At 44.8% G+C, this 57,671-nt stretch carries 62 protein-coding genes and 1 riboswitch (2 of these 63 running past the window's edge); of the genes, 6 read left to right on the forward strand and 56 right to left on the reverse strand.

Features of this window, described 5'->3' with window-relative positions:
- The 31 genes from AC0YOD_RS14765 to spoIIR all read right to left on the reverse strand — a co-directional run.
- Positions 1–87, reverse strand: partial view of an NADH-quinone oxidoreductase subunit A gene (locus AC0YOD_RS14765; protein ID WP_475800540.1) — the 5' end (the start) only. 285 nt of this gene lie to the left of the window's left edge; 87 of the gene's 372 nt are visible here — the first part of the coding sequence; its start codon is at positions 85–87; its stop codon lies off the left edge, out of view.
- Positions 88–185: 98 nt separating this feature from the next.
- Positions 186–1,409, reverse strand: coding sequence for a GerAB/ArcD/ProY family transporter (locus AC0YOD_RS14770; RefSeq protein WP_475800083.1), 1,224 nt, complete (start codon positions 1,407–1,409; stop codon positions 186–188).
- 4 nt (positions 1,410–1,413) lie between these two features.
- Positions 1,414–1,656: a hypothetical protein gene (locus AC0YOD_RS14775; RefSeq protein ID WP_475800084.1), complete on the reverse strand. Its 243-nt coding sequence runs from the start codon at positions 1,654–1,656 to the stop codon at positions 1,414–1,416.
- Positions 1,657–1,665: 9 nt separating this feature from the next.
- Positions 1,666–2,877, reverse strand: a complete 1,212-nt coding sequence (locus AC0YOD_RS14780; RefSeq protein WP_475800085.1) for a Ger(x)C family spore germination protein — start codon at positions 2,875–2,877, stop codon at positions 1,666–1,668.
- 38 nt (positions 2,878–2,915) lie between these two features.
- Positions 2,916–4,529 (reverse strand): spore germination protein, encoded by a 1,614-nt coding sequence (locus AC0YOD_RS14785; protein WP_475800086.1) that lies wholly within the window; start codon positions 4,527–4,529, stop codon positions 2,916–2,918.
- Between the two features lie 124 nt (positions 4,530–4,653).
- Positions 4,654–6,876 (reverse strand): methyl-accepting chemotaxis protein, encoded by a 2,223-nt coding sequence (locus AC0YOD_RS14790; RefSeq protein WP_475800087.1) that lies wholly within the window; start codon positions 6,874–6,876, stop codon positions 4,654–4,656.
- A gap of 224 nt (positions 6,877–7,100) precedes the next feature.
- Entirely contained in the window at positions 7,101–7,502 is a 402-nt protein-coding gene (locus AC0YOD_RS14795) for a F0F1 ATP synthase subunit epsilon (RefSeq protein WP_475800088.1), read from the reverse strand.
- A 21-nt stretch (positions 7,503–7,523) separates the two neighbouring features.
- Positions 7,524–8,930, reverse strand: a complete 1,407-nt coding sequence (atpD, locus tag AC0YOD_RS14800) for a F0F1 ATP synthase subunit beta (RefSeq protein WP_475800089.1) — start codon at positions 8,928–8,930, stop codon at positions 7,524–7,526.
- Between the two features lie 78 nt (positions 8,931–9,008).
- Positions 9,009–9,869 (reverse strand): ATP synthase F1 subunit gamma, encoded by an 861-nt coding sequence (gene atpG, locus AC0YOD_RS14805; RefSeq protein ID WP_475800090.1) that lies wholly within the window; start codon positions 9,867–9,869, stop codon positions 9,009–9,011.
- Between the two features lie 118 nt (positions 9,870–9,987).
- Positions 9,988–11,502, reverse strand: a complete 1,515-nt coding sequence (atpA, locus tag AC0YOD_RS14810) for a F0F1 ATP synthase subunit alpha (RefSeq protein ID WP_475800091.1) — start codon at positions 11,500–11,502, stop codon at positions 9,988–9,990.
- A 25-nt stretch (positions 11,503–11,527) separates the two neighbouring features.
- Positions 11,528–12,067 carry a F0F1 ATP synthase subunit delta gene (locus AC0YOD_RS14815; RefSeq protein WP_475800092.1) on the reverse strand — a complete coding sequence of 180 codons (540 nt, stop codon included), beginning with the start codon at positions 12,065–12,067 and terminating at the stop codon, positions 11,528–11,530.
- Positions 12,064–12,546 carry a F0F1 ATP synthase subunit B gene (gene atpF / locus AC0YOD_RS14820; RefSeq protein ID WP_475800093.1) on the reverse strand — a complete coding sequence of 161 codons (483 nt, stop codon included), beginning with the start codon at positions 12,544–12,546 and terminating at the stop codon, positions 12,064–12,066. Before atpF ends, AC0YOD_RS14815 begins: the two co-directional genes overlap by 4 nt.
- Before the next feature lie 85 nt (positions 12,547–12,631).
- Positions 12,632–12,847 (reverse strand): F0F1 ATP synthase subunit C, encoded by a 216-nt coding sequence (gene atpE / locus AC0YOD_RS14825; protein ID WP_102715594.1) that lies wholly within the window; start codon positions 12,845–12,847, stop codon positions 12,632–12,634.
- An 86-nt stretch (positions 12,848–12,933) separates the two neighbouring features.
- A complete protein-coding gene (gene atpB / locus AC0YOD_RS14830; protein ID WP_475800094.1) occupies positions 12,934–13,692 on the reverse strand; it encodes a F0F1 ATP synthase subunit A in 759 nt (252 codons plus the stop codon).
- A gap of 22 nt (positions 13,693–13,714) precedes the next feature.
- A complete protein-coding gene (locus AC0YOD_RS14835) occupies positions 13,715–14,083 on the reverse strand; it encodes an ATP synthase subunit I (protein ID WP_475800095.1) in 369 nt (122 codons plus the stop codon).
- On the reverse strand, positions 14,076–14,309 hold the full coding sequence (locus AC0YOD_RS14840; RefSeq protein WP_475800096.1) for an AtpZ/AtpI family protein: 234 nt from the start codon (positions 14,307–14,309) through the stop codon (positions 14,076–14,078). Before AC0YOD_RS14840 ends, AC0YOD_RS14835 begins: the two co-directional genes overlap by 8 nt.
- Before the next feature lie 190 nt (positions 14,310–14,499).
- Positions 14,500–15,648, reverse strand: coding sequence for a non-hydrolyzing UDP-N-acetylglucosamine 2-epimerase (gene wecB, locus AC0YOD_RS14845; protein ID WP_475800097.1), 1,149 nt, complete (start codon positions 15,646–15,648; stop codon positions 14,500–14,502).
- A 37-nt stretch (positions 15,649–15,685) separates the two neighbouring features.
- A complete protein-coding gene (gene upp, locus AC0YOD_RS14850; RefSeq protein WP_475800098.1) occupies positions 15,686–16,315 on the reverse strand; it encodes a uracil phosphoribosyltransferase in 630 nt (209 codons plus the stop codon).
- 168 nt (positions 16,316–16,483) lie between these two features.
- On the reverse strand, positions 16,484–17,536 hold the full coding sequence (locus tag AC0YOD_RS14855) for a glycine-rich domain-containing protein (RefSeq protein WP_475800099.1): 1,053 nt from the start codon (positions 17,534–17,536) through the stop codon (positions 16,484–16,486).
- A gap of 152 nt (positions 17,537–17,688) precedes the next feature.
- Positions 17,689–18,651: an ABC transporter ATP-binding protein gene (locus tag AC0YOD_RS14860; protein ID WP_475800100.1), complete on the reverse strand. Its 963-nt coding sequence runs from the start codon at positions 18,649–18,651 to the stop codon at positions 17,689–17,691.
- Complete coding sequence (locus tag AC0YOD_RS14865; RefSeq protein ID WP_475800101.1) at positions 18,648–19,646, reverse strand: ABC transporter ATP-binding protein; 999 nt, start codon at positions 19,644–19,646, stop codon at positions 18,648–18,650. The genes AC0YOD_RS14860 and AC0YOD_RS14865 overlap by 4 nt, the downstream gene beginning before the upstream one ends.
- A 13-nt stretch (positions 19,647–19,659) precedes the next feature.
- Positions 19,660–20,583: an ABC transporter permease gene (locus AC0YOD_RS14870; RefSeq protein WP_475800102.1), complete on the reverse strand. Its 924-nt coding sequence runs from the start codon at positions 20,581–20,583 to the stop codon at positions 19,660–19,662.
- Positions 20,580–21,515: an ABC transporter permease gene (locus AC0YOD_RS14875; protein WP_475800103.1), complete on the reverse strand. Its 936-nt coding sequence runs from the start codon at positions 21,513–21,515 to the stop codon at positions 20,580–20,582. The genes AC0YOD_RS14870 and AC0YOD_RS14875 overlap by 4 nt, the downstream gene beginning before the upstream one ends.
- A gap of 138 nt (positions 21,516–21,653) precedes the next feature.
- Positions 21,654–23,309, reverse strand: coding sequence for a peptide ABC transporter substrate-binding protein (locus tag AC0YOD_RS14880; protein ID WP_475800104.1), 1,656 nt, complete (start codon positions 23,307–23,309; stop codon positions 21,654–21,656).
- 684 nt (positions 23,310–23,993) lie between these two features.
- Complete coding sequence (locus tag AC0YOD_RS14885; protein WP_475800105.1) at positions 23,994–25,241, reverse strand: serine hydroxymethyltransferase; 1,248 nt, start codon at positions 25,239–25,241, stop codon at positions 23,994–23,996.
- A gap of 118 nt (positions 25,242–25,359) precedes the next feature.
- Positions 25,360–25,959, reverse strand: a complete 600-nt coding sequence (locus AC0YOD_RS14890) for a TIGR01440 family protein (protein ID WP_475800106.1) — start codon at positions 25,957–25,959, stop codon at positions 25,360–25,362.
- 16 nt (positions 25,960–25,975) lie between these two features.
- Positions 25,976–26,434 (reverse strand): ribose 5-phosphate isomerase B, encoded by a 459-nt coding sequence (rpiB, locus tag AC0YOD_RS14895; RefSeq protein WP_475800107.1) that lies wholly within the window; start codon positions 26,432–26,434, stop codon positions 25,976–25,978.
- Between the two features lie 98 nt (positions 26,435–26,532).
- Positions 26,533–26,614: riboswitch (ZMP/ZTP riboswitch) on the reverse strand.
- 71 nt (positions 26,615–26,685) lie between these two features.
- The gene (locus AC0YOD_RS14900; protein WP_475800108.1) at positions 26,686–27,264 is read right to left on the reverse strand and encodes a low molecular weight protein arginine phosphatase; all 579 of its coding nucleotides are present in this window, start codon (positions 27,262–27,264) and stop codon (positions 26,686–26,688) included.
- A 30-nt stretch (positions 27,265–27,294) separates the two neighbouring features.
- Entirely contained in the window at positions 27,295–27,855 is a 561-nt protein-coding gene (locus AC0YOD_RS14905) for a manganese efflux pump MntP (protein WP_475800109.1), read from the reverse strand.
- Between the two features lie 91 nt (positions 27,856–27,946).
- On the reverse strand, positions 27,947–29,008 hold the full coding sequence (locus tag AC0YOD_RS14910) for an L-threonylcarbamoyladenylate synthase (protein ID WP_475800110.1): 1,062 nt from the start codon (positions 29,006–29,008) through the stop codon (positions 27,947–27,949).
- A gap of 144 nt (positions 29,009–29,152) precedes the next feature.
- Positions 29,153–29,968 (reverse strand): stage II sporulation protein R, encoded by an 816-nt coding sequence (gene spoIIR, locus AC0YOD_RS14915; RefSeq protein ID WP_475800111.1) that lies wholly within the window; start codon positions 29,966–29,968, stop codon positions 29,153–29,155.
- A gap of 152 nt (positions 29,969–30,120) precedes the next feature.
- Here spoIIR and AC0YOD_RS14920 point away from each other — a divergent pair, with 152 nt between their 5' ends.
- The 4 genes from AC0YOD_RS14920 (at position 30,121) to tatA (ending at position 32,739) form a co-directional block, all read left to right on the forward strand.
- Positions 30,121–31,008 (forward strand): RNA polymerase sigma-70 factor, encoded by an 888-nt coding sequence (locus tag AC0YOD_RS14920; protein ID WP_475800112.1) that lies wholly within the window; start codon positions 30,121–30,123, stop codon positions 31,006–31,008.
- Positions 31,009–31,127: 119 nt separating this feature from the next.
- Positions 31,128–31,565, forward strand: a complete 438-nt coding sequence (locus tag AC0YOD_RS14925; protein WP_475800113.1) for a carboxymuconolactone decarboxylase family protein — start codon at positions 31,128–31,130, stop codon at positions 31,563–31,565.
- A 203-nt stretch (positions 31,566–31,768) separates the two neighbouring features.
- Complete coding sequence (gene tatC / locus AC0YOD_RS14930) at positions 31,769–32,515, forward strand: twin-arginine translocase subunit TatC (protein WP_475800114.1); 747 nt, start codon at positions 31,769–31,771, stop codon at positions 32,513–32,515.
- Positions 32,516–32,535: 20 nt separating this feature from the next.
- Positions 32,536–32,739, forward strand: a complete 204-nt coding sequence (gene tatA, locus AC0YOD_RS14935) for a twin-arginine translocase TatA/TatE family subunit (RefSeq protein WP_475800115.1) — start codon at positions 32,536–32,538, stop codon at positions 32,737–32,739.
- A gap of 81 nt (positions 32,740–32,820) precedes the next feature.
- Here the strand turns inward: tatA and AC0YOD_RS14940 are convergent, their stop codons facing one another.
- The gene (locus tag AC0YOD_RS14940; protein WP_475800116.1) at positions 32,821–34,536 is read right to left on the reverse strand and encodes a GMC family oxidoreductase; all 1,716 of its coding nucleotides are present in this window, start codon (positions 34,534–34,536) and stop codon (positions 32,821–32,823) included.
- A gap of 17 nt (positions 34,537–34,553) precedes the next feature.
- Positions 34,554–35,339, reverse strand: coding sequence for a gluconate 2-dehydrogenase subunit 3 family protein (locus AC0YOD_RS14945; protein WP_475800117.1), 786 nt, complete (start codon positions 35,337–35,339; stop codon positions 34,554–34,556).
- 124 nt (positions 35,340–35,463) lie between these two features.
- On the opposite strand from AC0YOD_RS14945, the gene AC0YOD_RS14950 reads away from it, so the two are divergent.
- The gene (locus tag AC0YOD_RS14950) at positions 35,464–36,147 is read left to right on the forward strand and encodes a hypothetical protein (protein WP_475800118.1); all 684 of its coding nucleotides are present in this window, start codon (positions 35,464–35,466) and stop codon (positions 36,145–36,147) included.
- A 153-nt stretch (positions 36,148–36,300) separates the two neighbouring features.
- Here the strand turns inward: AC0YOD_RS14950 and AC0YOD_RS14955 are convergent, their stop codons facing one another.
- From AC0YOD_RS14955 to AC0YOD_RS14980, 6 genes are all read right to left on the reverse strand, one after another.
- Positions 36,301–37,926 (reverse strand): family 10 glycosylhydrolase, encoded by a 1,626-nt coding sequence (locus AC0YOD_RS14955; protein ID WP_475800119.1) that lies wholly within the window; start codon positions 37,924–37,926, stop codon positions 36,301–36,303.
- Positions 37,927–38,110: 184 nt separating this feature from the next.
- Positions 38,111–39,082, reverse strand: coding sequence for a peptide chain release factor N(5)-glutamine methyltransferase (gene prmC, locus AC0YOD_RS14960; RefSeq protein ID WP_475800120.1), 972 nt, complete (start codon positions 39,080–39,082; stop codon positions 38,111–38,113).
- Between the two features lie 89 nt (positions 39,083–39,171).
- Positions 39,172–40,242, reverse strand: coding sequence for a peptide chain release factor 1 (prfA, locus tag AC0YOD_RS14965; protein WP_475800121.1), 1,071 nt, complete (start codon positions 40,240–40,242; stop codon positions 39,172–39,174).
- A gap of 261 nt (positions 40,243–40,503) precedes the next feature.
- Positions 40,504–41,604: a redox-regulated ATPase YchF gene (gene ychF, locus AC0YOD_RS14970; RefSeq protein ID WP_475800122.1), complete on the reverse strand. Its 1,101-nt coding sequence runs from the start codon at positions 41,602–41,604 to the stop codon at positions 40,504–40,506.
- Positions 41,605–41,675: 71 nt separating this feature from the next.
- On the reverse strand, positions 41,676–42,041 hold the full coding sequence (locus AC0YOD_RS14975; protein WP_475800123.1) for a YolD-like family protein: 366 nt from the start codon (positions 42,039–42,041) through the stop codon (positions 41,676–41,678).
- 231 nt (positions 42,042–42,272) lie between these two features.
- Entirely contained in the window at positions 42,273–42,470 is a 198-nt protein-coding gene (locus AC0YOD_RS14980) for a hypothetical protein (protein ID WP_475800124.1), read from the reverse strand.
- Positions 42,471–42,622: 152 nt separating this feature from the next.
- Here AC0YOD_RS14980 and AC0YOD_RS14985 point away from each other — a divergent pair, with 152 nt between their 5' ends.
- A complete protein-coding gene (locus AC0YOD_RS14985; RefSeq protein WP_475800125.1) occupies positions 42,623–42,826 on the forward strand; it encodes a hypothetical protein in 204 nt (67 codons plus the stop codon).
- Between the two features lie 71 nt (positions 42,827–42,897).
- On the opposite strand, the gene AC0YOD_RS14990 is transcribed toward AC0YOD_RS14985, so the two are convergent.
- The 17 genes from AC0YOD_RS14990 to AC0YOD_RS15070 form a co-directional block, all read right to left on the reverse strand.
- Positions 42,898–43,587, reverse strand: coding sequence for a DNA-methyltransferase (locus AC0YOD_RS14990; protein ID WP_475800126.1), 690 nt, complete (start codon positions 43,585–43,587; stop codon positions 42,898–42,900).
- 113 nt (positions 43,588–43,700) lie between these two features.
- Positions 43,701–44,351, reverse strand: a complete 651-nt coding sequence (locus AC0YOD_RS14995) for a glycoside hydrolase family 73 protein (protein ID WP_475800127.1) — start codon at positions 44,349–44,351, stop codon at positions 43,701–43,703.
- A complete protein-coding gene (locus tag AC0YOD_RS15000) occupies positions 44,335–44,835 on the reverse strand; it encodes a phage holin family protein (RefSeq protein WP_475800128.1) in 501 nt (166 codons plus the stop codon). Before AC0YOD_RS15000 ends, AC0YOD_RS14995 begins: the two co-directional genes overlap by 17 nt.
- Positions 44,836–44,920: 85 nt before the next feature.
- The gene (locus AC0YOD_RS15005; RefSeq protein WP_475800129.1) at positions 44,921–47,377 is read right to left on the reverse strand and encodes a phage tail spike protein; all 2,457 of its coding nucleotides are present in this window, start codon (positions 47,375–47,377) and stop codon (positions 44,921–44,923) included.
- On the reverse strand, positions 47,374–47,502 hold the full coding sequence (locus tag AC0YOD_RS15010) for a hypothetical protein (RefSeq protein WP_475800130.1): 129 nt from the start codon (positions 47,500–47,502) through the stop codon (positions 47,374–47,376). Before AC0YOD_RS15010 ends, AC0YOD_RS15005 begins: the two co-directional genes overlap by 4 nt.
- A 1-nt stretch (position 47,503) precedes the next feature.
- Positions 47,504–47,722: a hypothetical protein gene (locus tag AC0YOD_RS15015; RefSeq protein WP_475800131.1), complete on the reverse strand. Its 219-nt coding sequence runs from the start codon at positions 47,720–47,722 to the stop codon at positions 47,504–47,506.
- 3 nt (positions 47,723–47,725) lie between these two features.
- Entirely contained in the window at positions 47,726–50,173 is a 2,448-nt protein-coding gene (locus AC0YOD_RS15020) for a hypothetical protein (protein WP_475800132.1), read from the reverse strand.
- A gap of 9 nt (positions 50,174–50,182) precedes the next feature.
- Positions 50,183–51,019: a phage tail domain-containing protein gene (locus AC0YOD_RS15025; RefSeq protein ID WP_475800133.1), complete on the reverse strand. Its 837-nt coding sequence runs from the start codon at positions 51,017–51,019 to the stop codon at positions 50,183–50,185.
- Complete coding sequence (locus AC0YOD_RS15030; protein WP_475800134.1) at positions 51,006–53,753, reverse strand: phage tail tape measure protein; 2,748 nt, start codon at positions 53,751–53,753, stop codon at positions 51,006–51,008. Before AC0YOD_RS15030 ends, AC0YOD_RS15025 begins: the two co-directional genes overlap by 14 nt.
- A 7-nt stretch (positions 53,754–53,760) precedes the next feature.
- Positions 53,761–54,036, reverse strand: coding sequence for a hypothetical protein (locus tag AC0YOD_RS15035; RefSeq protein ID WP_475800135.1), 276 nt, complete (start codon positions 54,034–54,036; stop codon positions 53,761–53,763).
- Between the two features lie 23 nt (positions 54,037–54,059).
- On the reverse strand, positions 54,060–54,419 hold the full coding sequence (locus tag AC0YOD_RS15040; RefSeq protein WP_475800136.1) for a hypothetical protein: 360 nt from the start codon (positions 54,417–54,419) through the stop codon (positions 54,060–54,062).
- Positions 54,420–54,476: 57 nt separating this feature from the next.
- Entirely contained in the window at positions 54,477–55,358 is an 882-nt protein-coding gene (locus tag AC0YOD_RS15045; protein ID WP_475800137.1) for an Ig-like domain-containing domain, read from the reverse strand.
- Entirely contained in the window at positions 55,359–55,739 is a 381-nt protein-coding gene (locus tag AC0YOD_RS15050) for a hypothetical protein (RefSeq protein WP_475800138.1), read from the reverse strand. It abuts the gene before it with no gap.
- The gene (locus tag AC0YOD_RS15055; protein ID WP_475800139.1) at positions 55,736–56,176 is read right to left on the reverse strand and encodes a hypothetical protein; all 441 of its coding nucleotides are present in this window, start codon (positions 56,174–56,176) and stop codon (positions 55,736–55,738) included. The genes AC0YOD_RS15050 and AC0YOD_RS15055 overlap by 4 nt, the downstream gene beginning before the upstream one ends.
- Positions 56,176–56,484, reverse strand: a complete 309-nt coding sequence (locus AC0YOD_RS15060) for a phage head closure protein (RefSeq protein WP_475800140.1) — start codon at positions 56,482–56,484, stop codon at positions 56,176–56,178. The genes AC0YOD_RS15055 and AC0YOD_RS15060 overlap by 1 nt, the downstream gene beginning before the upstream one ends.
- On the reverse strand, positions 56,481–56,768 hold the full coding sequence (locus AC0YOD_RS15065; protein ID WP_475800141.1) for a hypothetical protein: 288 nt from the start codon (positions 56,766–56,768) through the stop codon (positions 56,481–56,483). The genes AC0YOD_RS15060 and AC0YOD_RS15065 overlap by 4 nt, the downstream gene beginning before the upstream one ends.
- A protein-coding gene (locus AC0YOD_RS15070; RefSeq protein WP_475800142.1) for a phage major capsid protein crosses the window boundary here: on the reverse strand, positions 56,768–57,671 show its 3' portion. The gene runs 782 nt beyond the window's last position; the window shows 904 of its 1,686 coding nt (coding positions 783–1,686); its start codon lies beyond the right edge, outside the window — the gene reads right to left on this strand; it ends in the stop codon at positions 56,768–56,770. Before AC0YOD_RS15070 ends, AC0YOD_RS15065 begins: the two co-directional genes overlap by 1 nt.

Below are 57,671 nucleotides of genomic sequence, written 5' to 3' on the forward strand. Positions count from 1 at the left end.
ACCGACCGTGAGTGCAACAACTGGGAGTAAAATACCAAGCACGATAAAAATAGCCACGACGACATAATTATTGGCGTAGTTTTCCACACGATCTCCCCCGTCATTTGGTTGGATATGGACCGTTGCCGCTTGTTCAATTTTCCTCACAATTATAACAAATGCTTCCATCTTCGTCTATGATGGAGTTAGGTCGGCGCAGGCTCCTTATGCACCCCATCTTCCTTTTCCTTCTTTTCTATTGAATCCCTATGCTCATGCTTACTCAAAGGAATCACCTCAGGGAAGCTTCCGTCACTTTCATCTCGCTTCCGCATAATTATGGCGATTAACAACAATAAAAGCGGCAGCACCGCTCCTTGAAATACACTGTATACCGTCCATACGTTATAGGAGAAAAATCTAGCATGCGCAATGTTTCGATATACCACCATGGAGAGCGGCAAAATAATAAAGGAAAAAGGGACGACGAGCGGCCGATAGGTTGACAGGCCCAGCATCTGCGCTGTCAAAACTGCAAGGACATATACACATAAGGTAATCTTCATAAATATCGTACCAATCCATATCATTGCTACCAATATTTCGACTCGCACCAATATTTCCTCAATATTAATATACTTTGCCAGATCATATACGGCGAATATACTTCGGCTTGCCTCATCGACGCCCATCACACCTATTAAAAATACGCATAAACAAACACCGCATAAACAAATAAAAGCAACTGATAACTTTAATGACTTTCGAAGCTTTTTGCGCTCATCCTTTTTTACTAATGGAAAAATCATCGAAATAAAGACAAACTCCCCAATTGGAAATCCTAAAATGGGAAACATGCCTTTGATCGGTCGCATAATACCTTGATACAATAAAGGTTCAAAATTTTTAAAATCAAATTGATTAAACAGCGCTATCAAGATAATAAATAATACTAACATACCCCAAGCAAACAGTACTTCACCTGTTCGAGCAATCGTTTCTATGCCTAGAAAAACGCCATAGACTACTACAACCATAAACGTAACATGGATGAACCATACAGGCGTTTTTGGCAGTACGGAGATACTCAAAAAATCAGATATATTACGAAGCACGACAGCAGTGAGAACCAAGAAGAATAAAACATAGGTCAGCAATAATACTTTGCTTAACCAAGGCCCAAGAAGCTTTTTGGCATATTGAGCAAGTGACATATTGGGGAATCGTTCAGCTAATGCCAAGTAGATCATCAATATAAAATAGTTAATCGGGCCCGCGAAAAGCAGGGATAACCAAGCGTCCTGCTTGGCAATCCCAATTACGGCTGTCGGAAGGATTAGCGCTGAACTCCCTAGAGCGAACAAAAACAAAATTTTGGCACATTGCCTAGATGTTATCTCACCATTATTAATTCCAGGTTCTTTGCCCATTTCGTTACTTGCCCTCCTCAATCCAGCTTATAATGGGTTTATATAGGGGAGAGAAAGCGAGTGTAATCCAGTCTGCTGGGTTTGGTACTGGAAGACGCAGCGCATACCCTATGAAATATACAGTACCTATCAGCAATATGAATATCGCCCACTTTCTCTCACGCAGTTGTTTTCTTGCGCCGTTTCGAATCCATAGTATCGTCCCCGCACCTCCAGCAATCAGAGCAATTGCAACGGCAGCCAGCATGCTGATCACTCATTTCATGATAGATTTGTTTCGTATGCCTGTTCCAATTATTTCGGTTGAACAAGTAACTTTATACTTCATGTTCGGAAATAACGTTGACCAGTCTGGCTCTATTTTTTTCCAAGTGTCTGGCTTTGTCCGATAAATCTCTTTTCCCCATCCCAACACATCGGAACGTGTTTTTTTTTGAAGATGTTTTATAGCTGCCTCTGCCTCTGCCCTGACTACTTGAGAAGCATCGCTCCCAATACCATTCATAAATTGCTCATCATTAACATCAATACCCGAACAAGTGATTTCTTGTAAATTACCGGTTAATTTAATTGTTGTCTCAACCATCGGCACCCCTTCTTTATCACGTTTCACTTTAACTCGGCTATCTGCTGACTTAATTTCCACAATTAAAAAATCATCTGATTTTGGACATGCTACCTTGACTACCGTATCTTGTACTTTCCCCTGCAGCCAGGAGAGACCCCTTGATTCTTTCGTGTTCATAAAATCAATCAGCTTGCCGTCACGAAGTATGGCCATTGTTTTCAATTCAGGTGCAGCTCCTGCTGGAATTGTGCTCAAATTATCTTTGGTATTGCTCTTCTCCTTATTTCCTTCCAATTCAATAGATGGCAATGCGCCCTGCTTCATCCCTCTTCCCCCTAGTTTGAGCAAGTCCTTAACCTGGACATCATAAACCATTGCATAGCTTTCCTGATTAACCTCTAAGGAGTCCATGATTTGACTGGTGGGGATAGATTCCATTTGAGTAGACATTTCAAGCATTTTCTTTGTATCAACGCCTCGGCAAATTAAAACGGATATATTGGTGCGTATATCTGGATTGCGCTCAATTAAATCAAGCAGCGGAAAAATTCCTTCGCGGGCTTTTTCCTCAGATATAAGCAGCATTTGCGTATGAGAGAAAAAAAGCCGTCTTGACGTTCGGCTTGTCATCTTTCGGATAGCTTCAAATAGCGTATCACCTGTTTCTGTGTAAGTTGTAACCGGACTTTCACCGGTTCCGCCTCCTTTGCCTTGTGCAGCCAATTGTTGCGTAAGAACAACTTGGACTGTCACCTGCATCTTCTGCTTACCCGTAGGATCATCATCAATGCCTATTGCCAGAACCACACCCAGCTTGTCCATATAACGCAAATCCCAGCAACCACTTAGAAGCAAGAGAATGCTGATTATCCACAACAGAAACAATTTTCGAATAATCATTATCCACAGTTCGCTTTTCCCTCTGCTTTGAGCCCCCCTCATTGCGACGGCTCCTTTCGAGGCTCAGGCTCAGTTTGCTCCCTTACAATGTCTTTCGACTCCAGCTTCTGTGGTCGTTCATGCATTAACCATATCGGCACTCGCACAAGTGTATCCTTTAAATCCTTGATATATAGAGGAGCAAACGGCTTCAGATATGGAACACCAAAAGATCTTAAATTCGTTAAATGCAGAATTAGAAGCAAAACAACGATACCGATTCCGTAAAACCCTATTGTGGAAGATGCCAGCAGAAGTATAAAACGCAATAGACGCGCTGCTATACCAAGACTGTAGACAGGCGAAACAAAGCTTGCAATAGCTGTAAAGGAAACAACGATAACGACAGCAGGCGACACTATACCAGCCTCCACGACAGACTGTCCAATGACCAAACCACCCACTATGGATATCGTATTGCCAGCGGCACTCGGCATTCGAATAACAGCCTCTCGCAATATTTCAAAAACAAACTCCATAATGAAGGCCTCTAAGTAGGCGGGAAAAGGTACTCCTTCCCTCTGTGCAGCCAATTTAATCAGCAGCTGTGTAGGAATCATTTCATGATGATAGCTTACGATTGCCACATAGATCGATGGCATCAAAAGCGCAATCAAGAATGAAACAAATCGGAGTATACGCAAAAAAGTAGCGATATCAAAGCGTTGATAGTAGTCCTCCGATGTCTGAAAAAACATATTTAAAGTAGAAGGTACGATTATAGAAAAAGGCGTGCCGTCTACAAGGATTCCAATTCTACCTTCAAGCATATTGCCTGCAACGACATCAGGACGCTCCGTATTCATTACAGTTGGAAAAGGTGACCATTTCTGATCAGCTATCAATTCTTCAATGTTGCCGGTTTCTAATATCCCATCTATACAAATAGCATCTAATCTCTCTCGCAAATCCCTCAGTATGAGTTCTTCCGCTAATCCTTCGATGTACATGATACAGATTGGAGTTTGAGTGATCTGCCCGATCGTCCATTGCTCCATTCGTACCTTAGGACTGCGAATCTTCCTGCGAACCAATGACGTATTAGTACGAAGCGATTCTGTAAACCCTTCTCTTGGACCTCGAATAGCCATTTCCGTTTTCGGTTCCTCTATGCCGCGTCGTTCTCCTCCAGCAATTCCTGCCGCAAGAGCCTTGTCAGAACCTTCAAACATTATGATCGCGTAACCGATAAACAGCTTTTGAAAAAATTGCTTCCAATCCGCTATATCTCCGATATTCCCAGTTGGAAGGATGGTGCTCTTCATTTCATCTAAATAATGATTAGGCTCACTGTTATCTTTCTCAGTAAATTTAGCGCTAAGCAGCGGCCTAATTACAAAATCATTCATGAGATCGTCGTCTACCATTCCTTGTATATAAACAATGAGCAGCTCAGTTTGAGCTTCATTCACCAGCCGGAGCCTTCGAAACATAATATCCTGAGGATCACCTAATTCTTTTTTTATAAAAGCTATGTTCTGTTCCAGCGAGGCGGTTAGAGGCTTTTCTGAAAAAGGAGCAAGCTCCTCTTGCTCATGCTTATCTGCTCTCACTGAGCTTTTTTCATCCTTGTTACCTTTCTTGTCTTTTTCTTTCATATAAGCACCAAACATGTCCGCCTCTCCTTCCTTCCTGCCAGCCATAGGTTCAGTCTTAGGATAACTCTTCCATGGATTATTTATGTATGCAAAAAACCGCAGGCACGTTCACTGCGGTTTCCTGCGGTTCATTATTCCTTTATCTGATACGTGAGTCAGTCAACTTAAACTGTCCAACAAGATGCTGTAGAAGTGTTGTAATAGAGTCAACACTCTGCGAAGTTTGACGAACATTCGTCATTTCTCCAATCAATTCCTGTACTTTGCTCTCAACGTCAGAGGATACCTTGCGATTTTCTCTACTCACAAGCGCAATCTTCTCCATAAGTGCAACTACCTCATCCACAACCTGCGTTTTGCGAAGATCCTCTGCATGAGCTGCCGCTAGTGTATCAGCAGCTGCAGCAACAAGAAGAGTTCCTTCCTCCACAACGCGTGTTCCTTCATCCATGGAGGCATAAGCTTGTTTGGCTTCCTCATAAATATGATTTGTGATGACATGAACTTCTTCCGTTGATCGCTTGGTTAACTCCGCTAGTTTTCGAATTTCTGAAGCAACTACGGCAAAGCCCTTACCTTGTTCACCTACTCTAGCTGCCTCAATAGATGCATTAAGTGCTAGTAGATTCGTCTGCGCTGATATTTGTTCAATCACTTGCAAAACGCTTTGAATTTCCGTTACTGTCTCCATAAACCTATGAATCGTATCATTGGTCTCTCCTACCTTCACGGAAATATGAGACATTTTATCTCCAATGCGATCTACCTCTGTTTTAGCTACTGCAATTTGTTCTGCAGCTTGCTCCTCTATTAATCTGAGCGTTGTTCGCATATCTCCTGCTGCATCCTTAGCCATATCGATGTCCTTCAATTGTACTCTAATACTACCAATCATATCATTTACTTTACCGCTGACACGCTCCGTTGAAGCCGCTGTTATCGTCGCTGATTCATTCAATACATTTTGACTGGAACGAACATCCGCGGAAGCTAGCTTCACTTGAAGCATTATGCCTTCTAATGAATCTATCATGTTATTGATCCATTTTGCCAATTCTTTGGATTCATCGTTATCAAACTCATGAAGGGCTAAGCGCTGGGTTAAATCACCTTTTCCTTCAGCGTTAATCCGAATAAATCGATTGATTTTGCGTAAATGCTGAACTACTCGCCCTGATTCCTTCCGTTGCAGCACTCCTGTAACTAGCAAACTGAATAGTAGCGTAAACCCGCCTGCAGCAGTTGCAGTGATCCAAGGAGAGGCATGGGTAGTGATGAAGAGTACTAGAACAGCAGTCAATAGACTTAAACAAATCGTAGCAAATAGCTGAACTTTCCTTTGGCGCCAGCCAATACTCCTAATCCGATATACCTCTTCCAGATCCCCTTCACACATCATGCCCCATTGATCTGGGCAATGGGGGAGCTGAAAGGTTACTCCCTTGCCGATAACTGAAATATGCCTGTAATCGGAGTAGCCCGGAAATTCTACAAATAGATTACTGCCATTCTGAATCGTATTCGCAACTCCAGGATGCAGCTTTCCTGTCGCTGGATCATTGAAAATTATTTCAAGCTCGGTATGTTCTCTAATCGAAACTTTGCCCCAATTGGTCGTTACGCCATCCTTTAGATTTTCTCCGTGAGTAAAGGTGCGATCCTCAAATCGGCTGCGCGATAGCGCTGTTCCAGGAGCTATGTGTGTATTTAAAACAGGTTTGGCCATAAATAAATAGTTGTCACCGGAATCGGGATATACATGTCCTGACTCACGCTGAATTAAATCACCGATTACATCATTTGGCACTCGTCCGCATAGTGTGCCTACTAGACGATCGTTCAAAGTAAGGGGTCTCATGAAAAGCAGTGTCATGTTATCGTGGAAAGAAGAAGAGCGCGCCCCTATTTTCAGCGTTATGGAATCACTGAAAGGTCCAAACAAGCATTTTCTGAAGCTGCCATTTGCACGAGCATAAGTAAGACCAGCATTCAGATCACTGTTTTCACCATAAGAAGTTCCAATATGAGCAGCATGTGTAGAACAGATTACGGTTCCCTTGGGATCTAGTAGGAATAGCTCGGTGAAATCAATGGCCCTAGCATACGTTCGTTCAAATAACCGATTGATTTGAGAATATGCAGATTCTTGGAGAGTTTCTTGATCTTGCAAGCATTCAGCAGTCAATTGATCACCCAATCGGTCTAGATGATTCCAATAATCAGCAGCCCATGACGTCAACAATTCCTTGCGTGTGTCTGCTATCCCCTCAAAGCTTTGTTCCACATCCGTTTTTAAATCCTTGTTCAATTCCCAGGAAACCCAGAGCGGAAACCCTACCTTTACACCCAGCCAGTCAAACATATGACTCTCCCCCTGCTATTCAATCTTATCTAATGTTACTTATATTAACATACAAAATAGGATAATATAACTGGTTTGTTAGAGTTTTTGTCGAATTATAGCATAATTTTCTACTTTTTCGAGGTAAAGATACTTTAAATACGAATATTTTATGTTATGTAATCTAACAAAAAAAAGCACTAGCGCCCCTCATGTAAGGGAAGCTAGTGCTTTTTCGTTATTACTTATTTTTGTTTAACATGAAGACGATTCATTGCGCGTTGCAAAGCTAGCTCTGCGCGACGGAAATCAACATGATCCTGCTGCTTCGCAGCAAGACGTTGTTCAGCGCGCTGCTTCGCAGCTTCCGCACGCTCAATGTTAATATCGGTAGAAATTTCAGCGCTCTCAGCAAGAATAACAATCTTATCCTTACGTACTTCGATGAAACCTCCATTAACCGCTATAACGTCTACTGTTTTGTCGCGTTTGATGACAACAGGAGCGATACGAAGTGGAGTGACAAGCGGGATGTGATTTGGCAAAATGCCAAGCTCACCTTCAACGCCCGTTACACTAACCATATTCGCCGTCTCTGCGTACACCTTGCGCTCTGGTGTTACGATCTCTACCAAAAACGTACTCATGTGGATTCCTCCCGCCTTTCGCTATTTAAGCGTGCTGGCTTTCTCCACGGCTTCTTCAATCGCACCTACGTACCGGAAAGCTTCTTCCGGAAGGTCGTCATGTTTGCCCTCGAGAATTTCTTTAAAGCTGCGAACCGAATCTTTAACAGGAACATACTTACCTTTTGTACCTGTGAACGGCTCAGCAACGTGGAACGGTTGGGATAGGAAGAGTTGAATTTTACGTGCGCGAGACACGGTCAATTTATCTTCTTCACTTAGCTCGTCCATACCAAGAATTGCGATAATATCTTGAAGCTCTTTGTAGCGTTGAAGAATTTTCTTAACGCCTTGAGCTACATTGTAATGCTCTTCGCCCAAAATAGCTGGGCTTAGGATACGAGATGAAGACGCGAGTGGATCTACCGCAGGGAAGATACCCATCTCGGAGATTTTACGCTCCAAGTTTGTTGTAGCGTCCAAGTGGGCAAACGTCGTTGCAGGAGCTGGATCCGTATAGTCATCGGCAGGTACATAGATCGCTTGGATCGATGTAACGGAGCCTTTTTTCGTAGACGTGATACGCTCTTGCAGTTGACCCATTTCAGTTGCCAGCGTTGGCTGGTAACCTACCGCGGAAGGCATACGGCCTAGAAGGGCCGAAACCTCGGAGCCTGCTTGTGTGAAACGGAAGATGTTGTCGACGAACAATAGAACGTCTTTACCTTCTTCGTCACGGAAATATTCAGCCATTGTAAGACCCGTCAAAGCAACACGTTGACGTGCGCCTGGCGGCTCATTCATTTGTCCGAATACCATCGCAGTTTTGCTAAGTACGCCGGAATCCTTCATCTCGTGATAAAGGTCATTACCTTCACGCGTACGCTCACCAACACCGGCAAATACGGAAATACCGCCATGCTCCTGTGCGATGTTATTGATCAATTCTTGGATTGTTACTGTTTTACCTACGCCCGCACCACCGAAGAGGCCGATTTTACCGCCTTTTGCGTATGGAGCAAGAAGATCGATTACTTTAATACCTGTTTCAAGAATTTCCGCTTGTGTGGACAATTCGTCGAAAGCAGGTGCTGGACGGTGAATCGGAAGGTTAATTGCCGATGAAGCATCGCCAGCTTCGTCAATAGGCTCGCCAAGTACGTTAAATACGCGACCAAGCGTTGAAGCTCCAACTGGAATTGTAATCGGTGCGCCTGTATCAACAGCGATCATACCGCGTACAAGACCGTCAGTCGTACTCATAGCTACAGCACGTACTTTATTGTCACCGAGGTGAACGGCTACTTCAAGCGTCAAATTAATGTCCACGCCGCCAGCTTCACCTTTTTGTACTATTTTGACAGCGTTCAAAATTTCCGGCAAATTGCCGCGTTCGAACTCTAAGTCTACGACCGGACCCATGACGGATACAACGTGTCCTTTTTTCATGGTTTTCCCTCCTGGTTCCTTCTTGTTACTGCATGCTGGTCCGCTTCCTAGAAGCGCCAAGCCTTTGCAGAGTAAATGTTACGATTGGGCATTTGCTCCGGCAACGATCTCAGAAATCTCCTGAGTGATCGCAGCTTGACGCGCCCTATTGTATGTGAGCGTCAATTGGTTGATGATCTTCGACGCATTTTTCGTTGCGCTTCCCATGGCAGTCATACGTGCTCCGAACTCACTGGCCTTACCGTCTAGAACTGCGCTATAAATGAGCGTTTCCGCATATTTAGGGAGCAGCACTTCAAGCACGCCTTCCGGCGATGGCTCATATTCGTACGAAGTGACAGGTGCGTTTCCACCCACTTCTTCAAGCGGCAATAAACGTAACTCTGTCGGGACTTGAGTAATCGCGTTAACAAATTCGTTATAGTACAAGTAAAGCTCGTCATACGCGCCTTCAGCAAACTTTGTTACCGCGGAATACGCTACCGTTTTGATGTCAGCGAATGTAGGAGCATCTGGCAAGCCAGTTACTTCTTCAACGATTGGCATGTTGCGGCGGCGGAAATAATCGCGGCCTTTACGACCGATGACGAATAACACATAGTCATCAGTTGATTTATGCTTTTCACGAATGGTTTGCGTTACTTTACGAAGAATATTGGCATTATAACCGCCTGCTAGTCCGCGATCCGAAGTAATAACGAGATAACCCGTTTTTTTGATCGGACGATTTTCCAACATAGGATGCTTAACATTTTTCGTTCCAGCTGCAATGCTGGCTACAACTTCCTTCAGCTTCTCAGCGTAAGGACGTGCTGCTTGCGCGGCTTCCTGCGCTCTTCTTAAGCGGGAAGCGGCAACCATCTCCATCGCTTTCGTGATTTGCTTCGTGTTTTGTTTGCTTTTAATTTCGCGTTTAATATCGCGCATACCTTTTGCCATTTGGTTTCACCCGCCTTTGTTGCTTTGGACCTGCTCCAAAGCCTGGTGTTGGTGGAGTATATTTCACAGCGAAACAGAAGGCTCGCCACAGAAGTGGCGGCTGCTGCTTCCGCTTTTTTTATGCCGATACGGCGAAGCTTTTCTTGAATTGGTTAAGTGCGTCTACGAGAGCTTTCTCGTTTTCAGGAACAATATCCTTCGTATCACGAATCGATTGTCCGATTTCTGGTTTATTGGAATCCAGGTATGCATGGAATTCTTTCTCGAAACGAAGAATGTCCACAACTGGAATCTCATCCAAATGACCTTTAACCGCTGAGAAGATAGAAATAACTTGCTTCTCAACCGGCATCGGTTGGTTAACGTCTTGTTTCAAAATTTCCATCGTGCGAGCACCGCGGTTAAGGCGAGCTAGCGTCGATTTGTCAAGGTCAGAGCCGAATTGCGAGAACGCTTGAAGCTCACGGTATGCCGCAAGGTCAAGACGTAGCGTACCAGCTACCTTCTTCATTGCTTTGATTTGTGCTGAACCACCTACACGGGATACGGAAATACCGACGTTAACAGCCGGACGTTGACCGGAGTAGAATAGGTCAGCCTCTAGGAAGATTTGACCATCAGTGATCGAGATAACATTCGTAGGAATGTATGCCGATACGTCAGATGCTTGTGTTTCAATGAATGGCAATGCCGTCATTGAACCGCCGCCTCTTGCATCGCTAAGTTTAGCTGCGCGCTCAAGCAAACGGGAGTGAAGGTAGAATACGTCACCTGGGTATGCTTCACGACCCGGTGGACGACGAAGCAAGAGTGAAAGCTCACGATAAGCTGCTGCTTGTTTCGATAGATCATCATAAATAACAAGAACGTGCTCGCCTTTGTACATGAAGTACTCACCCATTGTACAACCAGCATAAGGAGCTAGGAAGAGCAATGGAGCCGGCTCAGAAGCACCTGCAGTAACGATGATTGTGTACTCAAGCGCGCCGTGGCGACGAAGAGTTTCAACAACGTTAGCAACAGTAGATTGCTTTTGACCTACAGCAACGTAGATACATTTAACGCCGCTGCCTTTTTGGTTGATGATCGCATCGATTGCAATGGATGTTTTACCCGTTTGACGGTCACCGATGATAAGCTCACGTTGTCCGCGGCCTACTGGTACCATTGCGTCGATTGCTTTCATACCTGTTTGCATTGGCTCATGAACCGATTTACGGTCAATTACGCCTGGTGCTGGAGATTCAATCGCACGGAATTGAGTTGTGTTGATTGGTCCCTTGCCATCAAGTGGTTGACCAAGTGGATTAACGACGCGGCCTAGAAGCTCTTCGCCTACTGGCACTTCCATAATACGACCTGTACGTTTTACTTGATCGCCTTCACGGATATCCGTGTAAGGTCCGAGGATAACGACACCAACGTTGCTTTCCTCAAGGTTCAAAGCCATACCGACAACACCGTTAGAGAATTCGAGCAGTTCGCCCTGCATCGCATTTTCCAAACCGTGTACGCGGGCGATACCGTCACCGACATTGATTACGGTGCCGACGTCTACGACTTGAATTTCGGATTTATATTGTTCGATCTGTTGTTTAATCAGCGTGCTGATTTCATCAGGTCTGATACTCAATTCGTTCACCCCTATCTACAATGCATTAGATTTTAAACGATTTTTGTAAACGAGCCAGTTTGCCGGATAAGCTGCCATCATAAAGACGGTCGCCGATGCGCACTTGTACGCCACCTAGCAAAGATGGTTCAACGATTTGCGTTGCAATAATTGTTTTGCCGGTCACTCCGCCGAACTGAGCTGCTACATCAGCAAGCTCATCCGAAGATAACGCAATAGCGGAATAAACCGTTGCATGCGCTTGACCTAGCGAGTCTCCAGCAACCTTCGTGTACGCTGCATAAACATCAGCAATATCACCTTGGCGTCTGCGGGAGATAAGAATTTCCAATGTATTAAGCACGAGTGCAGATACATGATCCCCGAATGCTGCTTTAAGTACGGCGATCTTGCTTGCAGGATCAATACTAGGAAGAGAAAGAAATTTTTCAATTTCAGGGTCTTGATTAAGAATTTCAACGATAAGCTTAAGTTGAACCTCTACTTCTGCTACCACTTGTTGTTTCTCAGCCAGCTCGAACAATGCTTTTGCGTAGCGCTTCGCTACTACTGTATCGCGGCTCATTTACTTCCAACTTCTTTCAGGTATTGATTAACCAACTGCTCCTGAGATTTTTCATCGACCTGCTTCTCAATAATTTTCGAAGCGATTTTCACAGAGATGCCGCCAACTTCTGTACGAAGTGCTGCAATTGCTTTGTTTTTCTCGCTTTCGATATCTTTGAGCGCATCGTCTTTAAGACGGGATGCTTCTGATTTCGCAGTTTGAACGATCTCTTCCGCTTGTTTCGAGCTAGTTGTTCTAGATTGTTCAATAATTTCGTACGCTTCCTTGCGAGCCTGCTGGAGTGCTGCTTTCTGTTCTTCCATTTGCTGCTCAGCCGCTTTCCGGCTGCTTTCAGCTGTGTTCATTTGTTCTAGTACAAGCTGTCTACGCTTTTCCATTACATCGAACAACGGACCAAATGCATACTTATTGAGTAACCAGTATAAAACTGCAAACGCGACCATCGCGATTACTGTCGATTCCCATACCCATGCCATAGATGCCACTCCTTTCTCACTACAGTATTGTCTCAATCATAACGAAGGCGAAGAGGGCTAAGGCCTTCCCCGCCAATTGCAGTTATTATGCTTTAAAGAAAGCCAAGAAACCGATAACTACGCCGATGATAGGCACAACTTCGACGATACCTACACCGATAAACATTGTTGTTTGTAGTTTACCTTGTAGTTCAGGTTGACGAGCGATACCTTCAACTGTTTTACTTACGATCATACCGTTACCTACGCCTGCGCCAACTGCACCCAAACCTACTGCCAAAGCTGCTGCTAATAATTCCATTTTTAATATCCTCCTCGAAAATTGTGGTTTTTTGTTTGTATGACCAACCTCGGTATTAGACTGCTACACGAGGCATAAAGCGATAATTAATGCTCTTCATCATGGATGGCGGCTTGTGAAATATACACCATCGTAAGAATTGTGAACAAGAAAGCTTGAATGCCGCCGACAAAAAGGCTGAAGCCCTGCCATGCGACAAGGAAAGGTGTACCAACCCAACCCAGCATGAGGATCGTTGCGATAAGCACTTCACCCGCGAAGATATTCGCGAACAACCGAAGCGCTAGTGTAACCGGCTTCGAAATAGTCTCAATGATGTTGACTGGGAAGAACACAGGGAACGGATGGAAGTAATGCTTCAGGTAGTGTTTTCTATTCTGCTTCAATCCAAGGAAATGGACGATTACGAATACGATAATCGCAAGGCCTGCAGTAACTGAAAGGTCAGCAGTCGGTGATTTCCACCAAGCGATTTCTACATGTCCGCCTTTCTCATCCAAAAGCTCCTGGGTAATACCGATTGTCTCATTAGCATGATGAGCTTCTGTCACGACACCGAAAGGCAAGCCTAACAGGTTGGAGACGAAAATGAACATAATGAGTGTCATCCCTAATGATAAGAAAGGTTTAACACGGCTTACTGGCATTGTGCTCGAAATGAAGTTGTGTACGAAATCAACAACCCATTCCATAAAGTTCTGCATTTTCGAAGGGTTGTCCACCGAAAGGTTACGAACCGCCAGCTTAGCAATCAAGAACGTCACAATGACTGACACCACTAGTGCTACTAAGGTCGAAATATCAATATTAAACGGCCCTAGTGGCATCACCGGAAATTCATGCATCTAAAATTTTCACCCCTTTCCGCTAAGATTCTCGTTTATTATGAGTATAAGCTGCTACCAAAAGAATAAACGGCATGACCATACAGCCAGCTAACGCGGCCGGCATGCTGAACTCCTCCGGAAAACGATAGGCAATCATGGCAACCAACAACACCGTTGCGATTCGGCTTCCAAGACCTAGGCCCCTTTTGCTCGGTCCGATCCCTGCGGCTCCTAGGGTGACCATTTCTACTCTGCGTCTCAGTAAAAACGCATTCATAGAACTTCCTGCCAATCCCATAAGAAGACCGAGAGATACAGTACGCCAATCTGGAAGGATGGCCCAAAGTATAAGGCATACCGCCATTGCATAAAAAAGCGTACGTACCGCTGTCTTAAATATTTTATCCATCGGCTTCCCCCATAACCTTCTTAACAAGCAGAATGGCTGAGATTAGACCGACAGCCAGACCGACCAGTATGCCACCGAGCGCCCATCCATTCTCTTCGCCAAAACGGCCTCCGAGCGATGATCCGATCCAATAGCCTAAAAAGATACATACAGCGACTTGCACCCCGAGTGCGCCGACTAGTCCGGCTGCATACAACGGATTGTCTCTTCTGTCCTTTTTATTCATGGCTTATACCCCTGTCAATCCTCATTTATTTTATCCAAGCGGTACTACGTTTGTCAATTGATATAACGACAAACTTTTGGTGAACAGATCGACCAAAACCCTTGATACATAAGGTATTGCGCTCCGCGGAAACCGTACAGTACTACTGTATGCTGTACATTCGCTCTGCAAGCGTATGCTTCGGTCGAAACTATGAACTTTGTGTGAACGGATCAGGCCGCTGCTTCTCTCTTCCAAAATGATGCAAAATTGCATCCACTATGCGTTCTGAGGCACGTCCATCACCATATGGATTTGCCGCTTGGCTCATCCGTTCATAAAGCTTAGAATCAACCAAAAGAGCATGGGCGCGACTGTATACCAGTTCCTCATCCGTTCCTACTAATTCTAGCGTTCCTGCTTCAATGCCTTCCGGGCGCTCTGTCGTATCGCGAAGTACCAGTGTCGGTACGCCAAACGATGGAGCTTCCTCCTGCAATCCGCCGGAATCCGTCATAATCATATAGGCATGCGGATAAAAATTGTGGAATTCAAACACATCAAGCGGTTCAATCAGACGAATACGGGGGTGATCGCCAAGAAGTTCATTCGCAGGCTCTCTAACCGCCGGGTTCGGATGAACGGCATAAACGATAACAACATCCTCAAACTCATCTGCAATTCTTTTCACTGCTCGGAAAATATTCCGATGAGGCTCACCAAGCGACTCGCGGCGATGCGCAGTCATCAAAATCATGCGCTTGCCCTTCGCCCAGTCCAAAACAGGATGCGAAAACGATTCATCCACTGTGTATTGGAACACGTCAGTAGCCGTATTTCCAGTCACATAAATGGCAGCATCCGACTTGTTCTCCTTGCGCAAATTATTAGCCGACCATTCTGTCGGAGCAAAATGCACATCTGAGAGTACGCCGGCAAGCTGCCGATTCATTTCTTCAGGGTAAGGAGACAGCTTGTTCCACGTACGAAGTCCAGCCTCAACATGACCCACCTGTATTTGCTTTAAGAATGATGCATAACTTGCAAGAAAAGTCGTTTGTGTGTCCCCATGAACAAGCACAATATCGGGTTTCGCTTGGGTAAGGATAGGCTCAAGCCCTTCCAATACACGAACAGTCGTCTCCGTCAATGTCTGACGATCCTTCATCACATTCAAATCATAATTGGGATGAATTTCAAAAAAATCAAGCACTTGGTCCAGCATCTGACGATGTTGCGCCGTTACGCATACGATAGATTCGATTTGAGTCTCACGTTTTTGAAGTTCTAATACGAGAGGCGCCATCTTAACCGCTTCCGGACGCGTGCCGAAAATAGTCATTACTTTAAGTTTAGACAAAACATTCCACTCCTATTATCATTTCGTGCCTCAGGCACTAATTTGTTCCAAACATGCGGTCGCCGGCATCGCCCAGTCCAGGCACGATGTAGCCCTTCTCATTCAGACACTCATCCAAAGCAGCGATATAAATATCGACATCTGGATGCGCTTCCTGCACTGCCTTTACGCCTTCTGGTGCAGCGATTAGACACATTAGTTTAATGTGGTCGCAATTATGGTTTTTGAGTGAATTGATAGCTGCTATCGCTGATCCACCCGTTGCAAGCATGGGATCAATAACAATCAGCATGCGATTAGGTGCATCTGTCGGCAAATTAATGTAATATTCCTTAGGCTGCAGCGTCTCATGATCACGTGCTAGTCCGATATGACCAACCTTTGCAGATGGGATTAGCTTCAAAATGCCGTCCACCATGCCAAGTCCAGCCCGCAGAATAGGAACTAATCCTAGCATTCTGCCAGAAACGACCTTTGCATCGGTCTCGGCAACCGGCGTTTGTACTTTAATCGTATCAAGCGGTATTTCTCTAGTAATTTCATAAGACATTAGTGTTGCAACTTCATCAACCAATTCCCGAAAATCTTTTGTATTCGTTTCTTTATTCCGAATAAAAGTCAGCTTATGCTGTATTAACGGATGGTCGCAAATGATTAGCTTGCTCATGGAGCGGTATTCCTCCCGTTTGTTGTTTTAGTCCAAAACATAATCCCGTATATTATATCACTCTAAGCAGACCCTTGCATCTCAAGTTTTATGTAATAGCCAGAGTGAGAGTATTTACCTTTAATATGGCACAATAAATGGATTTATAGTATAAATGATGCTTATTATTTAACTGCTGCAGCCTCCTCCGCATGATGAACCGCCACCGTCTCCTCCGCTCCCACAAGAGGAATCTCCTCCGGAGCCGCCGTCATGTCCGGTTGAGTCATCACTTCCAGCGATGTAAGAAGCGCTGCATCCAGCAGTCGATCCCTCGCTGCCGTAAGCCTTTCTCTCCGCTTCCGTTTGTGCTTGATTCATTTCCCCTGCAAATTCATTCGGGCTTGTGAGTGAATGAAAGATTAGAAGACCTGAAAGCATTCCGGTAGCGCCTAGAACAGGATCGTAACCATAGGAACTTGTTGAGCGACCATCCTTACCATCCAAGGTGTTGTTGTTTTGGGCAGCAATCAGCTGCGATTTGGCACGATGAATTAAATAGTCCGTAGTCTTATTTAAATCTGTATAAAGATCAGCAGCTTTTTTATTGAACCATTGTTCCCTTATTGCTGCTTCGCCGAGCTGCTCCAATTCCTGCAGCCTCTGCTCCGACATTTGAGTACGGAAAAAGCCGCCCCATAATCTGCCGCTCGCCGGCGCCGCTGTAAATAGTTCACCGTATACCCAATCAAACCAAGCCCGTTCATCCGGAAGAGGCTGAGCACCCGCAGCATGCGGAGCATGATGAATCATCTCGCCGCAAAACTTCACGCAGAATTGTTCGTATTCTCTTGTAAACATCAGCATTTCATGCCAAACCGAATCTACTTGACCGCTGTACATGGGAACGCCGCGTAAAATCCCGCACATCAGAAAATAACGTTTCAGCTCAAACCATGTCCAGTTCCATTCCTTATCCGTCATTTTAGGAAATTCCTTTAATACACGATCCTTCACTCTGCTTTCGAAATCAAGCCCTAAGGCTCCTTCCAGCCTTTCCGCTGCTGTTCGTGCCGGATGCCCATAAGGAACACCCAGTGCAGTCGGTATTTCTGTATCTGGCCAAGGAACAAAGGCATTCGTCCTTCCGATACGCTTTCGGCTGGTGCTGCTTTGTTTATTCTTCGGTTTAATGATAAATACAACGATTAATATAACAATTACTAGTATGAATATTTCCATTACGATAACCTCCTGAACGATTTCAACTTACCCATATATTAACACAAGGCTTGCATTGAAAACGGATAATCACCACTTTCATACATATAGAAATAGGCCATGCCGCAGCTTTCGCTGGCGACAAGGCCCATTCTAATATCTATATTATAGATTTAAACGGATGCATAATGGCAGGCGGCAAAATGCCCCTTCCTTACTTCAAGCAAAGCTGGCTCATCCGTCTTGCATTTGTTCGTTGCAATCGGACAACGCGTATGGAATTGGCAGCCTGACGGCGGATTTATCGGACTCGGCAAATCACCAGTAAGCACAATACGCTCACGCGCTTCCTCCACCTCTGGATCCGGTATCGGAATCGCTGAAAGCAACGCTCGTGTATAAGGATGTGCGGGGCTAGCATAGAGCTCGTTGCTTTCAGCTAGCTCAACAATTTTACCTAGATACATTACCGCTACACGATCACTGATATGCTTAACCATCGACAAATCATGCGCAATAAATAGATAGGTGAGACCCATCTTGCGCTGCAAATCCTGCATAAGATTAATAACCTGTGCCTGAATAGATACATCAAGCGCTGAGATCGGCTCATCCGCTATAATGAAACGCGGATCAACCGCAAGCGCGCGGGCGATTCCAATCCTTTGTCGTTGTCCGCCAGAAAACTCATGCGGATAACGAGTAGCATGATCCGGATTAAGTCCAACGATGTCCAATAGATTTTCTACCCGATGCTTGCGTTCCTTCCTACTGCTGACAAGATTATGAATATCAAGCGCTTCTCCGATGATATCCATTACTGTCATACGAGGGTTCAACGATGCATAAGGATCCTGAAAAATCATTTGCATATCACGACGCAGCGCTTTTAGCTTCGGTCCTTTAAGCTTGTAAATGTCTTGCCCATCGAATGTAACGCCACCGCTAGTCGGCTCATAAAGCCGCATAATTGTACGGCCGGCTGTCGATTTCCCGCAGCCTGACTCACCAACTACGCCGACGGTTTCACCCTTTTGGATCGAAAAACTTATATCATTAACCGCTTTGAGTATATTTCCTCCACCCAAATCGAACAGCTTACGTAAATTCTGAACCTCAATCAACGGCTTACTCATACGGACACCTCCCGTTTGGCATACGGATGTGCAAGCCAGCAAGCGGATGCATGTGATTCATTGCCGTCAACCGGCAGCAATTCAGGATCATTGTCAACGCAAACTCGCATCGCTTCATCACAACGTGCACAGAAGCTGCAGCCTGTCGGCGGTTTAATAAGATCCGGCGGCATGCCGTATATCGGTACAAGCGGCTCATCCTTCTTCTGGTCAAGGCGCGGCAATGAGCGCAGCAGGCCTCTTGTGTAAGGATGCTTTGGATTTTTGAAAATCTCCCATTTGGTTCCGGTCTCAACCACTTTACCTGCATACATGACGATAACGCGATCGCACATATCTGCTACAACACCTAGATCATGAGTAATTAGAATAATAGAAGTGCCGAGCTTATGCTGCAGATCCTTCATCACACGCATGATTTGCGCCTGAATCGTTACATCGAGCGCTGTAGTCGGCTCATCCGCTATCAATAGCGATGGATTGCATGCAAGCGCAATAGCAATCATAGCCCGTTGACGCATTCCGCCTGAAAATTGATGCGGATACTGATCAACACGTGACGATGGATTTGGTATGCCTACAAGGGTAAGCATTTCGATGGCACGCTCACGCGCTTTCGCTCTGCTTACATTCTGGTGTTTGATTAGACCCTCTGTAATTTGACGGCCAATCGTCAGAGTAGGGTTAAGCGAGGTCATAGGATCTTGAAAAATCATTCCCATTTCCTTACCCCTTATATCTTCCATCTGACTACTGGTTTTCTTCAATATTTCTTCACCTTTAAAGAGGATCGACCCGTTAGTCTCTGCTGGAGGCGATGGAATCAAACGCATAAGCGACTGAGCAGTTACGCTCTTGCCGCAGCCGGATTCTCCAACAATAGCTACTGCTTCCCCTTTATTGACGTGAAAATTAACCCCGCGAACCGCCTTAACGACACCGCCGCGAACTTTGAAATTGACACGAAGGTTCTTTACCTCAAGTAACTTCTCCATCCTTGCTCACCTCCTACTTCTTCATCTTCGGATCAAGTGCATCTCTTAGACCGTCTCCAAAAATATTAAAACAAAGCATTGTGATACTGATAACAGCCGCAGGGAAGATCATTCTCCACGGATACAGCGTCCAAGCCTTAACCGCATCATTAATCATTGTGCCGAGCGATGCCGCCGGCGATTGTACACCAAGGCCCAAGAAGCTTAAGAATGCTTCCGCAAAAATCGCGCTTGGTACTGTCAGGGTCAAGGTAACGATAATAGGACCCATCGCGTTTGGTATCAAATGCCGGAATAAAATACGAGGTGTACTTGCGCCTAGCGCTTGCGCCGCCAAAACGTATTCTTGATTTTTCAACTGCATAATCTGTCCTCGAACAATCCAAGCCATACTAACCCAGCCCGTTATACTGAGAGCCAGAACAATCGTGAACATGCTCGGATTTAAGATAACGATGAGAAGAATAATGATCAACATGCTCGGAATGGAATAGATAATTTCACAGAAGCGGTTTAATATTTCATCCACGCGACCGCCGAAATATCCCATAATTCCTCCGATAATAACTCCTAGTACCAAGTCAGCAAGAGCTGCATATAGACCGACTTGAAGAGATATGCCTGCCCCCATCCATGTGCGGGTGAAGAGATCTCGTCCTAGATCATCCGTACCGAACCAATAGGTAGCAGAAGGACCAAGATTTTTTTCTTTTAAATGATTCGTCTGAAAGTCCTGTTCCGATATAATCGGGCCAAAAATAGCCATAAGGCTGACAAGTAGAATGACGATAACACTGAACATTGCAATTTTGTTCGATCGCAACCTCAGCCATGCGTCTTTCCACGCCGAAATACTCTCGCGAACGACCACTTCCGTATGCTTCTCATCCTGGCGAAGCTTTTCAAACTGGTCGGGTGTGAATGTTTGCTCCTTCATCCTTTCCCCGCCCTTCTAGTTAACTTGATCCTAGGATCAACGAATCCGTATGCTATGTCAGTTAAGAACCGAGCAGCCATCAGGAGTATGCCATAAAATAAAGTAAGCCCCATTATGAGCGTATAGTCACGGTTAGTAATACTTTGCACGAAGTATTTCCCGATTCCGCCGATGCCGAAAATTTGTTCGACGACAACAGATCCAGTAATAATATTCGCGGTCATAGGACCAATATAGGTAATAACCGGCAATATCGCGTTACGTAGAGCATGCCGTACCAAAATTATTCGTCCGTTCAGTCCTTTAGCACGAGCCGTTTTAATATAGTCAGCTGACAAAACCTCCAGCATCGTTGAGCGAGTCAGACGCGCAATGAATGCAGCTGGAAGGAAAGATAAAGCCAGCACCGGCATAATGAAATCTGTTGGATCATTTAGACCGGAAACACTAAGCCATTGAAGCTTACTGCCGAATATATATTGCAATATCGAAGCTGCAAGAAAGTTAGGTATGGAAACCCCTAGAACTGCAATCATGATGGTGACACTATCCAACCATTTACGATGATTAAGTGCTGCAATCATCCCTAAAATAAGACCCGCCGCCACAGAAACGATAATGGCAAAAAGTCCGATTTGCGCAGAATAGATAAAGCTATCTTTAATAATTCGAGTAACAGACATGTATTGCTGCTTCATGGACATTCCTAGATCGCCATGCAATAGGTTGTTCAAGTACATAAAATATTGTTTCCAAACCGGCTGATCGAGACCGTACATTGCAAATAGGTTTTCTCTAATCTTCTCGGGAATTGCTTTCTCTCTTACAAAAGGGTCACCTGGAATGATCTTCATAAGCCAGAAGGTGGCCGAAGCAAGTACAAACAGGGATACGAACATAGACAGAAACTTTTTAAGAGTGTATTTTACCAACGCAATGGACACCTCCTTGCAGAATATAGATAAGACCAAATGCTGACTATCACTAAGAACGAAACAGTCAATTAAGAAAGGGATATATGCGGGCATCCCGCATATATCCCTAAGCTTCAGGTATTGGAGGGACGACTATTACGCTTGGTAATAACCTCTTGTGTAGTCAATGTCACCTTTGTAATCCAAGAAGATGTTTTGGAATCCAGGTTTTAGCATGTACACATTGCTGTAGTACAAGATCGGCATAATCGGCAAGTAATCCATTAGGATTTTCTCTGCATCTTTCAATGCATCAATACGTACCTGTTGATCTCCGCTTGCGTATGCTTTTTCGATAAGCGCATCATATTCTGTAGAAGCAAAGCCAGTGTTATTTTGACCGCCGCCAGTTAGGAACATATCCAAGTAAGTCATTGGATCATTATAATCTGCTCCCCAGCCAGCGCGTTGAATTTGGTAGTTCATCGCTGTACGGTTTTTCAATAGAACGGCAAACTCTTGGTTCTCGATACCGACTTCGATACCAAGGTTTTGACGCCACATTTCAACAATTGCTTCTGCAATTTTCTTGTGAACATCACTTGTGTTGAACGTTAGAGTCGTTTTAGGGAATTTTGAAAGTCCAAGCTCAGCTAGACCCTCAGCAAGCAATTTCTTAGCTTCTTCTGTATCTTCAGTAAAGAAATCATCCTTCACTTCTGTACGGTAGTCTTCTTTCACACCGATGATGCCTGGTGGAACGAATCCGAAGGAAGCTGTCTCGCCGCCCATTGTTACACTCTCAGCAATAGCTGTACGGTCAATGGCCATAGAAAGAGCTTTACGAACTTTTACGTTGTTAAAAGGAACTTCTTCTGTATTGAACTGGTAGTAGTACGAGCTAGCAATGCCTTTGATATGCATTTCATCGCCCTTTGATTCTTTAAGAACAGGAATTTGCTCAGTTGGAATTTCACCAGTTGGCTTGCCTGTGTAATCCAATTTATTTGTCTCATAGTTAGCTAGCTCAGTAGCGGCATCAGAGATCATTGTGAAATCAACGCTTGTAAATTTAACTTCAGCTTTATCATAGTAATTTTCGTTAGGAACGAGTTTCATTGTATTGTTATGCTGCCAATCGCTCATTTTGAATGGACCGTTACCGATGATAGTAGCTGCATCCGCTGCCCAAGCTGCATTGTCCTTAACGGATTGATGAACTGGGTAGTACGTGTAGAACGATGTCAGGCTCAAGAAATACGGAGTTGGTGCATTTAGCTTAACTTCAAGCGTATGCTCATCAAGAGCTTTAACGCCAACAGCATCTGCATCTTTTACTTTACTAACGTTATAATCTTCTGCACCCTTGATGTAATAAAATTGGTATGCATAAGTAGAACCTGTATTCGGATCAAGTGCACGTTTCCAAGAGAATTCAAAATCATTTGCTGTTACTGGATCTCCATTACTCCATTTTGCATCCTTGCGGATTGTGAATGTGTAAGTAAGTCCATCTTCAGACATTTCCCACTTCTCAGCCGTACCTGGGATCGTTTTGCCGGCATCATCTTTCCGAGTCAAGCCTTCATAAATACCTGTCGCAATCGTACCCGACACGTTATCTTCCATCAACGCAGGATCCAAAGAAGACGGCTCGGAGTGAATGTTCATTCGGAACGCCTTTGCTTCAGATGTCTCGCCTTTTCCAGCACCATTGTTACCAGTTTCATTCTTTGGCGTACATCCTACAGCAACAATCGCAAGAATAAGTAGAACAGCCATGAATGAAAAAGCAGAATTTCTTGTTCTCATTGAGATCCCCCTGTTTGTTGTTCTACAGCATTCAATCAAGCAAAATGATTCTTCTCATCAAAGGCTTTTTGATCTCTGATTACATTCCGCTCATTTAAAACTATAGAAATAATTAATATTTATTTTTTTACTATACATGCTAGAAGATTTATTATCAAGAATAAGCAACTGTAAATTTGTGTAATATAAGGATGTAAACCCATTACTTTATTGCTTTAACGCATTTATACGTTCAAATATCAATGAAATAAACTGTTTTACAATATTTATTAAAATAATTAACGATAAATTTTCTATATTTATCTGCTAATTCTTTCGTTTTTCAATATCAATTTCGCGCTTGATTAGAGTGAAATTAGCAGTTGTCATTTTCTTTAATTTTCCATAAAATTATAATATTTTAGCTTATATTTTTTTATTCAATTGGAAATTCATTACTGTTAAGCATAATAATAAATGAACTTCTAATGCACATTTTAGATCTTAAAATCCCTCCCATTAAGCGTAATTGCGTTAATTTTCTAATCCAATAATTCGCCTTGGACAACGATTACCTTTATTTAGAATGCATGTTTGACTGCTTTTTTATACTGCTATCATTCGCAACCGAAGCGAAAAAAAAAGCAAAAGACCCATTTGGTGATGTACACCAAATGGGTCTTTTTGATTCAAAAAAATATGTGATTAGTAAGTCATACCTGGATAAAGTGGATATTGTGCAGTTAGATCGCGTACCATATTGCGAGCTTTCTCGTGAACTTCTGTGTTCTCAATATTGTTGAGCACAAGTGCAATCACTTCAGCAATGACCTTCATCGCATTCTCATCCATGCCGCGAGCTGTAGCAGCAGGCGTACCGATACGAATACCGGAAGTTACGAATGGGCTAGTAGGATCAAAAGGAATAGCGTTTTTGTTAACTGTGATTCCTACTTCGTCAAGCACACGCTCAGCGACTTTACCTGTTGTGTTCAAGCTGCGTGTATCAAGAAGAATCAAGTGGTTATCCGTTCCACCAGATACGATGTTGAAGCCTTTTGCAATAAGCTCATCTGAAAGCACTTTTGCATTTTTCACTACTTGTGCAGCATATTGCTTGAATTCAGGTTGAAGAGCTTCTCCAAATGCAACAGCTTTAGCTGCAATAATATGCATCAAAGGACCGCCTTGTGAGCCTGGGAATACGGCTTTATCAATAGCTGCTGCCCAAGGCTGGCGACAAAGAATCATACCGCCGCGAGGTCCGCGAAGCGTTTTGTGTGTTGTAGTCGTTACGAAATGTGCATGAGGCACTGGGCTCGGATGCTGACCAGCAGCTACTAGACCAGCGATATGCGCCATATCAACCATGAACAATGCGCCTACATCATTAGCAATTTTTCCAAGCTTTTCAAAATCGATCGTACGCGGGTACGCACTAGCTCCTGCAACAATCAAACGAGGACGGTGTTTAAACGCCAATTTGCGAACCTCTTCATAGTCGATCGTGAAGGAATCCTCTTGTACACCATAAGCAACGAAGTTGTAAAGCAAACCAGATGCGTTAACCGGGCTGCCGTGCGTCAAGTGTCCGCCATGTGCAAGGTTCATACCAAGAACAGTGTCGCCAGGTTGCAACGCTGCAAGATATACCGCCATGTTCGCTTGTGCGCCTGAATGTGGTTGAACGTTAGCATGCTCTGCGCCGAAAAGCTCTTTCGCACGATTACGAGCGATGTCTTCTACGATATCAACATGCTCACAGCCGCCGTAGAAGCGTTTGTTTGGGTAGCCTTCTGCATATTTGTTAGTTAGAACGCTTCCCATAGCTTCCAATACGGCTTCACTTACAATATTCTCAGATGCAATAAGTTCAATGTTGTCGCGTTGGCGTTGAAGCTCAAGCCCTAATGCCTTTAGTACCTCTGGATCTTGCTTACGTAGATTTTCCATTTTCAATATTCCTCCTCAAAGTTGGGTATACCTGTACGCGAACGATAACGGCTTATTTTACCTTTTGGACAGCAAAGGAAGCTCCATTTACGATCAAAGGACAAGCAAATTTATAAGATTAATGGCATGTATCAACGGTTTGATCAGGCGTTAGATTAGACTGTAGCTCATATACGGCGCGAGCCCCGCCAATTAGCTTCGGTCTTGTAATCGCCATCGTTACATGAGCTTCACCGATACGAGTAATGGACGGACGAACGGGTACTGCAACTCTCTTGAGATGCATGCCAATCAACGTATCGCCAATATCAATACCTGCGTGCGCATGTATTTCTTCTGCCAAGCAAGGCTCTTGTAGCTGCCCATAAGCGTATGCAGCCATGGACCCGCCCGCTCTCGGTACAGGAATCGCGTTCACTAGCTCTAAGCCATAACGTTCAGCCGCTTCGCGTTCGATCACGAGCGCACGATTCAAATGCTCGCAGCATTGAAATACGGGCACGAAGCCGATTTCCTTGCGAACGGCTTCCACGCCGGCGTAGATTTGCTCCGCCGTTTCTACCGTTCCCGCTGAACCGATTCGATGACCCAGCACTTCACTAGTGCTTACACCGATTACAAGCAGCTGCCCCTTCGCAAGTTTCCCTGCTAAAGCAAGCTCGCGAACGATAACTTCAACTCGACCTGCAATCTCGACATTTTCAACTTGATCATTCATGTTGTTAGCCCCCTAATTAGGATTGGCTTGATGTATGCTCTTCGATTTGTTTCACTTTATTAATGCGGCCAACATGACGCTGCTCTTCTGAAAATGGCGTCTCCAGCCAAATACGGACAATTTCCTGAGCTACGCCCGGACCAATAACACGCTCTCCCATTGCCAGCACGTTCGTATCATTATGCTCACGCGTTGCTTTGGCTGAGAACAGATCATGCACCAAAGCACAGCGGATGCCCTTCACCTTGTTCGCTGCAATCGACATCCCGATACCTGTTCCGCAAATCAAAATACCGCGTTCTGCTTTGCCGCTTGCAACAAGCTCAGCAACAGGCACAGCATAGTCTGGATAATCCACCGATTGACTGCAATCGCAACCTACATCTTCTAATTCATGACCAAGCGATTGAATAAACGTTACTAGCTCATCCTTCAATCGGTAGCCCCCATGATCAGCACCAATAGCAATTTTCAACGTAAAAGACCTCCTTCTGAATGAAACATCTCCATGCTAGTATACCTATTTTTGCGTAAAAAGACGAAAAAAGAGCAAGACATGCTTATTAGCATGCTGCTCTTTGCCCAGGCGACCGGCCGTATATTCCAATGCTCCACCGTGGTTAACCCACTTCCGTCGCCAGTTACATTGGAAACCGTAATATGTCCCTTTATAATAGCTCAAATGTTCCAATAAATCAATCCATTATATAATGCCCAAGCGCTGAATTATCGCTTGGTCAGCTTATCCAGCAAACGTGACAAGGCAGTCTCTATTTCAGCGGCACTGCTGTTATATACGGCAAGCGAACCGCCAAACGGATCAACAACATCGACACTCGGAATGCGTCGTTCCAGCTCAAGAAGGCGATTCCTCTCCCCAGCTGTCAGTTGTTGACCAAGCGCCTGCTTCATATGCATCTCGGAATACAGTCTTTCCAGCTCCTCTATGTCGGCAAGCACGCTCTCATCCTGATTCGCGTATTCCTTCAACGTATACGTTTTGTCTACAGCTTCCGGGTACCATTGCAGCAATCCGCGTTTATGACTTGAGGTCATGGTCAAAATAAGATCAGCCCAATTGACAGCCTCGCTCGTCAGCGCCCTCGATGTGCTTTTATGCTCAATATCCCATTGCCGAAGCGTTTGAACGGCGTGAGCGGAAACCGGCAATCCATCTATAGTGGATACTCCAGCTGAACGAACAGCCACCGTAATCCCTCTCTTAGCAGCCATCTGTCGAAGCAGCGCCTCCGCCATTGGCGAGCGGCATGTATTGCCTGTACAAACAAATAAAATACGTTTCACACTGCCAACTCCTTTTCTAACTCCGTTAAATCAGAAAATGAACAAAATACCAAACACCAGTAAAATAGCACCGCCGCAGGCTTCGCCGTATTCCCCAAGATTTCCGCTGACTCTGCGGCCCAGCATTAAACCGATCACCGACATAAGTCCGCCAAAGAAACCAAATAAAAGGATCGTTGCCCACACATTAGCAGCAAACATACCTAATGTAATGCCAACCGACAAGGAGTCGATGCTTACGCTTAATGATAGCACCAACAACCCCCATAGAGTGCGATGATCGAAGGATTGTACAGCTTCACCGCGCAAAGAACTATAAATCATATGCAAACCGAGCAAAAGAAGCAAAATTCCCGCTGCAGTCGTTGCCACATCTCCAAGCAATTCACCCACATATTGACCCGCGAACATGCCAGCCAGCGGCATAATGATATGAAATATTGCAATAACAATGCCTAGCTTCAAAATATCCCATAGCCGTATTCCTTTTAGGCCAATACCAAGCCCCAGTGAAAAAGCGTCCAGTCCAAGCGCTATCGCTATAATGACCAGCGTCAAAAACTGTCCGGCTTGCAAATTTGCCTCTATCACCGATAATCTCCCCCAAGTCCGCGCATAGTCTTTATCAAACATATGCGGGTATGAGGACAAACATACTAGCTTGGCCATAACAATACTTATTCTATTTCACTTGAATGACTTGATTGCCAGCCGCTTTCACCATTCGGTTCATAAGCGCCGCTCCTATGCCTTGCTCTGTACAGCCTTCTCCCCAAATGCGTTGTGCACCGGCGTCATCGAATTTCCGCAATGCCGCATAAAGAAGCTGTGCCGCTGAATCCAGCTCCGCTTCACTTCCTAGAGAAATTACGAGATCTGCCTCATAAGCATGAAGCCGCTCATGAAAGGCAAGTATACCTGTCACCTCACCTCGTCGTTTGGCCGCTTGCTCTTCTGCTTGAATATACGCTATAACAGCCTCAGACTCTCCCATAACAAGTGTAAGTTCCCCTTTTGGGGCATAATGCGTGTACTTCATACCAGGAGAACGCGGTGCTAGTGGTTCTTCTGTAGATGCGAAGTCGATCGTTACGCCTGGCGCAGCTAGCTGCAGCGCCTCCATTGTAACTCCGCCTGGACGCAATATACGTATGACGCTTTCACCCTTCAGCTCAATGACTGTTGATTCCAGCCCTACGCCAGTTGCGCCGTCATCTACTATGCCATCCATTCGCCCGTTCAGATCTTCAAGTACATGATTGGCCAGAGTAGGACTCGGCCTCCCTGAACGATTTGCACTCGGAGCCGCAACAGGACAGCCCGCTTGCGCCAGCAGCTCCAAAGCTGCTCGATGATCAGGCATTCGAATCCCAACTGTCGAGAGTCCAGCCGTTACAAGCGGCGATAATACCCCTGCACGTACAGGCAAAACGATGGTTAGCGGTCCCGGCCAAAAAGCATCCATGAGTCTTCCTGCAAGCTGCGGGTAAGGCCGTACAAGCTCGTCCAGTTGACTCCGATGGGCAATATGCACAATCAGTGGATTATCGGAGGGACGTCCCTTTGCAGTAAATATTCGCTCCACTGCCGAAGTATTCCGAGCATCAGCGCCAAGCCCATAAACGGTTTCCGTCGGAAAAGCGATCAGACCGCCTTCGCGGAGCAGCTTGCCAGCTTGACCAAGCTCCGATCTCAGCTCCGTATCGTCTGTCGATTCAACTCGCCATATAGTTGTTGTTGTCATCTCTATCTTCAATCCTTGCTTTAAAGTTAAATTGTCCAATCAACCAATATTATAGCATAGGCATTCAAAAAACGAGCAGAAGCGAAAGCCTCGTCTTAAAAAATAGACGCTGCTCCCGCTTCATCCTACCGCTCTTCTTACATTTTATGAGAACAAGGATTTAATCCAGTCAATTAGACTCTTTATCATTTCCCATAAAAAAAACTTTGCTTCAGGCGCCTCATCTGTGGAATCAACATTCGCTGCATCCGAAGTTTGCTTTGCTTCCCCCTTCGAAAGCTTGGCATCATCCCCATTAACAGCAGCCGCATCCTTATCCGCCGCTGCCGCAGTTGCTAGGCCGGCAGTTTCGACAGCTGGAAGCGCTGACGCCTCACCGGAAGCCGCGTCTATAAAACATAGCGGCGGGAATAATACACACCACCAGTTCTGACCAGCACCCTCACCAAGCGTAATCCGCAGCGCTTCATAGTCACCTGCTGGATAAACCTCATTGCCGTACATTTTAGTTGGGAATGGAACCATTCCAAGCTCTGCGGAGGAACCGTAATCGAAGCCGCGGCTGCGCAGTACCTCTTCCGTAATTTGTTCAATTTCAGGCATATGAGCGATGATCGATTGACGAGCTTCCTCAATAGTCTGAGGCCCCGTCACCCAGCTGTTCATCGCTTTTACGATCTCATCACGAACAAGACGCTTAACGACTTGATCCACAGGAGCATCGGAATTTGCTAATATACGGAGACGGATAGCCTCCTGCGGAATTTGGCCGCTAGCAACTGCCGCATCCATCTGCTGGGTTTCCCAGCTCATAAGTAATAGAATAAGAACAAATAGAATATAACCGTATGATTTACGGAAAGGAAATTTATAAGGTCTAACCGAATGAGTTGGAAGAGATGCATTTAATTTAGAATCAGTAACATTGGAATAAGTATGAATGGAATAATGGCTGGACATTTACACAAGCCCCTCTCGTCGCCCCCGTCGGTGCGTCAGCTTGCGTTCCGGAACGTATCTATCCGTCATTATGTCCGTTCCTCACCATATATAAACCTAGCAATCTATCTATTTTTCATATAAATATCTCTAACACAAAGGATTGGTAAATAATGGATTTTACAAAAGTATATACGACTTATCGGCCGCTGCTTCATTCCATTGCTTATCGCATGCTAGGCTCCTATAGTGAGGCCGAGGATCTCGTTCAAGATGTATTTGCAGATTTCAGCCGTTTAGACGACCAGACCATCGATAACGAAAAAGCTTATTTAGTGCGAATGGTCACAAATCGTTCCATTAATCTCCTTCATTCCGCTCGCAAGCGAAGAGAGGTATATGTCGGACAGTGGCTTCCAGAACCCGATATCGGCCCCCTTCAACAGGATCCAGCTGAACTTTACGTGGAGCATGAGTCCATTTCATATGCTTTGCTTGTCATGCTGGAGAAGCTGTCAGCCGTGGAGAGAGCCGTCTTCATACTTAGAGAATCCCTTCAATATGATTATGGTGAGATTGCTGCCTGTCTACAGAAAACGGAAGCAAACTGCCGGAAAATTTTGAGCAGAGCGAAGGACAAGCTTCAAAAGGAACGCAGCTCACTGCCCGTAAATACCGTAAAAGCTGAACCGCTCGTCACTACCTTTATGGAAGCTGCTGCATCAGGAAATTTCGAGAAGCTAGTGTCGCTTTTGACAGAAGAGGCCATACTTGTATCAGATGGCGGGGGCAAGGTGCGTGCCGCTATCTTTGCGATTATTAGCAGAGCACGTGTCATGGCTTTCTTACAGGGTGTTATACCGAAAACCTTTCTAGGGGATGCGCATCAGTTCACTGTCGTGAATGGACAAGCTGGTGTCATTATTATCAAGGCTGGTAAACCTAGAAGTGTCATCAGCTTCCAATTGGATGAGAGTCAGAAAAGGATTGAACGAATATTTGTCGTTTTGAATCCTGACAAACTCATGCATGTCTATCTCGATGATACTCAACAAAAATAAAATCCGTCTTTTTTTGAAACTCCTGTCACAACCGGATACGCTGCTTTGTCTTAAATAACGAAAGGGCACACAAGAATACGTGATGCTAACAAATCGGATGTTAGAGGAGAATGATTACGATGACACAAAGAACTTCTATAATTAAAGAAATTCCCGCGGCTTATGGAGCAATGAGCGGTCTCGAAAAATATTTAGGTACTACAAGCATTGATTCCCAGCTGAAGGAATTGATCAAAATTCGCGCATCACAAATAAATGGCTGCGCGTATTGCATCAACATGCATGCGAAAGACGCAAGAGCCTTGGGCGAAACGGAACAGCGGATTTACGCGTTAAGCGCTTGGCGTGATACGCCTTTTTTCACTCCGGCAGAGCGAGCTGTGCTCGCCTTGACGGAGAGCGTCACGGTCATTACGAAGGAGCATGTGCCTGATGCTGTGTACGATGAAGCGGCCCGCTATTTTGACTCAAAAGAAATAGGGGAAATCATTATGGCTATCATCACGATTAACGCTTGGAACCGCATTGCAATCAGCACAAATATGATGCCGGAATAAAACAAAATAGTTGTGCAAAGCCAAAGCTGCAGTACGAAGAGCTGTCTATCCGATTAATCATCGGTGTGACAGCTCTTTTTCGTCCTACCCCTCACTCCAGCACCCTTCCTAAATGGATTCAGAAAAGGTTAGTGCGCATAACCGTACGCGAACTGGTTATTCTATAAAAATGTCATGGCAAATTTAACAAAAGAAAGCGTGTAATGCGGGGTGATGTGTTGAATATTCAGGAGGACCTAGTCAACCACTTGACCGAGCTGCGAAAAAGGCTGCTCATCGTATTCCTTTGTTTCATAGTCGCTATGAGCGGAGGACTTTATTTGTCCCCGAGCATATTGCTCTACATTAAGTCAGGGCTGACCGCCCATTCGGTTGAATGGAATGTTTTCTCGTTCACAGACGGCTTGTTCATCTATTTACGCTGTGCCTTCTTGTTCGCCATCTTGTTCACGTTGCCTGTCGTGCTCTACCAAACATGGGCATTCGTGAAGCCTGGCTTGACTGAGACAGAAGCAAAAGGAACGCTTGCCTATGTGCCCATATCATTCCTTTTGTTTCTTATAGGCATATCATTCAGCTACTTTCTTGTATTTCCGATGATGCTTGGGTTCATGATAGAAATGAACCATAACGTTGGCGCAGTTGAGACATACGGAATTGACCGCTATTTCTCTTTTCTATTTAGCGTCGTCTTCCCGCTTGGTGTAGCCTTCGAAATGCCGCTCATCATCCTATTTCTAACAAAGCTCGGACTTCTGACTCCTGAGCGACTAAAAGGATCTCGCAAGTACGCCTATATCGGTCTTGCTGTAGTCGGTTCATGCATTTCTCCGCCGGACTTCGTCTCTCACTTGTCCGTGACGGTTCCGCTGATTCTGCTCTTTGAGATCAGCGTGCTTATTTCTAATCGGTACGCCAAACGGATTGCCGCTATCCCCACCCCTACTTGAACGAAAAAGGAGATTTGCACATGTTTAACAACATCGGAATATCAGGGTTGCTTATCATTCTATTTATCGCGCTTATCGTGTTCGGGCCGGCCAAGCTTCCACAGCTAGGACGAGCATTCGGCGATACACTGCGTGAGTTCCGCAGCTCGACGCGCGGAATCGTAGAGGATGATCCAGCAAGCCAAACGGCTGACAGCAAGGAAGACTTGAAAAAGCTGCTCTAAAACAAACGCTGTAGAACAAAAAAATGAGAGCCGCTACCGAATTCGGTAGCGGCTCTCTTCTTGTTCATAGCAGCTGACTGATCAAACCAGCATGCCGCCCTTCTCTCTATACTTGATAATACCCTCTGCTGCTCGATAAGCCAGCGCTCCAACAGTATTTGTCGGGTTGTATCCAGCATTTTGCGGGAAGGCACTCGCACCAATGACGAACACATTTTCCGCATCCCACATTTGACTGTATGTATTGATCGCCGATGTGGCAGGATCAGCACCCATGATTACACCGCCTGTGTTATGCGTAGATTGATAAGTCGTGATCTCGTAAGTACCGAGCTCCTTCAAATAATCAACCTTGTCTGCACCCATCTCTGTAATGATGCTCTTGCATTGCTGCACCAAATATTTCGCCATTTCACGATCTTGTTCTTCGAAATCAAACGTAACGCGCATCAGCGGATCACCATAGGCATCCTTGTATGTCGTATCCAAATCAAGAAAATGATGCTTGAAGGACATCGATGATCCCTGCGCTCCTACAGAAAGAGCACGATTCGCATAATGAACTGACTTGGCTTTAAACTCTGAGCCCCAACCAGGCGTTCCTGAAGGAACAGGATTATTCTGAATTGGGCGTGCGCCTGATTGTGTGATCGCGATGACTCCACCGTGAATAAAGTTCAGATCCGAGTGATCAAAGTTGTCGCCATTAAAGTCGTCAAGCGAAATACCGAGTGAACCTGCACCTGCAAAATTATTAAACTCCTGATTCTCAAAAAAACCTATCGCGCTTCCTTTTGAAACCTGATACGCATAGTTTTTGCCGATCACACCCGTACCTGATGCAGCATCATACGGCTTGCCGAGATTAGACATGAGCAATAGCCGAACATTATTGAACACATAGCTCGTCATCACAACGATATCCGCTGGTTGAATAATTTCTTCACCTGTCGTCACATCCGTATACATAACTCCTGTTGCCTTACCGCCCTTATGCAGAATCCGACGAACATTTGAATGGGTGCGTATTTCAAATTTGCCCGTCTTATTCGCTACTGGAATAACGGTCACAACCGGATCTGCCTTTGCGCCATATTCACAGCCAAACCGCTCGCAATAGCCGCAATACTGGCAAGCAGCACGGGATATGCCATCGGGATTCGTGTAATCTTGTGATAAGTTTGCTGAAGGCATCATATAGGGATTCAATTTCAAGCGGGTAGCCGCTTCCGTGAACATCTGCATAGCTGGCGATTTCTTCATTGGCGGCGTTGGATAAGGCGCGCTTCGTTTGCCTCCAAGCGGATTCTCTTCACCTGAAATGCCTGCCATATGCTCGAATGTGTTGTAATAAGGCTCCAGCTCATCGTAAGTGATGCCCCAGTCCTGAATAGACATACCTGCAGGAATTTTATTTTTTCCATATCTCTCGATCGTTTTACTGCGAATTTCAAAATCGTAAGGCAAGAAACGATACGTCTGACCGTTCCAATGAACGCCCGCCCCGCCTAGCCCGTCTCCTATCAAAAATGAACCATATGTCCGCATCGGCAGTGCACGAATTTTCTCATTACTGCGGAATGTGATGGTATCCTTGGATAAATCCTGCATCAGCTCATAGCGAAGCGCATACCTCAGCTCGTCATGAACCATGTAATAATCCTCTGTCTTCCTTTCTTTGCCCCGCTCTAAACCAACAACATTCAAGCCTTTCTTTGTCAGCTCGGCGGCGATAATTCCGCCGCACCAGCCGACACCAACAATAACGACATCTGTTTTCGGTAATGTTTTGGCCATTTTGTCCTCCCGCTTCGTTAAATAGATGCCATATGATCTTGCAAGCTGCTTGGTTCCATCTCCGTGAATTTCTTGTCAATGATGTCGGTATAGCCCATCTGGTTGCCCGGATATTTGCGCATACGCCATCCATTCATATTTGAATTCCCGCCATAAAGCGGATCACTGTAGGCACCTTCAAGCGTATTTGTCCGAAGCATTCTAAAGAAGCCACTTGCAGAGATTGTCGTCAGCTTCACCGAATCCGATTCAAAAGCTTTGAGGACCTCATCCTGTTCTTCGCCCGTCAAATCTGGAAAGCTCTTCTGGTATTTGTTCATACTGTAATTCTCAAGCTCACGCAGTCCTATTTCGTAAATTTCCCGCCTCTTCAAACGTCCTTGATAGCCCTGTTCTTTCTCACCTTTGTAAAAAGGCGGCGTCATATAATCACGCCCATTGAAGCCCCAGTCACCTGCCAATTGATGGTCGATAAAAAAGGCAACCCCAAGTGATTTGGCACCCGGCCCCGTTTCATCCTCAGGAAAAATTCTTTCCGTAGCACTCTCTGCAATTAGAAACTGCTCCTGAGTAAGAAACATAAGCGCACGGTTGTAGTTTTTCGACTCAGGTGTCTTGTTTTTATCCTTATCCTTCTCAGCAGTTGGAGTCTTCGCTGTCGGTTTTTTGCCTATTAGTGAACCCAGTGCTCCACCAACAACGATACCGCCGAGCGCATAGCCCGTATTAACAAGAAACTTACGACGGGATTTGCCATCGACCTCGGACTTTCCTTGACCTTTGTCTTTTTCGGTTTGATCCAATTGATACACCTCCCGGAATATTCATTCTTTCCCCCTTATTATTTTCCAAGAAGCCATGAATATTCATTTCATGGAAAGGGTCATGATAATAACAAGAAATTAATTACTGGAGGATGATTCATCAATGAAAAAAACAACAACGTTTCTCTCAGTTGCACTAGCTGCGTTTACCTTGGCTGGATGCAGTTATGGGACATCGCCAAACATGAATACGCAATCTGCTCAGTCTACTCAGTCCCCCCATCATGCTAAGGCGCTCCACGACTCTTCTGTTATTCCAAGCGAGACTGGGCCTAAGGTACATACGACCAATAAGCATGGTAAAACCACTAACGGCATGGGTACTTCCGTCTATAGCATGATTGGCAGTTCCGGGCTTCACTCCAATGGCTTCTCCGCGCATTTGGAATCTAGACTTAGCGGTCTTGGCATATCTGACGTCCGGGTATTCGTCTTTGACGATACGGTTGTGCTCGCTGCTGCGAAGCGCGAAACTTCCGCTTCGCAATATGATGAGCTTCAAATGAAGCTGCTTAACAGCAACGAAGGCATGTCTTCTAATGGTGTTACATTAGATGGCGGCGTAAAGGGCAAGGACACAGAAAAACACGATAATCTCTCCATGGCAGCCAGCCAAATTAAGTCTCTTATGGGGGCAGAAGTGAAGGTGCTGACGGTAACGGGCGACAGAGCGGTGAAAGCCATTGAGAAGATTCGAACAGACGCACTGGCTAAGGATCTTTCACCAAGTGTCATTGCGAGCGACATTCGTGTACTGTTGGAGCTAGTTGAAAGGGAGTCAAAATAACTTAATTCCTTAAAATAAATAGAAAAAAGGTAAAGAAAAGCTCGTTAGAACTTTCCTTTACCTTTTTGTTCTTCAAAATATATATGATTTCTAAAGGCCGAATGTCTTCCAGAGACGGACTCTGCATTTTATCGTGAGCAAATGGTGTTCCACTTATTTCGTATAATAAGTGCTCAGCGTATCTTTGATTCCTAGTACGTTTTTCCGAAGATCCTTCGCACTAAAAAACACGTCACCCTTCACTTCCGGATATTTCTTATTGTACTCCAGTTGATTGATGATCTCTTGGGCGCTTTGCCAGCCCGCTTCCTTCGTTCCGAGTTTGTAAGGCGAATGGCCGATATACAGATCCACGCCAGTTCCTTTCACTTCCTGCGCCCACCAATCTACCAACTTGTCATAACGCGCATTATTAAAGCTTAAGCTCCAGTAAATTTGCGGATTCACGTAATCGATCCAGCCTTGCTTAATCCATGTTCGAACATCCGCAAACATATCGTCATAAGCAGTGATGCCCGCTTTGGTATCAGACCCCGTTTTATCGACAGCTATATTACGCCAAACTCCGAATGGGCTTATACCGTATTCCAGTAGAGGGTTCGCTTTATGAATGGATTCACCAAGCTGACGTACAAATTCATTGATATTATTCCTTCGCCAATCGGCCTTTGCCTTTATTTTTGATGGATTGTAGCTTTTAAAAGCAGCGTCGTCGGCAAACGTCACATTCGAAGGATAGAAATAATCATCTAAATGGACCCCGTCAATGGGGTATCCATTCACAACCTCCATAATGGTATTGATGATATGTTGACGAGCCTCTGGAATACCAGGATTAATTAACAGCTTTCCACCTGCATTCACAATCCAATCAGGATGCTCCTTGGCAACATGGTTAGGAGCAAGTGAATCAGTTTTTGCATCTACGTTTGCCCGGAACGGGTTGAACCACGCATGAAATTCCATATTTCGCTTATGCGCTTCCTCAATCATGAAGGCAAGCGGATCATAGGTCGGTGCCAAGCCTTGAACACCCGATAGAAATTTGGACCAAGGAACCAGCTTGGACGGGTATAAGGCATCCCCAGCAGGGCGTACCTGTACAAACACCGCATTCATACCCATACTCTGCAAATCATCCAACAAGCTTATAAACTCACCTTTCTGCTTTACTGGATTTAAATAAGAAGCTGCAGAAGGCCAGTCCAAATTGTAAACCGTTGATACCCATGCTCCGCGCAGTCCTGCGCTAGTGTCTGGCACTGGAGTTGGAGTTGGATCAGGCTCAGGATTTGGCGTAGGGGTGACGATGCCACCTGACGGATCATCAATGACAGTTGCCAGCAGCGTAATCGTCTGAGTCTTTTGATTCCAATTAACCTCCAAGCCAAGCTGTTCACTCACAAAACGAAGCGGCACCATTGCTCGTCCAGCCTTGACCTGAACAGAAGCGTCCAGCTTAACGCTCTCGCCGTTAACAGTCGCCACCGTACTTCCGCTATTCATAAGAATGGTTTTGCTATCTCCACTTGTAATGGTCACCCGTTGCTCAGCAAAGCTCCAATTCACGGTCGCTTTGAGCTCCTGGCTGATGACACGAAGCGGAACCATCGTCACATTGACCTTCGGTATAATGTATGGCGCAACATCACTTTCAATCGTTTTTCCATTCAAAATAATACGAATGCCAGCAGCTTCGGCTGCTTGACTGACTGGCGCAGCTATACTCATGAAAATAGCCGCAAACAGCAGCCAAAGTGTCCATTTCTTGAACCTCATGCGTTCTCATTCCCCTATTCTAATGCTATTAAATACCCTTCCAAAAATTAGACGCTAGTTGGCAGGTATTGGTTGCACTGGATCTGTCAAAAGGTTTAACATCATAATCCCTTCTAGCCTAATTCTAAGAGTATGTAAAAAAAAGAGGCTGAGCCCATTAGGCATAAAGCCTTCTGAGACAGCCTCATTGCGTTGCGATGACATGACGTTCAATACCAGCGTAGTCGCTGATGATTCGGATATCATCCCATGCACCAATGCTTCGCATCATGTCTGCTACGATGCGTGGCTGATGTATGCCGAGCTCGAAGGCTACGATGCGAGGCATCGCAGCAAGCAGCGGAAGCTGCTCCAGCATGCGGCGGTACGGATCTAGTCCGTCCGCTCCGCCAACCAGCGCGAGATGCGGCTCATGGTCGCGCACCTCGCGCTGCAGGCCTTCCATATCCGCCGCCGGTATATACGGCGGATTGGAGACAAGCACGTCGATGCGAAGCTCGACGTGACCATTCTGCTCATGCCGAGGTATAAACGGCATGAGCAGGTCGCCCTGCACGAAGGAGATGCGGTCCGCCGCCCCATGGCGGGCCGCATTCGTGCGGGCGACTGCCAGCGCATCCGGCGAAAGATCGGATGCGCTAACGCGCCATGCGGGACGCTGCGAAGCTAGCGTCACGGCGATGGCGCCGCTGCCTGTGCCGACGTCAACAATCGTCGGCGGCAGTGCTTGCCCGTTGCTGCTTTGCGCAACGGGCTCATGCTTGTCGATCGCCGCCGCAGGCCATAGGCGATCGGCAGCCTCCAGCACCGCCTCGACGAGCAGCTCCGTCTCGGGGCGCGGTATAAGGACGGCCGGCGTCACCGCAAACGCGCGTCCATAAAACCATTGCTCGCCGATCAAATATTGGACCGGCTCTCCCGCTGCCTTGCGGCGCACCAGCTTCTCCCACTCCGCAAGCCGCTCTGCTGGGAAAGGATCGCCTCCATCACGAAGCAGCACGCCGCGATCAATACCCAGCACATGCATGAGCAGCAGCTCCGCATTGTTGCGGGGCTCCTCCACTGCTTCCGCTTTCAATATTGCGGTCGCACGCATAATAGCCTCACGAATCGTGATCGGCTCCTGAAACCAGCGCTCCTCCATCTGCTCTCTCATTCCCGCATCGTCCCTTCAACGTCTAATCATAACAAAACGCCGGACCGCCGCTTGCGTATAGCAAGCATTCAGCGGCCCAGCGCAATTTATTAAACCATTTCACGTTCCATAATATCTGCTTGTTCAGCAATTGTAAGCGAAGATACGATTTCTGACATATCACCGTTCATAATAGCATCCAGCTTATGCAGCGTCAGTCCGATACGGTGATCGGTTACACGGCTTTGCGGGAAATTATAAGTACGGATACGCTCACTGCGATCACCTGTACCTACTTTGCTCTTACGCTCACCGGCATATTTCGCTTCTTCCTCTTGACGGCGAACATCTGAGATACGAGCACGAAGCACGGCAAGAGCCTTCGCTTTGTTCTCATTCTGAGACTTGCCGTCTTGACAGGTTGCCATGATGCCCGTTGGAACGTGCAGCACGCGAACCGCGGATTTCGTTGTATTAACGGATTGTCCGCCCGCTCCACTGGAGCAGAACGTATCCACACGAATATCCTTGTCTAAAATTTCAATCTCAACATCTTCAACCTCCGGCATAACCGCAACTGTTGATGTTGATGTATGAATACGTCCGCCTGATTCCGTTACTGGAATACGTTGCACACGATGTGCGCCGCTTTCAAACTTCAGCTTGCTGTACGCGCCTTTGCCCGTCACCATGAAGATTACCTCTTTAAAGCCGCCGACGTCATTTTCGCTAAAGTCCATAAGCTCTGTACGCCAGCCTTGTGTGTCTGCAAACTTCGTATACATACGATAAAGCTCATATGCAAATAGCGCTGCTTCATCTCCGCCTGCCGCGCCGCGGATTTCAACAATAACGTTCTTATCATCGTTAGGGTCCTTAGGCATCAATAAAATGCGAATTCTCTCATCAAGCTCATCTTGACGATCACTTAGCTCGCTTATTTCCATTTTTACCATTTCACGCATTTCGTCATCGAGTTGTTCAGCCTGCATCACTTTAGCATCTTCAAGCTGCCCGGTAACTTGTTTATATTCCGTAAAGGCATCATAGGCCTCTTGTAAATCTGACTGCTCCTTGGAAAGCTCTCTAAGCCGCTTGGGATCACTAGATACATCTGGATCACACAATAGCTCACTCAGCTTTTCATACCGGTCTGCGAGTGCTTCTAAACGGTCAAACACGATCATTCACCTCTGTTTATTCCATTAGGATATGTTCATTATAGCATATCAATGGCTTTCTTTCGACAGCTGGTTTGCTTGAACAACCGCGCAACCAGCCCGCATGAGCCATTCATATTTCCAATAAAGCGTTACCTGCTCATCACTTCATATGCTCGTCAATCTTTAATTGCTACAACTTGGATCCAAAAAACTTATAAGCAGCAGCAAAACCCCATAAGCGCACTGCTGCACTCATAGGGCTTTAGCTTTGCCATTTCTCTATACGTTAAAACGGAAATGGATAACGTCGCCGTCACGCACGACATATTCCTTACCTTCAAGGCGAACTTGTCCTTTTTCACGCGCAGCGCCCATTGAGCCTGCTGCTGAAAGATCGTCAAAAGAAACAATTTCCGCGCGAATAAATCCACGTTCGAAGTCAGTATGAATGACACCCGCAGCTTGCGGCGCTTTTGTCCCGCTGCGAATGGTCCATGCGCGAACTTCTTGCACGCCTGCTGTAAAGTACGTATATAAGCCCAATAATTTGTAAGCTGCACTGATCAGACGATTCAAGCCAGACTCTGACATGCCAAGCTCCTGAATGAACATTTCTTTGTCTTCGCCTTCAAGCTCAGCAATTTCTGCTTCTACCTTCGCGCTGATCGGCACAACTTCTGCGCCTTCGCCTGCTGCAAAATCACGAACTTGCTGCACATATTCATTGCCTTCTGAATCCGCAACTTCATCCTCGCTCACATTCGCTGCATAAAGCACTGTTTTCATTGTGAGCAAATGCAGATCACGAACAAGCAGCTTCTCATCATCGCTAAGATCTAGGCTGCGAGCTGGTTTATCGTTGTATAGAGCTTCTTTAATGCGCTCAAGCACTTCAATCTCTTGAGCTACTTTTTTGTCGCCGCCCTTTAGGTTTTTGCGGGAGCGCTCAATTTTTTTATCTACCGAATCAATATCAGCCAAAATAAGCTCCAAATTGATCGTTTGAATATCGCTAATAGGATCTACCTTACCGGATACATGCGTAATATTATCATCTTGGAAGCAGCGTACAACATGAACAATCGCATCAACCTCACGGATGTGCGCCAAAAACTTGTTGCCAAGTCCTTCGCCTTTGCTCGCGCCTGCAACCAGACCCGCTATATCAACAAACTCAAACGCTGTCGGCACAATGCTCTTTGGAACAACAAGCTCAACCAGCCTGTTCAAGCGCTCATCCGGAACCTCAACCACGCCAACGTTTGGATCTATCGTACAAAAAGGATAATTGGCAGACTCTGCGCCTGCTTGAGTAATTGCGTTAAATAATGTCGATTTTCCAACGTTCGGCAGACCGACGATCCCACAAGAGAGTGGCATAAAAAACAACTCCTTCATCTAAATAATCTTTCGCAATTATACTCGAAGCGTACAAACAAAGAAAGCCCTGTCTATATGACAAGGCTTTCTGCTTTCATTATGTCCATAAATGAAACTATAGTTGGATTACCTTGATATTCAACATGAACCGTTTTTGTACGGGAGTCCATTTTAATTATTTTCCCTATAACCGGTTCATCCCAATTCCATACAATTAACTTTAACTCTAATTCCTCCTGCAGCGCTTCAACTAGTCTCTCTCCAAGCTCCTCTAATTGATACTCATCCCGAGTTGGTCTCTTTGGTCCCTTTGCCATATCATTCTCCTCCAATGCCCTGTTGTATTGATTTATTGCCACTACATGTTCAGGTAACATCATCCTACTGCTCGACCACAATTTATTGCTTTTCGGATCTAATCTATTAATTTTTATCATGTACTCCAACCTCGCCATTTAACGGGTTTAGCATCTTCTCGATTATATAGAACTCGAAATGTATTTGATTCTTTATCCCAAAGTACATAATCCTCCTTGACTAGATTGTTAATAGCTTCCTTAATTTGCGACTCACTTCGTTGAGTTTTTTTACTTAGGTCAGCTATATCGATTTTAGAAGGATCGTTGCGGTATACGTTCCACATGACAGTTAATACTTTTCTAGCAGCATCATCCAACATGTCCTTTTATCAACTCCACATCAATGATGTTCTCAATATTAAAAATGCGCGGTGCATTCGCTGTTAGGCAAAATGCTTTCACTTTACCATCCTTTACAGCACGGACCTGGATAGTACGAAAGGATATTTTTCGATTTCTGTCATGATAGATAATCTGAACTGTCCGGCCAATGTATTTGTCATTCATGACCATCACTCCAATACGAATGTTTGTTCTTATTATATACCAAACATACGTTCTAGAATCAAGCAGTATTAAATTAATATGATTGAATTTTTATATACCACATATATCCATTTGAAGGTATTATATAAATATCAATATGAGGGGTTGATACTTTGAAATTCGGAATGAGGATGCCTAGTCTTAAGAAAAGAATATCAGCAAGGACTAGCGTTAAGCGACAGGTCGTGCATCGGTTGGGTTTAAAAACGCCACGAGGATGGGGATGGGCAAGGAGTCCGAAGAAATACGTATATAACAAAGTATACACTCGCACGACATTTGATATTTTTGTATTGATTAAAAAACTATTCAAATAATCAGATTCCCAAGCGATTGGGAATATAGAAATAGAGCGCACTAACCTCATAGGCCAGTGCGCTCTTTCAAATTAAATTGTATGATCTGCTCTGTTCAGCCTCTCATTACTAATTTCAAAATAATTGCTATCCAGTTCAAAACCAATAACCTCACGATTTAATTCATTTGCTGCCACAGCTACTGGCCCCGATCCCACAAAGAAATCGGCAATTGTTTCTCCTTCTAGACTGCTATTTAAGAGGATATCTTTCATTAGCGATACTGGCTTTTCAGTAGGATGAACAGTTTTGTTTCCTGCTATCCTTGGAATACTCCAGATGTCCGTTGATGAACGTGTAGAAATTCTTCTTGCCTTTCCCTCGCCCTTTACTGCAAATATAATAAATTCATGACGAAAGCGATATTGATATCCCATTCCCATATGTTTTTTATCCCAAACAATACAATTCTTAATGACGAAACCGCAACGTCTCATCCACAAAACAATTTGAGGATACATTCTCCAATCAATGAAAACGTAAATATGATGCCCTGGTTTTAAAATACGATAAGCTTCTCGAAGCCATTGAAAAGTAAATCTTTGATAGTTCCGATCTGACAATTTATCGTTTGCGATAATAGAGAATCTCGGTTTTTTAGATTTGGTCATAGACGTACCGCCAAAGCCTAAATTATAAGGCGGGTCTGTAACAATTAAATCTATGCTCTCGTCTTTGATATATTTTTTCGATCCTTCAATACAATCCATATTATATAACATGGTAATCCTCCTATAGAACATATGTTCTTTTTTTGAGTAAAAAAAAACACCAACCAACCGGCTGATGTTTACCACACTGATCTCCCACCAAATATAAATAAGTGAGTTCGTTTTTATTTTCTCGATATTGCAATCGTATTAAACCAAGTAAGCTCAGATATGGTTATTTTCTTCTGCTTTACTTTGTCTAACCATGACTTATCGGAAATGATTTTTTCAACAATTAATCGTTGAACTGCTGCAGCTAGTACATCCCATTCCGCATCTGTAAGTTTCAGCATATTCTCGTCCTCCTCGATCTCATCATATTTTGTTAAATCATTTGCTTTAATCAGGGTCAATAACTTACTTGCATAAGATGAATCCGTAGCATATCCGCATGCGTATAACATTGCAGCCTGAGCTTCTGGTGTTTTAGCTGTCCTTACGCGATCATATCGGGGTAACAAGAACAATAAATCTTGATCTTTATAAAAATCATAAAGTTGATCGTAAACGCGGAAATTTGCCGTTATATTTACCGTTTGACCGCCGTATTCTTCCCACGTTCCTTTATTTATGCTGCGCCCTTTCCAATACCCATTAGGCTTACCTCCGCCTACCTTGATTCCACCAAGATTATACCAAGGGTGAATCACGCAACCTGTCTCCAGAATGTTCTGAGCCAGTCTAACCGATGAAAGCAGAGGAGATCCTTCGCCCCGCACTTGTTGCACAATTGGTGCCAGTTTTGCAATAAATTCATTTTTACTTAACTTCGTCATTCTTTGTCACCTCTTCTGCGGGTTTTACATTGATCTTGGAAGCCCTCTCCACCTTAGCTTTAAGCTCAGACTCTATATGGGTCATGACCGCTTTTGGAATCCAATACCCCCATCCCGCGCGGTAGGCATTCGCCGTCAATGATTGCCATGTGTGATAGACAATACCTAATGTAATGGCATAGAAAAACAATCCCGGCATTGACATCAAAGCGTCCAACAGATTAGCAAATGCGGGGATTGCCAATAGAAATAATGTTCGCGGCAGCCCGACCCTAATGCCATACTGCGAGGAATAAGTCTTATCTTTTCGAGCGGCAGAAATTCCTGTAATCCAATCTAAAGCAATGACAGAGATTAGTAATAGCACTGGCAAAATTCTTCCATTACCATAAATTAAAGATACCCAAGGAGCAATTACCGCGCCTATCGCTGCCGCAATTGCTCTACCTTCTGTTACATCTACCGAAAACCACTGTTTATACATACCTGTTCATCCCCTCATATATCTTTCTTTTTATAAAACTAAGTAAAAAATTTTCTGAGCAATAAAATAAGCCCGCATCTGCGGACTATACTAATGCAATCCAAGAAAAATCTAATGCGTAATCATACCGCGTTACGTTTGTGTAATTTGGTATTACTGTCGATCCCGATATCCCATAAATTACGTTCCATCGATACAACGATCCAAATCCTTTTACAGTAAACTTGCCGTTTACCTTATCGACACTAACCACTTCTAGTTGAGTTGTGACTGGAGCATAGTTTAGAACTCGAAGGCTCACACCTGGAGTCTGTTTAAGCTCTTGAGCGAAAAAAGAATCTCGCTTTAGAGCTAAAATCACTTTGAAATCCTTGCCCTTGAAATCTGAAGGCAAAGTTATAGTGATATTTGGAATACTATCGCCGTTTGCCGTTCCTTCCGCATTAACGAAGTAAGCATTGTTTGCTCCGGTCGAGTCACTTCCGGCAGCCACCAAATAGTTATAGGGTTTATCTCCTGATGCTGTTTTTCTGATTAGCCCATCTGGCGTTAGCGCAGTAGTGGAACCGTCTTTATGAAAAGCGATAGTACCGAACTGTCCTGGGGCAAATTCCCCCATACGCATCACTTCACCATTCGGCCCATCGATATGGAAGCCATCGGCATCAGTGTAAACAGATTTGTATTTAATACCTTTAAGGACACTTGCATCCTTGGCTGCCTGCTCCGCTGCATTAGCTTTCGTAGTTGCATCTGTCTTCGCCTTGCTTAGATTCTCGGTTGCTTGATTTATGCGAGCTTGTTCTTCTGCCGTTACGATTCCATCTGCATATGCTTCAACTTGCTCTTTTACAAGTTGCGCTTGCGCTAAAGCCTCTGCCTCTGCAGCGGCTTGTGCTGCATCTGCCTTAGCTTTAGCATCTGCCTCAGCTGCTGTGATTGCTGCTAATTTTGCAGCATTAGATTTTTCTGTTGCATCTCGTTGGGCAGCTTCAAGCGTCTCTTTTGCCTGATTCATTCGAGCTTGTTCCTCTGCGGTAACAATACCGTCCGCATAAGCTTCTGCTTCTGACTGAGCAAGCTGTGATTTTGCTAATGCTACTGCTTCCGCGGCGGCTTGTGCAGCATCAGCTTTCGCTTGTGCAGATTCAGGCGTTTCTTTCGTAGTTGGATCATAGCCAGGCTCAAACGTTGTTGAGGAGTTAATTCGTATCAAACTCGCATTAAGAATTCCGGCATTAATAACATCAGCGGTAAACCCTGTACCCTTGCCAAACGTTCGCCAGTTCCAATTGCCGCCAACCTTTTCAGAAGCAATTGCAAAGATACCTGGCCCTAAATACAATGCGCCATAATCAGGACTATTACTGTCGGTATTTTCGAGCAAGAACCCTTCATTCGGACGCACTTCTGCGGAAGCATATGCCCCCGATGCGACAAGCTGATTTTTCAACGTGTTTATCTTACCGTCTATCCAGTTTGTATTTACGCGACCACCACCTGTTGTTATCCGTTCAATCGTGTTTGTGGCGTTTTGCATCTTATTTAGGGTATCCATCAAGTCGGGTAGAAAGTTAGCAAGAACCACGCGCGAGCGTTCCGGTGCATTGGGGTACTCCTCGTATTCAACGATTCGCGCCGTTACCTCGATTTTTAAATCTTCATCATCGACATGAACGGTATCTCCAATGGCAAAAGACTCGCTTTCCCCGTAGCCTTTAACCCCTTTTAGCTCAGTCACATCCGCGACATAAGATAGCAAATGCGTGTCTACAGTGGCTAAATATGCTTCACCTTTCTTTCGCAACTCCTGCAAATCCTCAACCTCATCAAACGTCACCTCGCCACATTTCGGTCGCGGATAAAGTCCAATATTGGGGCTATCAATTGGCTGTGTCAGCGTAATACCATCTTTACCAAAAACAAAAAGCCGAGTAATAACACCTCGGCTTTCTTTGGTTCTCGTTATGCTCCTTAGATTCTTGCGATAACTAATCCTTACGCCATTGTCAGCACCAATCTGCGGTTTGAACGTGATATTAAAATTGTCACGCTGCATCTCTGCTTTGGACAAGGCTATTAAATGATTCAGCCCCCATACCACGCTGTTCCGCTCTACTGTGAAGTCATGAGAAGTTGAGACTGCGAGCGCATTACCCGTAAACCGAGTCCCGGCAAGTATACCATCCAAAATGGCGGCTGCTGTCGCATTCGTGTACTGGAGTAGCGGTATATATTCGGTAAGCAGCTCTGTACAAATATGTTCTGCAAATACAGTAGCTAGTAATTTACCGCCCGTGTCTCGACTCTCTTTTACAGTCCTAATAATAAACAGTTGACCTGATACCTTAACGATATTTTCCTCCGCTAGATACGGAACGGCTTCATCCGTGTAAGGCACAGAAAAATCAACGGTATAATCAGCATTTCTTCGCTGAAAGATTCGCGGCCCTAGATCAATAGTTTTTCGAATGACAGCAAGACCAAAATGTGAAAAGTCAGTCTCAAGCTTGTCATAAATCACGATGATGTTATCTGTCACTCATCCTCGCCTGCCTCATCAATATCCGTATATCCATCCTTTCGCATCTGTCCCTGATACGGTTCTGGAACCTTAGAGAGCGGCAACATGCGGTTATCTACTCTAAATTTATAAAAGGTCAACATGCTAAACCCCTCCTCCCTCCAAAATGAATATTCTCTCTTCAAGCACAGAAATTTGCATCATCAGTTCAACAAGAACAACGCCTATCATATCGTCGTTCTGTAAAGACAGCGTAAGCGCCTCCCCGATGTCACGAATAACAGGAGGCTCGTCTACTTCATCAAGCTCAGCTGCAGGAATCCCTCTAGATATTAACCACTCACGCATTGCTTCCATATCCATAGCCTAACCTCCCAGCGCTTTAACTTTTTTATATAGCTCCGCAATAGCCCAGACATTTACAGCCCCCTGTGTCTCTAAGTCCGCCATTTCCCGAACAAGCTGGTCTTGAACCATCTTTGGATTACTCTTAAAACGTGTTGTGACGTCAATTACGTTTGGTGTGAACTGATACTTGTCCAAGACTTGATAAGTAACCGTATACTGAGCTGTTGGATCAAATAATCCAGCATCTATTGCACGAATCGCTCCATCAATGTTACTACTGGCTAACCATCCTTTGTCAGGCTCGCCATTCTTGTACACTTCAATAATATTTATAGCACGGTATTTCAGCCTGCTAGTTCCCCAGTAGTCAAGTCGAGATGAAACTATATAATAGCGACCTACATCGAATTTAGGAATAACTGATTCCCTGAGTACAACGCCCTCAAGAAGCTCTAACTGATTACCACCAGTTTGTAGAGCGATTGCTCCTATGTCACCTGAAAACGATTCTTCAAAGCTTTGCGCCAACACATAATTCACTGTTGCCCACCCTACCCAGCCAGGTGCTTTATTTGCTGCGCAATAGGCTTCTGTATTTGTTATTGGTGCAATTCCTGTCAGAATGGATACCCAACTGCTATAAACGCCACCGCTATTGGCACTCGCCTTCCATCCGTTCAAAAGGGCTTTGATTGCATTTGAGTTCGGGTTTAACGTTTCGGACCAGCCGCTCTCCACATCGCCAATTCCTATATAAAAAAGGTTAGCATTATCTAAGACTTGGTTATCAGGAGCAAAAGTTGATGATGCTCCAATATTTTGCGAAATGATACTTCCATTGAACTTTTGTGCTAAGGCGCTTCTATAAGATGCTAATGCTGTCGGCAGTGTTGCTTTCACAACCTTATTCCCTGTGTTGTCAGAGTGAAAGAGCCATGTCAACGATCCGTCTAAAACTACGCCTGTTTTCCAACGTCTTAATGTTCGACCTGTAGCTGTATCGAAACTGTCCGCAATCGTTCGATCTACATTGCTGGCAAGTAGAGGAAAGTTTGCGTAATCATCGTTACGTTCAATAAATTGACTAACTACTGAGCCTAGTTCTAGTATTGGGTTTATAAATGAGAATAAGCCTGTAGCAGTAGCATTAGAAAAACGAACTCGAATATAAGCAGCATTAGGTTCTGTCGTTTTAGTAAATGAATCAACAGGAGAAAAACCTAACGATGATAATTGAGTTTTGTTCGCACTCAATGTAGCCATACCAATTTGCCCAGAGCCAATTCTTGTAACCGAGAGAGTATATGTTGTATTAGGAGAAACAGGTATATCTATGTCAGTCGCTTGCCATGATGCAGTTGCTTCTAATTGTAATTTATATGGTTCAACCACTTTTGCATTTGCATGTACTGTCCACTCTGTAAACGGAGGTAACATATTTTTCCCAGCTTTTCTAACTGAACCACCTTCCAAATGTTTGACGGAATCGACATATGGATACTTCTCTACAAGCTTCTCTCCTGTAAATTCAGGGTCAATATCTATTTTGGCGTAATCATATGCTGAAATTTCATACACACGGAACGCATCGATAAATCCATACATACCACTCTGACTACCACGGACTTCTCCGCGTATATTTATTGAAGTCGCACCAACCATGTCCGAAGGTGAAATTTTGACATATGCGTCGATAAATTTTGTTGTATCGGTTGTAGTATATCTTTTTTCTGAAACTGCTCCCCCAGTAATTCTTGTAACTAGGTTGATGTCAGTCGAATTGAAATTTTTGATACTTCCCATAAATAAATAATATTTTGACATATCAATACGCCCAATTAATTCAATATAAGCATAACTATTTACTCCCGAAGGACTAGAGACCTTAATACTGGTATTTCCTATCGAAGTATTCGATGAATCTAAAACAATTGAAGCGCCTGAACTATTACTCCATTTGCTTATATCTTCGCAGTTTCCATCCCTTCCAAGTAAATTGACAAGAGTTCTACCTTGTACCATAAATTCAGCTGGAGACGCTTGTGACGTATTAATGACATTCAGTCCTCGCTTAATCATCACAGATTGATCATTCTGCGCGAGCTGCTTGCTGTGGATCTCTCGGATCATCGTCCCGATCGTTGTTCTTGCCGTTCCATCTGCACCCAAACGACCATCAATGACCTCGGCTGCGCTCGATGCAGGACCCCCAATAATGTTATTAATCTGAGCTTGTTGAGCATCAACCTTCTGCTTCATGCTCTGCCCTTCAACAAATCGGATCTGCTCTGCTGTATGAGCTACCGTTGCATTCGCATGAGCACTATCTGCAGCAATACGCTCTTGCTGTTCAGTACTAATCTGCTTTTGCTGCGATGCATCCACCGCTTCAAGTGACGACATCTTCGCATTAATCGCATCCTTACCAGCTCTGAGCGTCGATCCCACCGGTATTAAATCAGCCATTGTATCACCTCACGTATATTTAGCTGCAAACACAAACGACACAGAGCAATTGAGCCCTGTGCCGCCTATTTTTACGCTGTTACGTCCAGGGGCAAGCTTTATCCAGCGCCCAGACACTTTGTTGTTTTTATTAGTTGAGCTGAGCCTTGCTTGCATACGCTCGTTGTCTATTGTGACCGATCCGGCAGAAACTGCTTCGCCGTATACGATAGTTCGATCACCGACATTAATCGAAATCGAAGTGAAGCTTCCAACAATCTGAATAGATGGCCATATCTCCAGTGCACCAAAGTTTACAATTTCTACAGTCTGAGGTCCTTTAATCGCAAATTCAAAACTATCATCGAAGGTAATCAAATTATTGTCCATGAGAACCTCACTGTCCCATGACAACCTATTCGATAGATCCGTCTGATAACTAAAAGGATCATACGCAACTAGCGGCAATTTGAACTGACCGAAGCCAACAACACGCCCAATATCAAGTGAGCCCGAATAATAGACTAGATATTTTTTGCCTGGCTTAATATCAAAGACTAATTCGAGTTCACGGGGTGAGCCGGTTGCATCGAGGAGAAACTCAGCTAAGCGATCAACTGCAGCCTGTAATGATAAGGGATCATTCATGAACATGGCACAATCTAAACCAAATTCTAGAGGAGCAAGCTTGGCTCCGAAATAAAACGCACCATGCCTCCCAGCAATGGATGATGTACTGCCAACAGTGCCAGCTAACACAGGTCGCTTAGATTGCCTCGTCATATGCATACCTAGCTGCAGAGCCGTTCGTACATCAAGGGGATCATCTACAGGTCGAAGTGAAAACCCTCCATTATAAACTACCAAGCGCTCTCCCCCTCGTCCTTATGCCTTCGTTTTGATGTTGGCTTACACTGGATGATATCTCTCGGCTATCTAAGTGAATGTGATTGTGTATTACTGTTACGCCACCACCGCTATTAAGTATGTCCTGTGTTTCGTTAGCATTATATACTTGGCTACCTCGCGGCATATTTACTAGCTCAGGACCCTTTTCTCCTACAAGTGACAAGCCTCCTGGTGCAAACGTCGTGCCATCGACATGCGCCGGTATTGTTATGGTTGCAGTTGATCCCGAAGCTTTGACACCCGCCTGTATACCATCACTGCCACTCTTAAAGATACCTGATATAGCATCTTTAACTTTTGACGCAATGCCAACCACTTTGTCAACAATCCCACCTACGAACTCATCAATCCTTGCAGGAATGCTTTTGATAAAATCAACAATGCCGTTCAAGATGCTTTTTCCAACTTCTCCTGCAGCTGAATAAGCATTTTTAGCAAAAGAAATGATGTTAGCAACAACATTGGATAGCCAATTCAAAACCATTTGTGGTAACTGGCTTATAAAACTGATCACAGCGTCAACAATGGACTTACCCGCATCGCTCGCCTGCTTGGCGGCATTCTCATGCCACTGGACAATACGATTGAAGGTATTTACTAGCCACGTCCAAACTTTATCAGGCAACTGAGCGAAAAAGCTCAATAGGCTTGCTACAAACTGCATCCCCGCCTGTATGGCACTAGCTACCAAGTCACTACGCCATTGATTCACATCGGCAATTAGCTTAAGAAGCCATGTCCAGACTTTTTCCGGCAGCTCTTTAAAATACTGAATTACCTTCGGAATACCCTCTGAAACCGCGCCTATCATGTAGCCAATAACATAACCAACAGCATAAGGGATTTTGACCATAAACAAATCGTTTAGAAAGCCAATGATCTTGCTAGGCAGCTCAGCAAAGAAATTAACGAATTGATTGAAGGCTGCAGGAACATCATTAGTAAAAAAGCTTAAAATAGCATTCCATACGCCCATCGTAAATGCTTTGACTTCATCCCAGTATTTAATGATCAAACCAACGGCAATTCCAATCGGACCTGTTAAAGCCATAAGCATGAGCGGTCCCCACTCTACAAAGAAATTCCCAATAGCCCCAAAAATCTCAGTTGCCTTTACCTTGAGCCATTCCCATGAAGCAGCAAGCCCCTCACCTATCTCACTCCAATTTTTAAAAAGAAAGATAATGCCCTCTATTACTGCAACGGCAGGCGATAAAATAGCAAAGAATAGTTTAGCTTTTGTGGAAAGCTTGTCCCAATTCATCCATAGCGCCACACCAATTGCAATTAAAGCTCCAATAGCTGCGGCTATAAGTCCAATCGGATTCGCCAGCATAGCAGCATTAAGCAGCCATTGCGCCGTTGTCATTGTAGCTGTTGCAAGCTTCCAAGAATCATAGATCGTAATTAACAAACCTATCGCCATTTGCGCTGCTATGGCTGCTGTAACTCCGGCTAGTATTGGCAATAAAATATTGCTATGATCGATAACCCACTGTATAGCTTCCGCAAAGTTTTCAAATCCTTTTATGATGGCATCTGCTACAGCTAAAGTGATTCTTTCAATTTCAGGCATTTTACTTGTAAACCACTCGGCAAATTCGGACAGCTTCGGGAGTATTCGTTCACCAATGGGAATCATAACGCCTGTTTCGAACATCCGGCCAATTCCTTTTATGGCTTCACTGAACGAATCATACTTAATTTTATTGATGTCCTCTAGCGTCTTTGCGGTTGAGTCTGTATAGCTTTTTACATTGCCTAAAGCTAAGATCCCCGCCGCTTCCAAATCTTCAAACTTAGATCCGAACAGAGCTATACCTATTTGATTCCGAACTATCGGATCTTCCAAATCTGTCAAACTCGTCATCACTTGCTGGAATGCAATCTGTGCTTGCTCTCCCCCTCCAGCAAATGCATCTGCCATACCTTGGGCATCCAGCCCTAATGAGTTAAATGCTTCACTGGTGCTATCAGAAGCATCTTTGCTCAATATCGTAAACTCTTTAATCGCATCCCCGACGAGCGCGACTTGGAATGATCCGTCTTTTGCACCCTGAATCAGAATGTCGGTAAACTGCTCAGCGCTGAATCCTAGTGCCGCAAAGTGAGGAGCAAATTCCAACAATACCTCTGTTAAATCGCCATTAGCATTAGCACCTTGCTGTGCGCCTTGGGCAATGAGGGTATAGGCTTGGTCTGCTGTTATTCCAAACTTCTGCATAAGAGCGTTTACTGCCTGTACAGATCCCTCGACTTCAAATTCGAACGTATCTCGCAGCATTAACGCATTCGCTGTTAGATCCTCAAGCTCCGCTCCTGATTGGCCAGTTAATTGTTTGACCTTTGCCATCGACTTGGCAATGTCCTCGAAATTTTCACCAAGATTTCGATTATAGATCCGTTTGGTAATTTCCTCGTACTCTTTCATTTCGTCAGCTGTGAGCCCTGTTTCAGCTGCCAAACCATTCATTGCCTTACGGAATTCATCTGCTACCTGTACCGACTTAACCCCTAATGCAAGAACAGCAGCAGCGCCTATAGCCGCTAAGGACAGTACAAGCGCCCCTGCTGCCTTTCCAACTGCTCCTAAACGTTCCTGAGCCCGCTGACCCCTTGTATCTACGTCATCCAGTGCCTCGTCTGCATTGTTTTGTACGAGGATCGTACCAAACAAACGAAATATTTCCATCGCTCAATCACCCGCCTTTCCGAAAAGCTGCAAGAATCGCCTCAGCATCATCTAGAATCTCTTGTTTTGTTTTCTTTGATGGAGGAGGCGTTACAGTTCGTTTGGGCTTATAGAAATCATCGAATGAGACATAATCCGATTGCGTCATGTTCGGGAACTTTGTAAGATACATTTCCCAACTGCGCTGTTCGGTTTCTTTCTCGTAAACCTTGTTGATTTGTTCAATACCTGCTTCAATATCCATGTTTAGAACATAATCGATCTGACCATACCGCTTAAGCAACAAGTCAATGACTTCAACCTCATCTATTGACTTGCTTGCTTCAAAAAACTTGGCAGACCTGGTAACCCCTTAAATTGGTCAAAGACACTGGCCAGCTGCCCAATATCAAGCTCAGCAAATTTCTCAGGTTCCATGCCTGCCAAACTCGCAAGAAAGTCCGTCACTTCCTTCTCTGCAAGGTGAATATTCTCAAGCACCACTGCAAGCATTTCCATACCCGCCTGCATTTGTTTGGCTTCGGTTGACTGCTCGCTTGCTTCGTCCTTCTTATCGAGAGCTGCAGCTGCTTGCTTCATGATTTCTTTGATTCCAATTTTCTTGATGATGCGAGACATAGGGAAAATATCTTTCAATTGTAGTTTTCTAAGTTTGATTGTTTCCATTAATTAGCCCTCCATTAAATGACGAAAGAGGGCATCGCTGCCCTCTCCGTATAGTTTTTAAGCTGTTCTAAATTTGCTAGCTTTCTGTGCGAGAGAGTTTCCGTTAAGGTCCTTAATATTGGATGATGCAATAGCAATATAATCCGTGGCCGCTGTCATATTGGTCGTTGGTTTAAGAGTGACTACCGTTTTAGCAGCATTAATCGTCAATGCGCCTGGTACGTTGGTTCCATCAGCTTTAAGTAACAGGAAGTTTGCCGGATTAACGAGTGTTGGATTAATAGGCTCGTTGAATGTCCATACCACACTAGAGCCCACCGCAATAGCTGTTGCCGCGTCAGCAGGAACAACCGTTACTGTTGGAGGTGTTGTGTCCATCGTCAATTTTGGATAGTAGATTTTGAATGGTACTGTATCAAGGTCGATTGCATCGTAATGGGCTGCAAAAGCAACGGGCAGCACGCTCTCACCCTTATCCTCCGTTTTTAACGTGACACCATCGGTATTAAGTGCGTTAAAGATTTGAATGATAACAGGGTTATTACTGCCGCTTAAACGCCCTACCCATGTAATGTTGTCAAGGTAATTGGCTAATGCGATAGTATTGCTAGCCGTGATAATGTCATACAGCGGGTTACTTGCACTATCTACTGAGCCCGTTGCAAGAGCTGCAGCAAGGAGCTGCGGTGTGATCTCCAACATGTTTGCAACAATTGAAACGTCCCATGAATCAATTGCGTTCAGCCCCTTGGCCCGTCCCTTTACTCCATCAATTTCAATGGATCTTACGGATGGAACGGCTTTAAACTCTCCGCCACCTCGCGTTGCTCCCAAAAGCGTGCCGCTTCCGGTTGTTAAATCATAGTTCTTGTAAAACGCACCAGCATCTAAAACTAAATGATCGGCGGTTTGATTGGTAAATCCTGAGTATTGCGGCATCTAATTCCCTCCAAATGTTCGTACTTGATAGATAAGTCGTCTGCCTCGCAAACTCTTATCAGGATCGGTAAGAGGCAGGCGTGTGTCACGGTGAAAAGAAAAAGCCATCCCATTGACGCGGATGGCTTTTTTATTTAAAACTCTATCTAGCTCAGCTATGAGCATTTCTAGTGGCATCGTGTCGCCATCTTCTGGAGCATCCCAAACATCTACATGCAGCACAAAAATTTCAGTTGATTCATCACTTCCGAATGCGTTAGGAAGATCATAAACAACGATAGGATAAGGGATATCCGCTGGTGCAATTTCATAGTAGATTTTCGGGTGCTCTGACTTAAGTAAAGTAACAATCGATTTTCTAAGCTCGACAATCTTACTCATTCATCCCCCACCCAACTCCCATCATCACGAATCAATCCCTCCGCCTTATTGAGATCTTCAATAGCTTCAATATATACGCCCATTACTCGACGTATATCGTCAACATTATTTAAAACGGCATCCATGAGTATGGCTTTCTTACGTTGTCCACGCGTTCCAAGCTCCTGCTCAGCTCCATACCAGGTGTTATGCTTAATACCTACGAACAAATCCCGCTCCCGCTTTCGAGCCCAGTACTGGAAAGAACGCATAATACGCTTAGATCGTTTCATACCGACTTGCTTTTTGGCTTGCTGCATAACCAGTTTCCGAATGATCTTGCCCACTTCACGCATTCCCGCCATTTCAAGTTGCTTGAGCGTGTACTGCGTTCGGTCGATATTAGAAATCCATTCGACACCATTTCGGGTTGCTCGTACAGTACGTGGCATTGCCATCAGGTCACCCCATTAACAAGCCCACTACAAACCATTTCTAACTCTTCCATGCTAGTGCTAAATGTTCGGATGACTCGATACTTATTGCCTCCAAATACGACAACTTTCTCACCGTTATACTCATAAGCATGAATGACAAAAATGTATTCCGGCTTTAAGCCATTAACCGCTGCCTGGTAGAACTCCGTCCGGCCAACCGATTTTAAACCGCACAATATAACATTTGGCACTTCTATTGCTATAGCATCTCCCGCTTCATTTTCGGAATGCTCTTGCCCTATTAGTGTTAATTCGTAGTCATAGGTCATTTTGTACCACCGCCCGAATGAATAATTAGGTTGTGTAACCTAAATTGGATATGGCGCGGAAGCGCACCCTCACTGTCTCGACTCTGATAAAGCCAGGTAGCGTAATCACAAACAAAAAGAAGATGATTGGAGTTAGCGCCATCAAGCGCCACTCCTTTCTCATCTTCTAGTTCTTTGATTACGCCTTTAACGATTGCAGTCAAGTAAGTGTCTCTTACAGTTGTTCGAATGCCAAGACGTTCCTTAACGAGTCCAACTGCTGTTGTTTCATCCATGGCTTGCATTAAGATTTCGTTACAACAACCGTATACACCTTAGTTGTTGTTCCGTTTGTCACGGTGACCGTTAGAGTATTAACTCCAGCAGTCCATGTAGCTGCTGCTCCATTTACAACAGGAGTAGCGCCATTGCTGATTGTGACACTCGAACCTGGTTTAGCAGCAGTTGCTGTGATTACGTTTGTCGCATCTGTTGTTGCTGCTGTATACGATCCGTTAGCGGCGTTAAATACAGGAGATAGTGCTTTATTTCCAACAGTCAGTACCGACAGATAAGCATCAGAAGGATTTGCTGTATCAGGTGCAAATGGAACTGAAGTTGCTGGATCGACGCCGTTGATATTAACAGCAACAAATCCTTCGCCAAACACAGGTTTACCATCATAACGAGCCGTCCCTTTAAACACTGTCTGATCCTCAATAAATTTAACATGCTCGGATTGCGCTAGTTGAATTCCTGCACGTTCTGCCAGTAAATATAAAGATCCGTAGCCACCAATGATATCACCATCAGGAATGAAGTCTAAGATTTCAATGTCTCCACCAACAAGAGGCATCGTGTTGTTCATCGCAGCAACGAGTGCACCGGCAGCATTGAACACGACCATCTTAGACATGAGGAGCGCATGTGTCTGTGTGTTCATAGCCCAAAACTTAGTACCATTGCTGTAATTAGCGCGAGCTGCAGCAAGTTTTAGCAAAAGTGTCGAGAAGAAAACTTCTGCTGTTATTCCACTCGGATTAATTTTAAGCAAGTTTGTCGCGCGAAGATCGGTCCAAGTCGGTGCTTTTGCTCCCCAGTCAGAAGGCTGTGTAGTTTGGGCTAGGCGCTTCGCAATACCAAGAGGCATCTTCTTACCCGTACCATAAAGAATTGCCTTATCTACCGCAATTCCAATAGCTTGTCCC

This window comes from Paenibacillus sp. J31P13 (genome assembly GCF_056269295.1).

Bases quoted from the DNA above. Each gene is read 5' to 3' on its own strand.
- AC0YOD_RS14940 (WP_475800116.1), bottom strand. From the start codon at position 34,536: ATGGCCAAAACATTACCGAAAACAGATGTCGTTATTGTTGGTGTCGGC.
- prmC (WP_475800120.1), bottom strand. From the start codon at position 39,082: ATGAGAGAGCAGATGGAGGAGCGCTGGTTTCAGGAGCCGATCACGATT.
- AC0YOD_RS14790 (WP_475800087.1), bottom strand. From the start codon at position 6,876: ATGTTTGACTGGCTGGGTGTAAAGGTAGGGTTTCCGCTCTGGGTTTCC.
- AC0YOD_RS14815 (WP_475800092.1), bottom strand. From the start codon at position 12,067: ATGAGCCGCGATACAGTAGTAGCGAAGCGCTACGCAAAAGCATTGTTC.
- AC0YOD_RS14835 (WP_475800095.1), bottom strand. From the start codon at position 14,083: ATGGATAAAATATTTAAGACAGCGGTACGTACGCTTTTTTATGCAATG.
- AC0YOD_RS14770 (WP_475800083.1), bottom strand. From the start codon at position 1,409: ATGGGCAAAGAACCTGGAATTAATAATGGTGAGATAACATCTAGGCAA.
- AC0YOD_RS15010 (WP_475800130.1), bottom strand. From the start codon at position 47,502: ATGTTGACCTTTTATAAATTTAGAGTAGATAACCGCATGTTGCCGCTC.
- AC0YOD_RS15015 (WP_475800131.1), bottom strand. From the start codon at position 47,722: ATGGATATGGAAGCAATGCGTGAGTGGTTAATATCTAGAGGGATTCCT.
- AC0YOD_RS14855 (WP_475800099.1), bottom strand. From the start codon at position 17,536: ATGGAAATATTCATACTAGTAATTGTTATATTAATCGTTGTATTTATC.
- AC0YOD_RS14980 (WP_475800124.1), bottom strand. From the start codon at position 42,470: ATGAATGACAAATACATTGGCCGGACAGTTCAGATTATCTATCATGAC.
- AC0YOD_RS14975 (WP_475800123.1), bottom strand. From the start codon at position 42,041: ATGATAAAAATTAATAGATTAGATCCGAAAAGCAATAAATTGTGGTCG.
- AC0YOD_RS15055 (WP_475800139.1), bottom strand. From the start codon at position 56,176: ATGGCAATGCCACGTACTGTACGAGCAACCCGAAATGGTGTCGAATGG.
- atpE (WP_102715594.1), bottom strand. From the start codon at position 12,847: ATGGAATTATTAGCAGCAGCTTTGGCAGTAGGTTTGGGTGCAGTTGGC.
- ychF (WP_475800122.1), bottom strand. From the start codon at position 41,604: ATGCCACTCTCTTGTGGGATCGTCGGTCTGCCGAACGTTGGAAAATCG.
- AC0YOD_RS14865 (WP_475800101.1), bottom strand. From the start codon at position 19,646: ATGGAGAAGTTACTTGAGGTAAAGAACCTTCGTGTCAATTTCAAAGTT.
- AC0YOD_RS14890 (WP_475800106.1), bottom strand. From the start codon at position 25,959: ATGAATGATCAAGTTGAAAATGTCGAGATTGCAGGTCGAGTTGAAGTT.
- AC0YOD_RS14910 (WP_475800110.1), bottom strand. From the start codon at position 29,008: ATGACAACAACAACTATATGGCGAGTTGAATCGACAGACGATACGGAG.
- AC0YOD_RS14880 (WP_475800104.1), bottom strand. From the start codon at position 23,309: ATGAGAACAAGAAATTCTGCTTTTTCATTCATGGCTGTTCTACTTATT.
- AC0YOD_RS14925 (WP_475800113.1), top strand. From the start codon at position 31,128: ATGACACAAAGAACTTCTATAATTAAAGAAATTCCCGCGGCTTATGGA.
- atpF (WP_475800093.1), bottom strand. From the start codon at position 12,546: ATGGCATGGGTATGGGAATCGACAGTAATCGCGATGGTCGCGTTTGCA.
- AC0YOD_RS15020 (WP_475800132.1), bottom strand. From the start codon at position 50,173: ATGGCTGATTTAATACCGGTGGGATCGACGCTCAGAGCTGGTAAGGAT.
- AC0YOD_RS14920 (WP_475800112.1), top strand. From the start codon at position 30,121: ATGGATTTTACAAAAGTATATACGACTTATCGGCCGCTGCTTCATTCC.
- atpB (WP_475800094.1), bottom strand. From the start codon at position 13,692: ATGCATGAATTTCCGGTGATGCCACTAGGGCCGTTTAATATTGATATT.
- AC0YOD_RS14860 (WP_475800100.1), bottom strand. From the start codon at position 18,651: ATGAGTAAGCCGTTGATTGAGGTTCAGAATTTACGTAAGCTGTTCGAT.
- AC0YOD_RS14785 (WP_475800086.1), bottom strand. From the start codon at position 4,529: ATGTTTGGTGCTTATATGAAAGAAAAAGACAAGAAAGGTAACAAGGAT.
- upp (WP_475800098.1), bottom strand. From the start codon at position 16,315: ATGAGCAAGCTAATCATTTGCGACCATCCGTTAATACAGCATAAGCTG.
- AC0YOD_RS14885 (WP_475800105.1), bottom strand. From the start codon at position 25,241: ATGGAAAATCTACGTAAGCAAGATCCAGAGGTACTAAAGGCATTAGGG.
- AC0YOD_RS15030 (WP_475800134.1), bottom strand. From the start codon at position 53,753: ATGGAAATATTTCGTTTGTTTGGTACGATCCTCGTACAAAACAATGCA.
- AC0YOD_RS15045 (WP_475800137.1), bottom strand. From the start codon at position 55,358: ATGCCGCAATACTCAGGATTTACCAATCAAACCGCCGATCATTTAGTT.
- AC0YOD_RS15040 (WP_475800136.1), bottom strand. From the start codon at position 54,419: ATGGAAACAATCAAACTTAGAAAACTACAATTGAAAGATATTTTCCCT.
- AC0YOD_RS15060 (WP_475800140.1), bottom strand. From the start codon at position 56,484: ATGACCTATGACTACGAATTAACACTAATAGGGCAAGAGCATTCCGAA.
- AC0YOD_RS14840 (WP_475800096.1), bottom strand. From the start codon at position 14,309: ATGAATAAAAAGGACAGAAGAGACAATCCGTTGTATGCAGCCGGACTA.
- AC0YOD_RS14870 (WP_475800102.1), bottom strand. From the start codon at position 20,583: ATGAAGGAGCAAACATTCACACCCGACCAGTTTGAAAAGCTTCGCCAG.
- atpG (WP_475800090.1), bottom strand. From the start codon at position 9,869: ATGGCAAAAGGTATGCGCGATATTAAACGCGAAATTAAAAGCAAACAA.
- spoIIR (WP_475800111.1), bottom strand. From the start codon at position 29,968: ATGTCCAGCCATTATTCCATTCATACTTATTCCAATGTTACTGATTCT.
- atpD (WP_475800089.1), bottom strand. From the start codon at position 8,930: ATGAAAAAAGGACACGTTGTATCCGTCATGGGTCCGGTCGTAGACTTA.
- AC0YOD_RS15050 (WP_475800138.1), bottom strand. From the start codon at position 55,739: ATGAGTAAGATTGTCGAGCTTAGAAAATCGATTGTTACTTTACTTAAG.
- AC0YOD_RS14780 (WP_475800085.1), bottom strand. From the start codon at position 2,877: ATGATTATTCGAAAATTGTTTCTGTTGTGGATAATCAGCATTCTCTTG.
- AC0YOD_RS14795 (WP_475800088.1), bottom strand. From the start codon at position 7,502: ATGAGTACGTTTTTGGTAGAGATCGTAACACCAGAGCGCAAGGTGTAC.
- AC0YOD_RS15000 (WP_475800128.1), bottom strand. From the start codon at position 44,835: ATGTATAAACAGTGGTTTTCGGTAGATGTAACAGAAGGTAGAGCAATT.
- AC0YOD_RS14995 (WP_475800127.1), bottom strand. From the start codon at position 44,351: ATGACGAAGTTAAGTAAAAATGAATTTATTGCAAAACTGGCACCAATT.
- AC0YOD_RS14775 (WP_475800084.1), bottom strand. From the start codon at position 1,656: ATGCTGGCTGCCGTTGCAATTGCTCTGATTGCTGGAGGTGCGGGGACG.
- AC0YOD_RS14990 (WP_475800126.1), bottom strand. From the start codon at position 43,587: ATGTTATATAATATGGATTGTATTGAAGGATCGAAAAAATATATCAAA.
- tatC (WP_475800114.1), top strand. From the start codon at position 31,769: ATGCGGGGTGATGTGTTGAATATTCAGGAGGACCTAGTCAACCACTTG.
- AC0YOD_RS14955 (WP_475800119.1), bottom strand. From the start codon at position 37,926: ATGAGGTTCAAGAAATGGACACTTTGGCTGCTGTTTGCGGCTATTTTC.
- AC0YOD_RS14950 (WP_475800118.1), top strand. From the start codon at position 35,464: ATGAAAAAAACAACAACGTTTCTCTCAGTTGCACTAGCTGCGTTTACC.
- AC0YOD_RS15065 (WP_475800141.1), bottom strand. From the start codon at position 56,768: ATGCAAGCCATGGATGAAACAACAGCAGTTGGACTCGTTAAGGAACGT.
- tatA (WP_475800115.1), top strand. From the start codon at position 32,536: ATGTTTAACAACATCGGAATATCAGGGTTGCTTATCATTCTATTTATC.